General features: G+C 45.1%; 47 protein-coding genes and 1 tRNA gene (2 of these 48 running past the window's edge). 25 read left to right on the forward strand and 23 right to left on the reverse strand.

Annotated elements, in window-relative coordinates:
* The 5 genes from ABD943_RS04000 to rsmF all read left to right on the forward strand — a co-directional run.
* Window positions 1–587, forward strand: partial view of a TIGR00153 family protein gene (locus ABD943_RS04000; protein WP_345291887.1) — the 3' portion only. Its footprint begins 88 nt before the window's first position; only the last 587 of its 675 coding nucleotides appear in the window; the start codon falls outside the window, past its left edge; the stop codon is at window positions 585–587.
* A 75-nt stretch (window positions 588–662) separates the two neighbouring features.
* Window positions 663–1,910 (forward strand): inorganic phosphate transporter, encoded by a 1,248-nt coding sequence (locus ABD943_RS04005; RefSeq protein ID WP_345292688.1) that lies wholly within the window; start codon window positions 663–665, stop codon window positions 1,908–1,910.
* Window positions 1,911–2,224: 314 nt separating this feature from the next.
* Window positions 2,225–2,833 carry a TIGR04211 family SH3 domain-containing protein gene (locus ABD943_RS04010; RefSeq protein ID WP_345291888.1) on the forward strand — a complete coding sequence of 203 codons (609 nt, stop codon included), beginning with the start codon at window positions 2,225–2,227 and terminating at the stop codon, window positions 2,831–2,833.
* Window positions 2,834–2,867: 34 nt separating this feature from the next.
* Window positions 2,868–6,074: a bifunctional proline dehydrogenase/L-glutamate gamma-semialdehyde dehydrogenase PutA gene (gene putA, locus ABD943_RS04015; protein ID WP_345291889.1), complete on the forward strand. Its 3,207-nt coding sequence runs from the start codon at window positions 2,868–2,870 to the stop codon at window positions 6,072–6,074.
* Between the two features lie 75 nt (window positions 6,075–6,149).
* Complete coding sequence (rsmF, locus tag ABD943_RS04020; protein WP_345291890.1) at window positions 6,150–7,622, forward strand: 16S rRNA (cytosine(1407)-C(5))-methyltransferase RsmF; 1,473 nt, start codon at window positions 6,150–6,152, stop codon at window positions 7,620–7,622.
* Here the strand turns inward: rsmF and ABD943_RS04025 are convergent.
* Window positions 7,619–8,335 carry a general secretion pathway protein GspB gene (locus tag ABD943_RS04025; RefSeq protein ID WP_345291891.1) on the reverse strand — a complete coding sequence of 239 codons (717 nt, stop codon included), beginning with the start codon at window positions 8,333–8,335 and terminating at the stop codon, window positions 7,619–7,621. The genes rsmF and ABD943_RS04025 overlap by 4 nt on opposite strands.
* Window positions 8,335–10,041 (reverse strand): ExeA family protein, encoded by a 1,707-nt coding sequence (locus ABD943_RS04030; RefSeq protein ID WP_345291892.1) that lies wholly within the window; start codon window positions 10,039–10,041, stop codon window positions 8,335–8,337. The genes ABD943_RS04025 and ABD943_RS04030 overlap by 1 nt, the downstream gene beginning before the upstream one ends.
* A 100-nt stretch (window positions 10,042–10,141) precedes the next feature.
* Here ABD943_RS04030 and ABD943_RS04035 point away from each other — a divergent pair, with 100 nt between their 5' ends.
* On the forward strand, window positions 10,142–10,606 hold the full coding sequence (locus ABD943_RS04035) for a DUF4124 domain-containing protein (protein ID WP_345291893.1): 465 nt from the start codon (window positions 10,142–10,144) through the stop codon (window positions 10,604–10,606).
* Between the two features lie 3 nt (window positions 10,607–10,609).
* On the forward strand, window positions 10,610–11,845 hold the full coding sequence (locus ABD943_RS04040) for a multifunctional CCA addition/repair protein (RefSeq protein WP_345291894.1): 1,236 nt from the start codon (window positions 10,610–10,612) through the stop codon (window positions 11,843–11,845).
* A gap of 31 nt (window positions 11,846–11,876) precedes the next feature.
* Here the strand turns inward: ABD943_RS04040 and ABD943_RS04045 are convergent, their stop codons facing one another.
* The 6 genes from ABD943_RS04045 to folB all read right to left on the reverse strand — a co-directional run bounded on the left by ABD943_RS04045 (window position 11,877) and on the right by folB (window position 16,185).
* On the reverse strand, window positions 11,877–12,698 hold the full coding sequence (locus ABD943_RS04045; protein WP_345291895.1) for an undecaprenyl-diphosphate phosphatase: 822 nt from the start codon (window positions 12,696–12,698) through the stop codon (window positions 11,877–11,879).
* 412 nt (window positions 12,699–13,110) lie between these two features.
* A complete protein-coding gene (locus ABD943_RS04050) occupies window positions 13,111–13,371 on the reverse strand; it encodes a hypothetical protein (protein WP_345291896.1) in 261 nt (86 codons plus the stop codon).
* Entirely contained in the window at window positions 13,368–14,603 is a 1,236-nt protein-coding gene (locus ABD943_RS04055) for a class I SAM-dependent methyltransferase (RefSeq protein ID WP_345291897.1), read from the reverse strand. The genes ABD943_RS04050 and ABD943_RS04055 overlap by 4 nt, the downstream gene beginning before the upstream one ends.
* Window positions 14,603–15,316, reverse strand: a complete 714-nt coding sequence (locus tag ABD943_RS04060; RefSeq protein WP_345291898.1) for an SDR family oxidoreductase — start codon at window positions 15,314–15,316, stop codon at window positions 14,603–14,605. The genes ABD943_RS04055 and ABD943_RS04060 overlap by 1 nt, the downstream gene beginning before the upstream one ends.
* Window positions 15,313–15,813, reverse strand: a complete 501-nt coding sequence (folK, locus tag ABD943_RS04065) for a 2-amino-4-hydroxy-6-hydroxymethyldihydropteridine diphosphokinase (RefSeq protein WP_345291899.1) — start codon at window positions 15,811–15,813, stop codon at window positions 15,313–15,315. Before folK ends, ABD943_RS04060 begins: the two co-directional genes overlap by 4 nt.
* A gap of 12 nt (window positions 15,814–15,825) precedes the next feature.
* Window positions 15,826–16,185 (reverse strand): dihydroneopterin aldolase, encoded by a 360-nt coding sequence (folB, locus tag ABD943_RS04070; RefSeq protein WP_345291900.1) that lies wholly within the window; start codon window positions 16,183–16,185, stop codon window positions 15,826–15,828.
* 198 nt (window positions 16,186–16,383) lie between these two features.
* Between folB and plsY the strand changes: the two genes are divergently transcribed.
* From plsY to ABD943_RS04090, 4 genes are read left to right on the forward strand one after another with little or no spacing between them, the layout of a single operon-like run.
* Window positions 16,384–17,010, forward strand: a complete 627-nt coding sequence (gene plsY, locus ABD943_RS04075; protein ID WP_345291901.1) for a glycerol-3-phosphate 1-O-acyltransferase PlsY — start codon at window positions 16,384–16,386, stop codon at window positions 17,008–17,010.
* Window positions 17,007–18,206 carry a Bcr/CflA family multidrug efflux MFS transporter gene (locus tag ABD943_RS04080; RefSeq protein ID WP_345291902.1) on the forward strand — a complete coding sequence of 400 codons (1,200 nt, stop codon included), beginning with the start codon at window positions 17,007–17,009 and terminating at the stop codon, window positions 18,204–18,206. Before plsY ends, ABD943_RS04080 begins: the two co-directional genes overlap by 4 nt.
* On the forward strand, window positions 18,206–19,030 hold the full coding sequence (locus tag ABD943_RS04085) for a hypothetical protein (RefSeq protein WP_345291903.1): 825 nt from the start codon (window positions 18,206–18,208) through the stop codon (window positions 19,028–19,030). The genes ABD943_RS04080 and ABD943_RS04085 overlap by 1 nt, the downstream gene beginning before the upstream one ends.
* Window positions 19,031–19,088: 58 nt before the next feature.
* On the forward strand, window positions 19,089–19,868 hold the full coding sequence (locus ABD943_RS04090; protein WP_345291904.1) for a sulfite exporter TauE/SafE family protein: 780 nt from the start codon (window positions 19,089–19,091) through the stop codon (window positions 19,866–19,868).
* Window positions 19,869–19,931: 63 nt separating this feature from the next.
* Here ABD943_RS04090 and tsaD read toward each other — a convergent pair whose 3' ends face one another.
* Entirely contained in the window at window positions 19,932–21,005 is a 1,074-nt protein-coding gene (gene tsaD / locus ABD943_RS04095; RefSeq protein WP_345291905.1) for a tRNA (adenosine(37)-N6)-threonylcarbamoyltransferase complex transferase subunit TsaD, read from the reverse strand.
* Window positions 21,006–21,186: 181 nt separating this feature from the next.
* On the opposite strand from tsaD, the gene ABD943_RS04100 reads away from it, so the two are divergent.
* From ABD943_RS04100 to ABD943_RS04130, 7 genes are all read left to right on the forward strand, one after another.
* Window positions 21,187–23,757 (forward strand): TonB-dependent receptor plug domain-containing protein, encoded by a 2,571-nt coding sequence (locus tag ABD943_RS04100; protein WP_345291906.1) that lies wholly within the window; start codon window positions 21,187–21,189, stop codon window positions 23,755–23,757.
* 147 nt (window positions 23,758–23,904) lie between these two features.
* Window positions 23,905–24,120, forward strand: coding sequence for a 30S ribosomal protein S21 (gene rpsU, locus ABD943_RS04105; protein WP_046560584.1), 216 nt, complete (start codon window positions 23,905–23,907; stop codon window positions 24,118–24,120).
* 32 nt (window positions 24,121–24,152) lie between these two features.
* The gene (locus ABD943_RS04110) at window positions 24,153–24,599 is read left to right on the forward strand and encodes a GatB/YqeY domain-containing protein (protein ID WP_345291907.1); all 447 of its coding nucleotides are present in this window, start codon (window positions 24,153–24,155) and stop codon (window positions 24,597–24,599) included.
* Window positions 24,600–24,703: 104 nt separating this feature from the next.
* Entirely contained in the window at window positions 24,704–26,482 is a 1,779-nt protein-coding gene (gene dnaG, locus ABD943_RS04115) for a DNA primase (RefSeq protein WP_345291908.1), read from the forward strand.
* A 143-nt stretch (window positions 26,483–26,625) separates the two neighbouring features.
* Entirely contained in the window at window positions 26,626–28,491 is a 1,866-nt protein-coding gene (gene rpoD, locus ABD943_RS04120) for an RNA polymerase sigma factor RpoD (RefSeq protein ID WP_345291909.1), read from the forward strand.
* A 118-nt stretch (window positions 28,492–28,609) separates the two neighbouring features.
* Window positions 28,610–28,686, forward strand: a tRNA-Ile gene (locus ABD943_RS04125).
* Window positions 28,687–28,754: 68 nt separating this feature from the next.
* Window positions 28,755–30,062 (forward strand): DUF2254 domain-containing protein, encoded by a 1,308-nt coding sequence (locus ABD943_RS04130; protein ID WP_345291910.1) that lies wholly within the window; start codon window positions 28,755–28,757, stop codon window positions 30,060–30,062.
* A 183-nt stretch (window positions 30,063–30,245) separates the two neighbouring features.
* Here ABD943_RS04130 and ABD943_RS04135 read toward each other — a convergent pair whose 3' ends face one another.
* Window positions 30,246–31,601: an amidohydrolase family protein gene (locus ABD943_RS04135; RefSeq protein ID WP_345291911.1), complete on the reverse strand. Its 1,356-nt coding sequence runs from the start codon at window positions 31,599–31,601 to the stop codon at window positions 30,246–30,248.
* Between the two features lie 17 nt (window positions 31,602–31,618).
* On the reverse strand, window positions 31,619–32,554 hold the full coding sequence (locus ABD943_RS04140; protein ID WP_345291912.1) for a polysaccharide deacetylase family protein: 936 nt from the start codon (window positions 32,552–32,554) through the stop codon (window positions 31,619–31,621).
* A gap of 123 nt (window positions 32,555–32,677) precedes the next feature.
* On the opposite strand from ABD943_RS04140, the gene ABD943_RS04145 reads away from it, so the two are divergent.
* A complete protein-coding gene (locus tag ABD943_RS04145; RefSeq protein WP_345291913.1) occupies window positions 32,678–33,511 on the forward strand; it encodes a hypothetical protein in 834 nt (277 codons plus the stop codon).
* A gap of 83 nt (window positions 33,512–33,594) precedes the next feature.
* Here the strand turns inward: ABD943_RS04145 and ABD943_RS04150 are convergent, their stop codons facing one another.
* Window positions 33,595–36,705, reverse strand: coding sequence for an efflux RND transporter permease subunit (locus ABD943_RS04150; RefSeq protein WP_345291914.1), 3,111 nt, complete (start codon window positions 36,703–36,705; stop codon window positions 33,595–33,597).
* 5 nt (window positions 36,706–36,710) lie between these two features.
* Entirely contained in the window at window positions 36,711–37,925 is a 1,215-nt protein-coding gene (locus tag ABD943_RS04155; RefSeq protein WP_345291915.1) for an efflux RND transporter periplasmic adaptor subunit, read from the reverse strand.
* A gap of 219 nt (window positions 37,926–38,144) precedes the next feature.
* On the opposite strand from ABD943_RS04155, the gene ABD943_RS04160 reads away from it, so the two are divergent.
* Complete coding sequence (locus ABD943_RS04160; protein ID WP_345291916.1) at window positions 38,145–40,967, forward strand: M1 family metallopeptidase; 2,823 nt, start codon at window positions 38,145–38,147, stop codon at window positions 40,965–40,967.
* Between the two features lie 62 nt (window positions 40,968–41,029).
* Here the strand turns inward: ABD943_RS04160 and ABD943_RS04165 are convergent, their stop codons facing one another.
* The 3 genes from ABD943_RS04165 to acnA form a co-directional block, all read right to left on the reverse strand.
* Window positions 41,030–42,229 (reverse strand): MFS transporter, encoded by a 1,200-nt coding sequence (locus ABD943_RS04165; protein WP_345291917.1) that lies wholly within the window; start codon window positions 42,227–42,229, stop codon window positions 41,030–41,032.
* Window positions 42,230–42,305: 76 nt separating this feature from the next.
* Window positions 42,306–43,616 carry an MFS transporter gene (locus ABD943_RS04170; protein WP_345291918.1) on the reverse strand — a complete coding sequence of 437 codons (1,311 nt, stop codon included), beginning with the start codon at window positions 43,614–43,616 and terminating at the stop codon, window positions 42,306–42,308.
* 8 nt (window positions 43,617–43,624) lie between these two features.
* The gene (acnA, locus tag ABD943_RS04175) at window positions 43,625–46,336 is read right to left on the reverse strand and encodes an aconitate hydratase AcnA (protein ID WP_345292689.1); all 2,712 of its coding nucleotides are present in this window, start codon (window positions 46,334–46,336) and stop codon (window positions 43,625–43,627) included.
* 268 nt (window positions 46,337–46,604) lie between these two features.
* On the opposite strand from acnA, the gene ABD943_RS04180 reads away from it, so the two are divergent.
* Complete coding sequence (locus tag ABD943_RS04180) at window positions 46,605–47,711, forward strand: phosphoribosylaminoimidazolesuccinocarboxamide synthase (protein ID WP_345291919.1); 1,107 nt, start codon at window positions 46,605–46,607, stop codon at window positions 47,709–47,711.
* A 105-nt stretch (window positions 47,712–47,816) separates the two neighbouring features.
* Here the strand turns inward: ABD943_RS04180 and ABD943_RS04185 are convergent, their stop codons facing one another.
* From ABD943_RS04185 to ABD943_RS04215, 7 genes are all read right to left on the reverse strand, one after another.
* Complete coding sequence (locus ABD943_RS04185) at window positions 47,817–48,107, reverse strand: GIY-YIG nuclease family protein (RefSeq protein WP_345291920.1); 291 nt, start codon at window positions 48,105–48,107, stop codon at window positions 47,817–47,819.
* A gap of 67 nt (window positions 48,108–48,174) precedes the next feature.
* Complete coding sequence (locus ABD943_RS04190; RefSeq protein ID WP_345291921.1) at window positions 48,175–48,909, reverse strand: SIR2 family NAD-dependent protein deacylase; 735 nt, start codon at window positions 48,907–48,909, stop codon at window positions 48,175–48,177.
* 13 nt (window positions 48,910–48,922) lie between these two features.
* The gene (locus ABD943_RS04195; RefSeq protein WP_345291922.1) at window positions 48,923–49,195 is read right to left on the reverse strand and encodes a hypothetical protein; all 273 of its coding nucleotides are present in this window, start codon (window positions 49,193–49,195) and stop codon (window positions 48,923–48,925) included.
* A gap of 24 nt (window positions 49,196–49,219) precedes the next feature.
* Window positions 49,220–49,852, reverse strand: coding sequence for a dUTP diphosphatase (locus tag ABD943_RS04200; RefSeq protein WP_345291923.1), 633 nt, complete (start codon window positions 49,850–49,852; stop codon window positions 49,220–49,222).
* Window positions 49,853–50,045: 193 nt separating this feature from the next.
* On the reverse strand, window positions 50,046–50,870 hold the full coding sequence (djlA, locus tag ABD943_RS04205; RefSeq protein WP_345291924.1) for a co-chaperone DjlA: 825 nt from the start codon (window positions 50,868–50,870) through the stop codon (window positions 50,046–50,048).
* Window positions 50,871–50,872: 2 nt separating this feature from the next.
* Window positions 50,873–51,571: an N-acetylmuramate alpha-1-phosphate uridylyltransferase MurU gene (gene murU / locus ABD943_RS04210; protein ID WP_345291925.1), complete on the reverse strand. Its 699-nt coding sequence runs from the start codon at window positions 51,569–51,571 to the stop codon at window positions 50,873–50,875.
* Window positions 51,568–52,608 carry an aminoglycoside phosphotransferase family protein gene (locus ABD943_RS04215; RefSeq protein ID WP_345291926.1) on the reverse strand — a complete coding sequence of 347 codons (1,041 nt, stop codon included), beginning with the start codon at window positions 52,606–52,608 and terminating at the stop codon, window positions 51,568–51,570. Before ABD943_RS04215 ends, murU begins: the two co-directional genes overlap by 4 nt.
* 132 nt (window positions 52,609–52,740) lie before the next feature.
* Here ABD943_RS04215 and ABD943_RS04220 point away from each other — a divergent pair, with 132 nt between their 5' ends.
* The 4 genes in view from ABD943_RS04220 to rsmA are tightly spaced (at most 29 nt apart) and all read left to right on the forward strand, a layout consistent with a single transcriptional unit that may run on beyond the window.
* Window positions 52,741–55,110, forward strand: a complete 2,370-nt coding sequence (locus ABD943_RS04220; RefSeq protein ID WP_345291927.1) for an LPS-assembly protein LptD — start codon at window positions 52,741–52,743, stop codon at window positions 55,108–55,110.
* 1 nt (window position 55,111) lies between these two features.
* Window positions 55,112–56,413, forward strand: coding sequence for a peptidylprolyl isomerase (locus ABD943_RS04225; protein ID WP_345291928.1), 1,302 nt, complete (start codon window positions 55,112–55,114; stop codon window positions 56,411–56,413).
* A gap of 29 nt (window positions 56,414–56,442) precedes the next feature.
* Entirely contained in the window at window positions 56,443–57,444 is a 1,002-nt protein-coding gene (gene pdxA / locus ABD943_RS04230; RefSeq protein WP_345291929.1) for a 4-hydroxythreonine-4-phosphate dehydrogenase PdxA, read from the forward strand.
* A gap of 2 nt (window positions 57,445–57,446) precedes the next feature.
* Window positions 57,447–57,671: the 5' portion of a 16S rRNA (adenine(1518)-N(6)/adenine(1519)-N(6))-dimethyltransferase RsmA gene (rsmA, locus tag ABD943_RS04235; RefSeq protein WP_345291930.1), read on the forward strand. Its footprint extends 585 nt past the window's final position; only the first 225 of its 810 coding nucleotides appear in the window; the start codon lies at window positions 57,447–57,449; its stop codon lies beyond the right edge, outside the window.

Genomic DNA, 57,671 nt, shown 5'->3' on the forward strand with positions numbered 1-57,671 from the left:
AGTTAATTCCATTTTTTAAGGCGACACTTGCGCAGGAATGGCAAGAAGCAGAAAAACTAAAAGATGAGATTCGCCAGCTTGAGAACGATGCCGACGACTTAAAGCATGACTTACGAATGCACCTTCCAAAGGGGCTTTTCTTGCCGGTAGCTCGTACCGATTTATTATCGCTTCTCAGTAAACAAGACAAAATTGCTAATATCGCTCGCGATATCTCTGGCGTCGTTTTTGCTCGTAAAATGACTTTCCCAGAAAACGTTCACGCTGATCTTTTAGGCTTAATTCAGCGCTCTATCGATGCTTCAAAGCAAGCTTATAAAGCCATCAACGAGCTTGATGAGCTTTTAGCGACAGGTTTCCGTGGCCGTGAGGCAACGTTAGTTGAGGAGCTTATTGAGCAACTAGACCTTATCGAAAACGATACAGACGATCTGCAAAGAGCGCTGTTATTCAAAATTTTCGAGCAAGAGGAAGAGCTTCCTCCGGTTGCTGTCATGTTCATGTACAAAGTCATTCGCTATATTGGCGACCTTGCTGACAGCGCTCAAAGCGTCGGCTCTCGTCTAGAAATGACTATCGCGCGTTAACTGATAAACCTTATTTAATAAACCAAGTTCAGGTAGGGGGAACTTTTGGATTTTTTATTACAAAATGCAGACACCATGATATGGATTGCCGTAGCATTCGGCTTCCTCATGGCATTCGGTATCGGTGCTAATGACGTTGCTAACGCAATGGGGACGTCCGTAGGGGCAAAAGCACTGACTTTAAAACAAGCGATTATTGTTGCAGCGATCTTTGAGTTTGCAGGCGCTTACTTAGCCGGTGGTGAAGTCACTAAAACCATCCGCAAAGGCATGATCGATTCCAGTTACTTCGAGGGACAACCTGAATTACTGGTCTTCGGTATGATGGCTGCTCTGTTAGCGGCTGGTATTTGGCTCTTAATCGCATCTAAACTTGGCTGGCCGGTATCAACCACCCACTCAATCGTCGGTGCTATCGTCGGTTTCGCTGCGGTTGGTGTTGCCTTTGATGCTGTGAGCTGGGGCAAAGTAGGCTCAATCGTTGGTAGCTGGATTATCACTCCTCTCCTAGCTGGTGTGATTGCCTTCCTCATTGTTCTCAGCGTTCAAAAGCTGATTCTCAATACCGAAGATCCATTCCAAAGAGCCAAGCGTTATGTACCTTTCTACATGTTCCTAGCTGGTTTTGTGATTGCACTAGTAACCATCATGAAAGGCTTAAAGCACGTCTTTAAAGATAAGAGCATTGAGCTGAGCATGCTTGAGATTTACTTAATCGCTGCCGGTGTCGGTTTGATTATCGCGGTAATTGGTGCTCTCTTTATCAGTCGCATTAAAGTTGACAAGAAAGAGAACAAAGAATATCAATTCGCCAGCGTTGAGAAGGTATTCGCGGTGCTTATGATCGTTACCGCTTGTGGTATGGCATTTGCCCACGGTTCTAACGATGTTGCGAACGCTATTGGTCCTCTAGCCGCAATCGTTAGCGTTATCCAAAACGGTGGTGAAATTGGTGCCAAAGCCGCTGTTGATCCTCGAATCCTATTGGTTGGTGCGATTGGTATCGTGATTGGCTTGATTGTTCTTGGTAGCCGCGTTATGGCTACGATTGGTCAGAAAATCACGCACTTAACGCCAAGCCGTGGTTTCGCTGCTGAGCTAGCGGCAGCGTCTACCGTAATTATCGCCAGTGGCGCAGGCTTACCTATCTCGACCACGCAAACCTTAGTCGGCGCGGTATTAGGTGTTGGTATGGCTCGTGGTATCGCTGCACTTAACCTCGGTGTGGTTAGAAACATCTTTGTTTCTTGGGTAGTGACCTTGCCAGCAGGCGCGATTCTATCGATCATATTCTTCTATATATTTAAGGCCATGTTCTCTTAAGTTTATAGAGTATGACCTTAGCTTTAGCATCAAAAAGTGCTCACCTCGGTGGGCACTTTTTTTATGCCGACTACTTTTATTCCATAAATGACGACAGAACCCGCGTTCCCCCATTTGCACACCAACTCACAACTTAGCCCAAAGTCGTCGGATGACTTTGGTTGACGGCGTTTATAGCGGAAAAGCAGGGCTTTAATTGTAAGGCTGGACGGTTCTATGATACAAAAGGCTTGAAACGCGAATTTTCAGGTTGCTTGGGCATAAAAACCTCCATATACTTGCCCATCAAACCGTTTAACCAGACCAGGATTATTATGCGACGTATCCTGACTTTATGGGCTTTATTCTTCACTTCTGTGTTACCCGTTGATCGGGTTTATGCAGCCGATGAAACAACTCCAAGTAGCCCTGACACACCCGTTAATTATTATGTATCGGATGATATTGGCGTTGTGCTGCGCAGCGGCCCAACTAACCGCTACCGTGTGATCGGCAAAATTTCAGCGGGCACGCCAATTACTATCTTACAAAGTGACACTGCCAACGATAGTAGCGAAGTCCGCGTTGCTAACGGTGATACCGGCTGGATTCAGAGCGACTACATCACTGATGAGCCTACGGTCCGTGCGAAATACCAGCAACTGCTAGAAGAAAACTCTCAACTTAAACAACAGGTTGAAGAGCTAGCACAAGATATCGCTGATAAAGACAATATTATTCAACTGAATAACAACTTGCAGCAACAAGTTTCTGAGCTTGAGAATGAAAGAAACATCCTTAGCCAGCAAGCGGCTTTACAAAAAGACCGTTTCCACAAAGATGTGTTCTACGCTGGCGCACTGGTGTTGTTGTTTGGTATGTTCCTGAGTTGGGTATTATCAAGATTCAGTCGAAAGAAACGTCAAAGCTCAGGCTGGCGTTAAGGTTTACAGGTTTATGGTTTAGGTATTAAAAAGAATGTTAAGAGCTAGTCATATATTTTCAGATAATTATAAGCACCTGTCGCTGGACGAATGGCAGGGATTGATCACCCAAAATTATGCAGTCGATGAATCAGATTATCTGAATGAGCTGCTGGCGCTAGCCACACCTGATAAGGACGTCATTGAAAAAATCACTCGTCAAGCCAGCGATCTGGTAGCGGCTATTCGCAAAGACGAACGCTCTAAAGACGGCGTTGAAGCATTCCTTCAGCAATACAGTTTAAGCACTAAAGAAGGCATTATCCTGATGTGCTTAGCTGAAGCTTTATTGCGTATTCCTGATGCGCGTGTGGCGAACAACCTTATCCGTGACAAGCTAACTGCCGCTGACTGGGAGAAACATACTGGACAAAGCGGATCTTACCTTGTGAATGCCTCGACTTGGGGCCTCATGTTAACGGGTAAGATTGTTGATACGGATAAAGACGGCGATGGTAAACCTGACAACATGATTCACGGCTTAATCGCCAAGTTCGGTGAGCCTGTGATTCGTCAAGCCATGAACCAAGCAATGCGTATCATGGGCCGACAATTCGTTCTTGGGCGCACCATTAAAGAAGCCTTAAAGCGTGGCTCGAAAAGCGTTCAAAAAGGATATACCCATTCTTTTGATATGCTCGGTGAAGCAGCTTACACCGCACATGATGCCAAGCGCTATTACGAAGCCTACAGTAATGCCATCAATGAAATTGGTGCGGTTAAAACACAAGATGGCGTGAAAGCCCCTAGCATCTCAATCAAGCTCTCGGCGTTACACCCTCGGTACGAAGAAGGTCAACGTGATCGCGTGTTGAGCGAGATGGTTGAAACGGTTAAAAAACTCGTTGAGCAGGCACGCAACCTTGATGTAGCAGTGACTATTGATGCTGAAGAAGCGGACCGTCTGGAACTGTCTCTAGACGTTTTCGAGGCAGTGTATGACTCAGCGGTTTGTGATGGCTGGGAAGGTTTCGGTATGGTGGTACAGGCCTATTCGAAACGCGCTTTACCGGTACTCGGTTGGTTAAATGCGTTGTCCACCAAGCATGGCCGTCGTATTCCGCTTCGCTTAGTCAAAGGTGCTTACTGGGATCAGGAAGTCAAATGGTCGCAACAAGGCGGTTATTCAAACTACCCAGTCTTCACCCGTAAATGTGGTACTGATGTTTCCTATTTAGCCTGTGCCAAGTATTTATTAACCACTGACGGTACTTTCTACCCTCAGTTCGCTACCCACAATGCGCAAACCGTTTACAGCATTCTGGACATTGCGGGCAGCAACCGGAACTTTGAGTTTCAGCGCTTGCACGGTATGGGTGAGTCGTTGTATGACTTAATTCTCAATCAATACCCAGACATCAGCTGCCGTATTTATGCGCCTGTCGGAAACCATAAAGACTTATTACCGTACCTTGTGAGACGCTTGCTTGAAAATGGTGCCAACACCTCATTCGTTCACCAGCTGGTCGATGAGAAAACTCCGATTGCAGAGTTAGTTGAGCACCCAAGCGAAGTCCTAAAAAGTTTTGAAACTTTGCATAATGATCGAATCCCGCTTCCGCCTCAGCTGTATCAAGATTTTGGCGAAGAGCGTATAAATTCGAGTGGTACTAATTTACATATTCATAGTGAGATAGAGCCTTTTATGAACCAGGTCAAACATTTCTTAGATAACCAGTGGCATGCAAAGCCAATCATTGATGGTCAAGAGTATACCAGCGACGAAGAGCAGGTCATTTGCCCTTATGACCATAGCCATACCGTCGGTACGGTTCATAAAGCCACTGAAGAACAAGCACTGAAGGCGTTAACAGTGGCCCATGAGAACTTTATCGCATGGGATGTGACGCCTGTACAGCAGCGTTCTGCATTGCTGGATAAAGTGGCGGACGCTTTAGAAGCTCATAAGCACGAATTGATTGCCTTGTGTAGCCGTGATGGTGGTAAGAGTCTTCAGGACGGTATCGATGAAGTTCGTGAAGCGATTGATTTTTGCCGTTACTACGCTTACAACGCACGTAATCAGTTTGGTCACGAGATACACTTACCAGGCCCAACGGGCGAAAGTAACAGCCTTTACTTACAAGGGCGTGGTGTGTTCGCTTGTATCAGTCCATGGAACTTCCCGCTTGCCATTTTCATCGGTCAAGTTGCTGCCGCTTTAGTCGCGGGTAACACGGTAATCGCTAAGCCAGCGGATCAAACCACGTTGGTTGCATATCGTGCAGTGCAGATCATGCACGAAGCCGGTATTCCTGGCAGCGTCTTACAGTTCGTACCCATTCGCGGCTCTGTGTTAGGTAAAGTTGTACTGTCGGATGACCGCGTTGCGGGTGTTGCCTTTACTGGTTCAACAACCACAGCACACACCATTAACCGCACCTTAGCGACTCGTGATGGCATGTTGTCACCACTGATTGCGGAAACGGGTGGTCAAAACGCGATGATCGTCGATAGCTCAGCGCTACCAGAGCAGGTCGTTGAAGACGTCATTCACTCAGCGTTTACCAGCGCCGGTCAACGCTGTTCAGCCCTTCGCGTGTTGTATTTACAGGAAGAAATTGCTGACAAAATTATCGAAGTGCTTTCGGGTGCGATGCAAGAGCTTCGCCTTGGAAACCCAACGGACTTATCCACTGACGTCGGCCCTGTGATTGATATGGCTGCACGCGAAGAGTTGCAAGGCCATATTGAGGAATTAAAAGCAGCAGGCAAATTGATTTCTGAAACGCCTATGCCTGAAGGTCTAGAGGGGCACGGTAGCTTCCTCTCACCGGTCGCATTTGAAATTGATCATATCAACGATCTTGACCAAGAGTGGTTCGGTCCTATCGTTCATATTGTGCGCTACAAAGCGAAAAACTTGGATAAAGTCATCGACCAAATCAATGACTATGGTTTCGGTTTAACCTTAGGTGTTCACTCTCGTAACGAAGCAACGGCGATGTACATCGACAAGCGCGCACGAGTGGGTAATGTCTATATTAACCGTAACATGATTGGTGCGACCGTGGGTGTGCAACCGTTTGGTGGTCAAGGCTTATCAGGTACTGGCCCTAAAGCTGGTGGTCCTTTCTACTTGTACCGCTTCGCGACTGAGCATACACGCACCAATAACACAGCGGCAATTGGTGGTAACGCCACCTTGTTATCGTTGGGTGATGAAGATGTGTCACCGGAGTTCTTGCAAAAAGACTCTTAATGAGGCCTGTGATAAAATCAATAAAAGGCACAGTTCGTCTGTGCCTTTTTTGTATCAGCGTACAACAATCGAACCATGGCACAAATTTCACAACATTTTATTGAGCATATTGAAAAACAACTTCCTCAGCATATTAGCCTGGAGGAATTGTTAGCTGCTTGTCAGCGCCCCTTGCGCAAAAGTGTTCGTGCTAACCTCTTAAAAACCACCACCTCTGAACTGCGTGATCAGTTTGAGAAAGCAGGTTACTCTTTACTGCCGATACCCTGGTGTGATGAAGGTTTTTGGGTTGATGAGTCAACGCAACCTCTTCCAGACAATATCGGCAACTGGCTACCTCACCTCCAAGGTCAATGTTACATACAAGAAGCCAGCTCAATGCTGCCGGTTAAAGCCTTGCTGCATGATCTTGAAGTCAATGACCATTCAAAATTCCTGGATATGGCTGCAGCACCCGGTTCCAAAACCACACAATTGGCCTCGTTAACTCACAACCAAGGGTTAATTGTGGCTAACGAATTATCGTCCACTCGCTTGAAAGGCCTGTATTACAACATCCAAAGGTGCGGCCTTGAAAATACTGCACTCAGACATGCCGATGGACGTCAGTTTGGTCAACAAACACCGGAGTTTTTCGACGCCATTTTGCTAGACGCCCCTTGCGGTGGCGAAGGCACCGTTCGAAAAGATGAGCAAGCTTTGGCCAACTGGGATATTAACAACGTGCGCTCGATGTCGGAACTCCAAAAAGAGCTCATCGTCAGCGCCTTTAAAGCCCTCAAGCCAGGCGGACGTCTGGTGTACTCGACCTGTACTTTATCCAGAGAAGAAAATCAGGACGTGTGCAAACACCTCTTAATGACTTACCCAGAGCAAGTTACCGTCAAGCCGCTCAACACTTTGTTTACAAACGCTGATCAAGCGATTACTGAAGAAGGTTACTTACAAGTCTACCCTAGCATTTTTGATTGCGAAGGCTTCTTTGTTGCGTCATTTGAAAAGCTCGGTAAGTCTGTTGAAAAAGAACCAGCAGAACCGGCTTCTAAATTTACACATCTGACCAAGCCATCCGCTAAACAGTTGGAAATGATAGTCCCATACTTCAATATTTTTGGTTGGGACTTAGCGCCGCTGCAAGATGAGTTATGGGTTAAAAAAGGCAAAGCAAACACGCAAGAGATATGGCTGATAGGAAAAGAAATTCCAGCGCTTAATCAACGCTTAAAGCTTAACCGTTTCGGCGTGAAGTTATTAGAATTAAACAAACACGGACCTAAAATCCAGCATCAAGCCATAACCACTTTAGGCCACCACTTCACTCAACAGATCGTTGAGTTAACGGCTCAACAAGCGAGCGAGTATTACCAAGGGAAAGATATTTTTCTACCTGCCCCCGAAGAACCACCGAAACACAAAGAAGTGATCGTAACGTATCAGCAAAACCCTCTCGGCTTAGCCAAACATTTGGGTAATAAGCTCAAAAACAACTTACCTAGGGAACTGGTTAGAGATAAGGCCTTTTCAGAGTTGAGTGACCATGCTCGCTAGTTATCGACGTTAACGTCTTCTAAATTTGGTAACACAAACTCTTGCCCTTTATAAATCACCACCAGATCATTCTCTAAAATTTCTTTAATTTTAAAGTCCTTGCTGATGGTATCGCCTTCAGCGTAAGCACGTCCATTCAGCATCACAAAACGATCTTTCGGCTGCGTTGCATAAATGTGCGTGGTATAGATCAAAGATGGTAAATCTGCTTTCGTGATTTGCACCGAGCCAGAAGACTCGACTGGAGTCGCTGCTTGCTTTTCGTTACGGCGGGGAGGTCTTGTCATCGTCGAACGCTGAACTTTTTGCACCACAGGCTCTGCCACTTCTAACGGTTTGGAGATTATTTGCGGTGAACTATTGTTAACTGGAGTGTTGGCACTCACTTTCGAGTTCGATTGTTGTTCAGTCTCCGTCGTCAACGCTGTTACACTTGGCGATTCTTGTGCCGAATGGTTAGCGTCAGTCGCTACGCTAGAAGGCGAACTTTGGGTCCATTGCTGTGAAATATGTGACGCAGAAGGATTCAGTAGCATAAAGACCAACACGCCAATGGTCAGCACCAAAATCATAACGACCAACGGCCAAACCCATCGAGTTAAGCTTTTTTCTTCCTCAAACTCTTGATAAGCGTGCTCACTAGACAAATCAGGAACGTCACTTTTTTCATCACCGGATTTATTCTTTTTGAGCGCATCGAGAATATAAGACATCAACGCTCCCCCTGCTGCATATTTTTTACCTGTGATACAAGCTTCGGAATGTTGGTTACGACTTTATTATTAATCATAATCACAGAATGCTTACCTAAAATGCCATCGGCAACTAAACCACTTTCAATTTGAAATAACATTAACCAGTCTTCAACTTCTTTCGAAAAACGATCCGTTGGTGTTAAATTAATATTATCAATGTCGTAAATCGCATCCGTTAACCACCTCACAGCCGGTCCACTATCACCAACTTTGGTGTGCTCAACAAATCCGTCCGGCATTTTCCAGAATAGATGGTATTCTCCTTGCCACAGCGGGTTTAAGTCCTTCTGCAACATTTTTACTTCGTTATCACCAAACTGCAGTACCAAACGCTCACCCTCAATCGATTTCAGTGTTCCCCAAAATTCGCCGGACTCTTTGGTCGAAAACTTTAAATTCAGCGGTCGGTTAAGCTGCTTGATATAACTCCAGTCTGCGACGCCACTGTCACAGCTCAGGTTGTAATTATAGGCTAACTCACATGGCTCTGGTGATTGGTACGGATAATAACTCACGCCCCAGATGGCGAATAAATTTCTGGCCGAAACTAAACCTTTACGATCCCAGCTTTGGTCGCCCCACAACTCTTGTGCCAGCTCATCGTTTGACTGAGGTTCACTGGTGGCTTGGATTGTCTCTTGTTGAGTATTTTGAGGTTGGTTGCTTTTCTCTTCTACAGGTTCTTGCTGCTTCGCAACCTCGCTTGGAGTATTTTGAGCCGATGCGTCAACAGTTTGCGCTTTAATAACTTGTGGGTATTGGGTAATCACGAGGTAGCCTAAGCTAAGCAATAAAGCTGTAGCTGCAATACCAAACCACCAGCGTTTAGGACGTCTAGGACTCTCTAACAGATGGCTATCCCCGAGCACTTCTGGAATTGCTCTTTTTACGATAGGCTCGGTTACGACATTTTTTTTCTCAACAAATGTTCCTAAAAGTGCTCTATCAGAAATCACATTGATCAAACGCGGTATGCCGCCGCTGGCTTGATGAATGCGCTTTACCGCGGCAGGTTTAAAAAGCGGGCGCTGTAAGCCGGCAATGCGTAACCTGTGCTCTATATACGAAGCGGTTTCATTCAAGTTTAACGGTCTAAGGTGGTAACGCGCAGTGATTCGTTGTGCTAATTGACGCAATTCCTTCTTAGCCAAAAGCTCTTGCAGCTCCGGTTGGCCAATCAGAATAATTTGTAGCAGCTTCTTATCGTTGGTTTCCAAGTTGGTCAATAAACGGATCTGCTCCATCACTTCAACGCTGAGGTTTTGCGCCTCATCAATCATCAGAACGGTCTTTAAGCCCTTCTCATGATTCTCCAACAAATAATCCCGTAAACGATCAGTAAAGGCTTTTAAGCTTTGCTCACCCTCTTGATAGTGAATGCCCAGCTCATCACACATCGTTGCCATCAGCTCAATCGCATTCAATTTTGGGTTCAGAATATAGGCTAAACGAACATCACTGGAGAGTTGCTCGAGTAAACATCGACAGACCGTTGTTTTGCCAGTACCAACCTCCCCGGTCAGCATCACAAAGCCGCCACCTGAACCAATGCCGTACAACAAATGGGCCAATGCATCACGATGACGCTCGCTCATAAATAAAAAGCGAGGATCCGGTGCAATGGTAAAAGGTGTACTTTTTAGTCCAAAAAAATCGTTATACATAAATAAGTGGCTCACATTGTGCGCGAACACATATTGTCTAAATTTGAGGCTTTGCTTATTATGAGTAATATATGACAAAGCCTCAATGGGTACAATTACTATGACAACTCGATGGCTTACAGCCAGCCGAATATTATTTTTATTAATGTTGTGCTTGGCGGTATTCGAAGCTCCGGCAAAAATCTACAAGTGGGTCGATAAAGAGGGGAATACCCACTACTCTGACAAACCGCCTAAAGACAAGCACATCAAGGCCAGTCAGCAAGATTTAAACAATATGAACGTGATCAAAATGCCAAGACCGGTCAAAACTCAAGTGTTGAGTAATAATGACTGCCAGAGAGCCGTCGACAACTTTAACAGCAATTACTCCAACCATAAGCGGAGCATCGAAAAAGAGTTGTCACAGGGTAACATCAACGACATGCAGTTTGCAGAAAAACTGACCGCCCTGGAGGAATTAAAGACCATAGTGACATTGGAGAATTGTCACAAGGCTGATCCAAAACTCAATACCCTGTTACACTGTATGGCTAAGAATCCAAATACTCAGGTTTGTAGCTAATTTATGGATATTTACCTTGTTGGGGGCGCGGTACGCGATAAGCTGCTTGGCTTAACGGTTGTCGATCACGACTATGTGGTGGTAGGAAGCTCTCCTGCGCAGATGAAGCAGCAAGGTTTTAAGGAAGTTGGCAAAGACTTCCCCGTGTTCCTACACCCAGAAACAGGCGATGAATACGCACTGGCACGCACAGAAAGAAAGTCGGGGCGTGGCTACAAAGGTTTTGATGTCGATTTTTCCTCTGACATAACTCTGGAGCAGGATCTTGAGCGGCGCGACTTAACCATAAACGCTATCGCACAAGATGAAACCGGCACCCTATTTGATCCCTACCAAGGTCAGGAGGATCTTAATAATAAGGTTTTGCGCCACATATCGCCTGCCTTTGCAGAAGACCCATTGCGTGTTCTTCGGGTCGCCCGCTTCGCTGCCCGCTTTCACCACCTCGGCTTCAGCGTTGCACCAGAAACTCTCTCTCTGATGACCGAGCTTTCCAATCAAGGCGAGCTGGAATACTTAACTGCTGAACGTGTATGGGTAGAGACTCACAAAGCCCTTTCAACAAAATCACCACAGGTTTACTTTGAGGTTCTTCGAGAGTGTGGCGCTTTAAAGGTGCTTTTCCCTGAGATTGACCAGCTTTGGGGGATTCCTAACCCTGAAAAGTGGCACCCAGAAATAGATACCGGCGTTCACACCATGATGGTACTTGAGCAAGCGGCTCGAAAAACTGAGGACGTCTGCGTACGCTTTGCTGCAGCGGTTCACGATCTCGGAAAAGGTGTCACGCCCAAAGATCAATGGCCACAACACCGTGGGCATGAAGAAGCTGGCGTACCTTTAATCAAAAATCTCTGTCGGCGCATAAAAGCGCCTAAAGATTATGAAAACTTAGCGGTTCACGTATCGCGCTTTCACCTCCACAGCCACAAGATGTTTGAGTTAAGAGCAAAGACCGTACACAAAGTTTTAAAGTCTATCGGCGCTTATAAAAAAGAAGCCATTCTTGAACAGTTTTCACTCGCTTGCGAAGCTGACTTTAACGGACGACTAGGCTTAGAAGATAAGCCCTACCCGCAGAAAGCGCTATTGCATCAGTGCTACACAGCCTCGAATAAAATTGACGCACAACCGCTCATCGAAAGGGGTTATGAAGGAGCAAAACTGGGCGACGCGATTGAACGAGAGCGGATTCGCCGCATAAAGTCAGTCCTAGAAAAAGAAAAAGCGGCTCAATAAGCCGCTTTTTCTATTAACTGTAAACCATATCTTAACTATAAAAGAGTATCAGCAAACCAATACCCAGGGCCAATCGATACCAAACGAAAGGCATAAAGCCAATTTTCTCAAGCCACTTCAAGAAAAAGTGGATACAGGCAAAAGCACTGACGGCTGAAACAATAATGCCGAGAATCAAAAAGCTCCAATCAAACTTCGCACCTTCTTCGACTAGCTGATACCCCTTTAATCCGCCCGGAAGCAGGATCGCTGGGATGGATAGTAAGAACGAATAACGTGCGGCTGCGGTTCTTGAAAAACCCAACATCGCCGCAGCAGTCATGGTAATTCCCGAGCGAGACGTCCCCGGGATAAGAGCCAATGCCTGTGCCATACCAATAGCGAAAACATCACGCAAACGTAAGTCATATTCATTCTTAAAATCGCGACGTTTCTTGCCGTTATATTGAGTTTCAGCATAGCCCAGCAACAAACCGAAAATAATCGTGGTCGCCGCAATAACAGGAATCGAGCGCAAATAATTATCAACAATATCGAAAGCCTCAAGGAATAAACCAAAAAGACCAACAGGAATGGTTCCCCAAATCACCGCCCACGCCAAGCGAGAATTTGGACTCGATCCCTTCCCCGTTACCGAACCAAACCAAGCAACAACCATCTCCACAATTTCTTTACGGAAATAAATCATCACCGCCGTCAAAGTACCCACATGCACCGCAACATCAAACGCCAACCCTTGATCCTGCCAACCCAACACCTTCGACGTCAAAATCAAATGCGCCGAACTCGAAATCGGCAAAAACTCAGTTAACCCCTGAATTAATGCTAAAAATACCGCCTGAAGCCAATCCATATTTATTACTCTGTATTGTTTATATTGATAATTCCTTACCCTTTTCTTTGCGTCTGACCACCGGGAATCCCTGCGGGGCAAAGAAAAGGGCGAAAAGAAAAGACGCCCCTGTCGTTAGGTCTTCGACTCCCTTCACTCATTAAAGGTTAAAAACATGCCGCCAAACGAAACATCCTGTTTCGTCTTGCCTAAATTGGGCTTCCTGCCCAATTTGCATGATAACCTTTAATTCTTTCAGCTAACTCCAAAGGGGCCAATAACTTGCCTGAAAGCCTGTGCTTTAACAAACACATAGGATTTTTTATTTTAGACAAGGCAAAAATGCACGGAGATGAGGAGTTTATTATTTATAAATGACGAATTCGAGTACATTTTTAACACAGTATAAAATAAAAAAGGCATGTGTACTGATTTACTTAGTGAGACCTACATAGAAACCGTAAATCATAACCTCAATAAAAATAATAAACCAAAACCAAGCCCCGAATCCGACAGCCTTTAAAGTAAAGGTATTAAGTTTTTTGCTGCGCCAAACCAGAAAGGTCGATAAACAAATCGAAATCACTACGGCAAGCGCTAGCAACCAATACCAACTATCGTCTTTGCCAGCAGCAGCACCGAAGGCTAGTGGCGAGAACAGTCCTAAAAAACCTGCAAAAATTAGTTTCTTCATACCTTATTCATTCCAAGGGAAGCAAAACCTGACAGTGAGCCATTAAAGTTTTTGGACAAGCCTAAAACCTTAATGCTTTGCCCCATCTCGTTTGGCATCAATAATGTTTGTAGCTGTTGCGCTACCGATAGGCTCGACATTGTATCAGAATCTTCTACCTGCGCCACAAACTGCTCAATCCCGCTTTGAGTCAGAAACTCCGCTTGAGTGGTAAAGCCAAGTACGACGGCATCCGAATCCAGTGCGGTTTGCGCCAGCTGAGTAAAGTTGACGGAACTGGTGATATCTTGCAAACCAAGCAAAGCCAAGGGCATAGAGTGCTTCTTTTGACGGTAATAGCACTGCAAAGAACCCTGTGGTCGGTAAGGCGAGTAGAGCTCTTCTTCTTCAAAACCATAATCAATCAATAACACAATGCCCTGCTCAACCTCAGCCAGCAAACCTTTTAGCCAGTCTCTCCGGTGTTCACAACTCTCAGCAAGATAGCCTTCTCTCCAGTCTGCACAGACGTTTGCATGTCGTTTCTGCCACCCTTGGCTAAAGTCATTGACTTGAAACTCAAGCTTAAAGCCTTGCTCGGTTTGCCCGACAAAACCTTGGGTTAGCCCTTGCTCCGTTTGCATCAACAACTCAACAGGGATGGCATCGGCAACTTCATTGGCCAAGACAACGCCTTCGAAGTTTTTCGGTAACCTGTCCAACCAAACAACCTTGGTGCTGAGTTCTGGCAAACGCTCGTTGAGCAGGCGCTGTTGTCGTTGCTTTAAATCGGCCGAAACCTCAAGGATATAGTAAGTATCAGGAAGCATCTTGTCTTGTTGACACTGCTTGAGAATGTCGCACATCAACTTGCCCGAGCCTGCGCCTAATTCGAGAACTTTAGGTTCAGTACTGCGCCACGCCTGCTGCAAACTTTTTGCGATCGTTTGACCAAACATGGGCGAGATTTCTGGCGCGGTCACAAAATCACCGGCGGCTCCTAACTTGTGACTACCAGCGCTGTAATAGCCTAGGCCCGGCGAATAGAGCGCTTGATGCATAAACTCTGAGAATGGCATTTTGCCTTTAAAGTAAATATATTCAGCGATCTTTTGTGCTAACTGAAAACTGATTTCAGCTGCAGCTGATTCAGGAGCTGGCACTTCCAGAGCGCGAGACTGTTGCTCCAATAGCTTCAGATAATCATCAAAGTTTCGGCAGAAGTCGGGCAGTGCAGCTGGTTCAACGGACATTACAAAAACTCACCACCATCGATGGGTAGAACCACGCCAGTGATAAACTCTTGCGCGACCAGAAAGGCAACCGCATCACCAATGGCTTTGGGCGTGCCGGTTCGAGCCAAGGGGATCTTTTCGGCCATACGCTCAAAATGATCTTGGCTCGCTCCCGGTGGCGCCATAATGGCCCCTAGTGCCAAACCATTAACTTGTATATTCGGTGCTAACTCCTGCGCCAACGACTCGGTTAAATGCCATAAGCCCGCTTTGGATAAGCGGTACACTAAATGGTCACCCGCTGGGCGATTTATCCTTGCATCAAGGATATTAATAATATGGCCGGATAAAGGCGTGTTATCCACGAACGCTTTTGACAACTCCAAGGGCGCTCTTAAGTTCAGCCCCATCACAGCATCCCAATCCGCGAGCCCCTCCATAATAGAGTCAGTTTCAGGGAAAACGGCTGCGCTATTCACCAGCACCGATAAATCATTCTCTTTAAACACTCGTCCAATCAAGTCACGGCACTGTTCAGGCTGACTCAGATTGGCTTGATACAAGGTCGCATCAACACCAAATTTTCTAACCGCTTCAGCAGTTTTCACGGCTTCTTGGGAGGACTGATTATAATGCAATGCAATATCAAAACCCTGTTCTGCCAGTGCTACGGCGATGGCTTTACCAACACGGATTGCGCTCCCAGTAATTAAAGCAGTACGTCTAGTCATTGTGATGTATCCCAATCAAAGTTTATTGGCCATAGCTGCTGTTCATCCCTTTTATCAAAGTCTTGCCACAACTGCTGGTACGTTTTTTGTTGTATAGGATGTTTGAGTTGAGGTGCTATTTCTGCCAGTGGTAGTAATACAAACGCATGATGCAATACTTCTCCACGCGGCAGTTTTATCGGCGTATCGCAAACCAAGTTATCGTACAGCAATAAGTCGATGTCCAAGGTTCGGTTACTGAATTTAGCCTCGCCACGAACACGGCCAGCCTCTTTTTCAATCTGCTTAAAGGCTTGATCGACCTGTGAAATCGTCAGCTGAGTATCCGCTGATGCCACCAAGTTTAAAAAATTATCGCCATCAAAACCGACTGCTTCACTCTCATACACTTTAGAAACGGCAACGTTTGAAAAATAATACTTCAACTGCATTAACCCAAAGCGAATTTGTCGCTCCGCATCTTGATTACTGCCAATGCTGATATAAATTTTTGGCATAACACATTTACTCTAAGCAGCCTTAGTACCACGTTCGATTAAAACGCCGACATTCTTTGAACCACGAACCGCACCCGGTTTACTCAATTTTAATTTTAACCAGGGGACATTGAACTCCGTTTGAATAATCTGCGCTATTTTTTCAGCCAACGTTTCCACCAGTTGGAATTCAGACTCTTCAACAAAGCTGATGATTCGCTTTGCCACAGACTTATAGTCGAGACACTTATCGATGGTATCTTCTTCGGCAGCCGGGCGAATGTCATGCGCCATTTCTAAGTCAATACTAATGGTTTGGCGAATTTGTCGCTCCCAGTCATAAATCCCAATGACCGTATCGACTTTTAAATCTTCAATAAAAACAATATCCACGCTTTTCTCTAAATTCGTGTTAATAGCTCGTTAGAATATCAAATTCCAGCCAATTTGTTATCAATAGCGTAATTTTTTGTATAAACTACACTTAATAGCGGACTTAGACAGAGTTCTGCTTAAACACTGACAAGATGGAGTTGCATGTCTTCGATGGCACACAAAGTAATATTTACAGACAAGGGAATAGAATAACTCATGGAGTGGGACGTTGTAGGGTTATGGATATTAGCTTATCTGACAGGCTCGATATCCAGTGCCGTTATTGTCTGTCGTATTATGCAACTACCCGATCCCCGGGACTTTGGCTCGCACAATCCGGGCGCGACTAACGTCCTCAGACTCGGTGGAAAAAAAGCAGCCTTATTCACCCTTCTCGGCGATATGCTCAAAGCCATTATCCCTATCTTGATAGGCTATGCTTTAGATCTGCACAACCGGAATCTTGGCTGGGTCGGCTTTATGGCTTTCATCGGCCACCTTTACCCGCTGTACTTCAATTTCAAAGGTGGCAAAGGCATGGCGACCTATTTCGGTGCGCTGGTTGCCTTATCGCCTCTATTATTGGCCTTCTGCGTTGTCACTTGGGCCGTTACTGCTTTCTTCAGCCGCTATTCGTCTCTTGCATCTCTACTATCCAGTTTTGCTGTTGCAGCCTTTGGCTTCTACATGGATCATAGGTACTTCTTCCCGCTTTTCGCCATGTTTTTAATACTGACCTGGCGTCACCGCCAAAACATCAAAAACTTATGGCACGGTACTGAGCGAAAAATTACCGACAAGAAAATGTCGGACAGGAAAGAACCGCCTAAGGTCAACGAATGAGCAAAGCCCACATTAAGAATCCTCTGCGGCTACTGCCGCTTTTGGCGTCTATCGTCGCTATCTCACCGCTGGCGATTGATATGTACCTGCCGGCGATGCCGACCATTGCCAAAGAATTTTCCACCACGCCAACGGCGGTTCAAAACTCACTGAGTATTTACATGGCTGGATACGCATTAGGCATGCTGTTTTTTGGGCCTATTGCGGATCGTATTGGCCGTCGTCGCGTGGTTATCATTGGTCTGTTGGGGTTTGCTGTTTTTTCAGTAGCCCTAGCGTTTTCAAAATCCATTGAAGGCTTCCTGACCTTACGCTTTTTCCAAGCAGCCATTAGTAGCGGCGCAACCGTGGTCGTACCCGGCGTAATCCGTGACATGTACGGTAAACATACGGCTAAAGGCTTGTCTTACGTCAGTATGATCATGATGATCGCACCGATGATTGCGCCGACTATCGGCAGTTTTATTCTCCACTTTACTGGCTGGCGAAGCATATTTTTAGTATTAGCCGTTTATGCCATGTTAATTCTCGCGCTGGTGCTGTGGAAACTGCCGAGCAGTATGCCCAAGAAGAAAAACCGACAATGGCTCAGAGAGTTTGCCAATAATTACAAATCCGTTTTCACAAACAAAACCGTGCGCTTGGATATTTTCACTTCCATGTTCGCGACTTTTGCGTTTTTCTGTTACTTAACCTCGATTTCATACCTTTACATCACGCACTTTGGTGCCAGCGAGAAATCTTTCAGTATTCTTTTCGCTATTAATGTTATCGGCCTCTTCGTCAGCAACATCGTCAATAGCCGCATTGTCGAACGTTTTGGCTCGCGTAAGCTGCTACGCTTCGGTTCAGTCTACGCACTGTTTACCGGCACAATTTTCTTCACCGTGTTGCAACTTGATTTAGGCCTGTACGCCACAGCGGCCTCCATTTTCTTGCTGCTCGGCTCACTCGCTTTTATCACTACCAACTCCGACGCGCTTGTACTCAACACCTTCGCCGAAAAAAGTGGCACCGCCACAGCAGTTATTGGCACCCTCCGCTTCGGCTCAGGTGCCCTCGCCGGCCCACTACTCGCCCTACTGTTCGACGACACACCGAGTAATTTTGCGTGGCTGGTGCTGGGCTCGGTTGTTTTGGTTTTATTGATGCAAATATTGAATGTCCAGAAGCAAACTAATGGAGAATGTAGATAATGCAAAGTTTATTTGAGGCAAACCCCACCATCTTGGCAGCACTAATAGGCGCTCTAATAACATTAACAGGTGTAATCATAGCTGGGGTAATCCAATACAAAACTCATAGCAACAAACTTAAGCATGAAGCTAAAAGTGCAGATAAGCAGCAAAGTTTAAATATGAAAAAAGATGTCTACTTGAAAGCCATCGAGGAGCTATATGCAACGCAAAGTCAACTTACTGCTTTAGGAGATATAAATTTAGCTCAAGAAAACCCAAGCCATCGTCTAAATGATTTTTTTCGTTCTATTTATAGAGTATATATGGTTGCTTCAGATGAAACTATGTTTGCTACGCAAGATTTCTTACTAAAATATATGAAGTCGTACTTCGACCTTTTACTAGAGAGCAGTACAGTCCAAAATAGCTTAACCCACAAAAACATTAGCGAACAAACCTACAAAAGATACGAAAATGAAGTAAACAGGCTCTTAGAAACTATAAAACAACTCAACGAAGAAAATAAAATGACACCTGAAACTTGGGAAACCCTTACTCAAAGCCTGCATTTTAATCAAGAGCAACTAGATGTCGCTGCGACAAATAGAGATCTTGCTTGGAAAGCATTAAATGAGAATAAAAGAGACTTTTATATTAAAGCCTATCAAAAACATAAGGAGCACTCAGAGTCATTCGTAAAAGTATTAGCCTGTATACGTGGTGAAATTTTCATTTCAACAGACATACCAAAACATATCGAGCAATTAAATGAAAACAATAAAAAAATTGAACAAATGATGACCAGTATGTTTGACCATATTGAGTCTCAGGAAAATAAATAAGTCACAACTTCTTCAGCCTGGAATATTCTTTATCAAATAGTCCATACTAGGTTTATCTATGTTTGAACTGCTTCTTCTTTTTAGTGCCGGACTTCTTGGCGGTATGGTTAACTCGATCGCCGGTGGCGGTAGTTTTATCACCTTCCCGGCATTGATGTTTGTGGGTATACCGCCCGTTAGTGCCAACGCTACCAATACTTTTGCTTCCTGTGGCGGTTACTTAAGTGGCGCTTATGCTTTTAAGGACGATTTACGCGCCCACAAAAAAGAATTACCCAAGCTCATCTTTATTGCTCTGCTCGGCGGTGTTTTGGGCGCTTGGCTGCTACTGCAAATTCCTGAAGACATGTTCCGGACATCAATCCCATGGTTATTATTATTCGCGACACTCTTGTTTATTTTTGGTGGCCGCATTAACGCTTCATTGAAAAAACTCGGCACTCGTCATCGTCACGCCTCGGCAGTAGGAAAGGTTTTGCTGGCGCTAACTTTATTTGGAATTTGTGTGTACGGCGGCTTTTTTAACGCAGGACAAGGCATTATTACGTTGAGTTACTTGGCGCTCGCAGGTTACACCAATATCAACGCAATGAATGGTATTAAGCTGCTACTTTCGACGGTTGTGGCGTTAGTCGCCATTGCCTTATTCATCTACAACGATGCCATAGCTTGGTTTGAAGGGTTGATTGTCCTAGCTGGGGCGCTAGTCGGCGGTTTTATTGCCGCCAACCTATCCAAAAAGCTGTCTCAACACCACGTGAGGCTTTTTGTGATTGTTGCCAGCATCGGCATAACGATTTATTTCTTTATCGATACTTATACAAAGGTAAGCTCATAGGATGGGTTAGGCGCAAGCCGTAACCCATCGGAGAGTCGCTTGCCAAAAGGCGAAACTTTAAAGTTACCCCAACTCGACAATCGGCCAGCGGGGCTTTGCTCGTACCGCTGGCTCTTCAAACTGATCTTTGCCTTCCAAAATAGCTTGATAACGACAGTAACCGGCATAAGCAATCATGGCGCCGTTATCAGTACAAAACTTAGGGCGAGGATAATAGGCTTTGCCACCCTTTGATTCGAGTAAGCCTGAGAGCTTAGCCCGCAAGGCAACATTAGCACTTACGCCACCAGCGACCACCAGGGAAGGTGGGAGTGCCGAAAATGCAGGATGCGATTTTCGGTCGACACCTAATCGTTTATGACCCGTTTGCTCTAAGGCTCTACGGCATTTGATAAAAATGGTATCAACCACAGCTTCTTGGAACGCGTAAGCGATATCGGCCATTGATTGCTCAGACTGATCAGAGTCGTTATATAAGTTCGCCACAGCGGTTTTTAATCCACTGAAACTAAAATCTAAGCCAGGTCTGTCGGTCATGGGTCGTGGTAACTTGTAAATACCAGCGCGGCCTTTTTCTGCAAGCGCGGCCAGTGCAGGGCCACCGGGATAACCCAACCCCATGATTTTTGCGGTTTTATCAAAAGCCTCGCCAGCAGCATCGTCGATTGATTCGCCAAGAATTTCATACTGACCTAAGCCTTGCACATCGACTAATAACGTATGGCCTCCGGATACCAGTAATGCCACAAACGGAAAGTCTGGTTTGTCATCTTCAAGCATTGGCGCAAGTAGGTGCCCTTCCATGTGATGCACACCAATCGCAGGAATATCCCATGCATAAGCAAGACTCCTGCCAACGCCAACACCAACAAACAAAGCACCGATTAAACCTGGGCCTTTGGTGTAAGCTATGGCGTCAATATCCTCTTTAGTACAGTTGGCCTGCTTTAATACTTCTTTAACCAACGGAATCGTCTTTCGGACATGGTCTCGCGAAGCTAGCTCAGGCACTACGCCACCATATTCCGCATGCAGTTCAACTTGACTGTACAATGCATCACCAATGATTCCTCGTTCAGAATCGTAGATAGCCACACCAGTCTCATCACAAGACGTTTCAATACCGAGTATTTTCAATGCAAATTCGCTTTAAATGTTCACCAATACAATGCAGGAATTATATAGAAATAATGCTTCTTAAGCGAGTCGCCGCTATGACACAAAAAATTGCTCATCAGATGTTATAAACTAGAACGATTTCATAGTTTATCGCGCATCTTCTCGTTACCTTAGCCCTCTACCATATAGGGGGAACAACATGAAAAAAACCATAATACACGCGGCTGTCGTGGCAACACTTGCAGCCAGCTACTCTACAAGCGTCCAATCTGCGGAAGACGCAAAAGCCGCCCAAGGCAAAGAGGAAAGCAAAAAAGCTGAAACCATGATCGTCACCGGTACTCGCGTTAGCGGTCGTACGATTGAGGATACGGCAGTTCCAGTCGACATCATCACCAGCGAGATTATTCTTGAATCTGGCGCCAGCGAAGTCGGCGAACTGCTACAAAAGCTCGCACCATCCTTCAACTTCTCACGCACCACGGTGAGTGACGGTACCGATATCATTCGCCCAGCCACTTTGCGCGGTCTTGGGCCTGACCAAGTGTTAATTCTGGTCAACGGTAAACGTCGTCACAGCCAAGCTTGGGTCAATATCCAACAGACCATCGGTCGTGGCTCTGCCGGTACCGATATTAACTCAATTCCAGTATCTGCGATTGAGCATATCGAAGTGCTACGCGATGGCGCGGCAGCCCAGTACGGCTCTGATGCGATCGCTGGTGTGATCAATATCATCCTCAAAGGTGGCGGTGCAGGAACCACACTGTCTGGCAAGTGGGGCGAAACCAAACAAGGCGATGGCCAAGTCAACCAAGTATCTGCCAACAGCACCATCGAGCTGGGCGATACTGGCTTTTTAAACCTTACTGCCGAATTCCGAGATCGTGGGGCTACTAATCGTGCTGGCATCAGTAACCGCAAAGATCGCGTGATCATGCGCTTAGGTGACTCGTCTTCTGAAAATAAATACCTATTCTTTAATGGTGAAGCCGGCATTGCCTACTTCTTCGGCGGCGTTTCAAACCGTTCTGGTCAGTCAGGCGGCTTCTATCGTTTTGAAGATCGCGCCGATCGTAACGTGCCACAAGTCTATCCTGATGGGTTCTTGCCGCTGCAAAACACAACGGTAAAAGATACCTCGCTGGCGTTTGGTATCCGTAACTTCATCGGCGACTCATCGTGGGAGTATGATATCAGCGCCGTTTATGGCGATAACCAATTCTCCTTCGCGGCGTCAAACTCACTTAACGCATCAATCGCTGCCGAGTACCTACAAAATAACCCAGGCGCAACTGATGCAGACATTCGTGCCAACGCTGGCCCTACTTCGGCAGACAGCGGTAACATTAATTTCACACAGCGTACCTATAACTTCGACTTAAATGGCGCTCTCGACTGGGGCTGGTATGACGATATTTATCTCGCCACTGGTTTAGAGTATCGCGAAGAAGACTATGGCATCAGAGCCGGTGATCTCGTCTCTTACTCCTGCGGTTATACTGGCGATACCAACAATCCCTTCCCATCAGTCATTGATCCAAGCGTTGCCGCGGCCTGTGGTATGCAAGGCTTCCCAGGCTATAGCCCAGAAATCGCAGCCTCAAGCCAGCGTGAACGCGACAATTATGCAGTATATTTAGACGTTGAAACGAATTTAAGCGACAATTTCTTGCTTGGAGTCGCCACTCGCTACGAAGATTTTAGCGATGCCGGCGACGCGACCACGGGCAAAGTGTCCGCTCGTTGGGATGTCACAGAATCCTTAGGTTTGCGCGGCGCCGTATCGACGGGATTCCGCGCCCCAAGTTTAGCTCAGCGCTCTTTCACCACGGTATTTACGGATGTTGATGGTACGGAACTGTCTCAAACTTTCCATGCCCCTGAAGGGAGTGTCTTCGCTTCCGCCTACGGCGTTGATCAGCTTGAGCATGAATCATCAGAGAACATCAGCTTAGGTATGGTGTACAGCCCTGGTAATGGTTTGAGCGTGTCTTTAGACGCTTACCAAATCGATATCGAGGATCGCATTGTGCTTGGAGGCGGTCTCAACGGACAGAATGCCGACGCCAATGGTAATCCTGTCGTCAATCAAGAAGCCTTAGATTTTCTTAACGCTAATGGCTACAACAAAGGTCAGTTCTTCTCTAACGCCATTGACACTGAAACCTTTGGGGCGGACTTAGTCTTGACCTATGACTGGGCGACGGATCAATGGGGTGACTTCACCTTTACATGGCTAACTCACTACAACCGAACCGAGATTAAAGAGATTAATGCTCCAGAAGGCGTCTTACCTGAAACCTTATTCTCGCAAGCACAGGTTGATAATGTTGAAACGGGGCAACCGCGTCAACGTTTATTGCTTGGCTTAGACTGGGACATCAATAACTGGTCAACCTCCCTCAAGGTTAATCGTTACGGTAAGGTTAAGACGTCGTTCTTCACCTGTCAGGGCCTTGGTATTCCAACGGAGAACCCAGACGTGTGTAATGGCGCTCTTGGAATCGACCCATCGCCAGCCGTTCGCTCAAGTGCAAAGTGGTTAGCCGATCTAGAAGTGCGTTATAACTTCGATAATGGCGTCAAGTTGACCATCGGAGGCAATAACATAACCGACCAATACCCAGATAGATTACCTGACAATGCGGTTCACCGTTTCATCAGTGATGCCCCTGAATTTGGTAATTACATCTACCCGTGGGAGTCGACTCCATTCGGAATTAACGGTGCTTTTTACTACGTAAAACTCGACTACAGCATCCAATAAGCAAAAAAAAGGCCCTAAATGGGGCCTTTTCTTTGATCTTTGCCGCAAAAATGTTTAAAATTTGCGCCCTTCTTGAGTTGTTTTATATAGCTCAAAAGGATAACACTTTGATTTTATTAACATTAACTTAAGGTTAGGTGATTTTTAATGCCAAGCGTAAGAGTAAAAGATAACGAGCCATTTGACGTTGCATTACGTCGCTTCAAGCGCTCATGCGAAAAAGCAGGTATTTTGGCTGAAGTTCGTAAGCGTGAACACTACGAAAAGCCAACATCTGTACGCAAGCGTGAAAAAGCAGCGGCGGTTAAGCGTGCAGCGAAAAAAGTAGCTCGCGAAAACGCTCGTCGCATTCGCTTGTATTAAGAGCTTATTTTATAAATAAGTAGAGGGTAGCCGTGTCAGCAATACATGATCGTCTTAAAGAGGCAATGAAAGATGCCATGCGCGCTAAAGCAAAAGAGCGCTTGAGCACCATTCGCCTGGCTTTATCTGCTATTAAGCAGGTTGAAGTCGATACTCGTGAAACGCTAGATGACACGGCCGTTCTTGCTATCTTAGACAAGCTCGTTAAACAACGTCGCGACTCAATTACACAATACGAAGATGCTGGACGCCAAGAGCTAGCAGACGTCGAAAAAGCTGAAATCGACGTACTTCAAGAATTCCTTCCTCAACCTCTGACTGACGATGAAGTCAATGCCTTGATCGATGATGCTGTCGCCAAGACAGGTGCTGAGTCGATGAAAGATATGGGCAAAGTCATGGGGATGTTAAAACCACAGCTTCAAGGTCGTGCCGACATGGGTGCGGTGAGTGGTAAAATTAAGGCTCGTCTGTCTTAATAAGACTTTTCTATTTACAAACTAGGTAAAGTTTCTAGGCTCTGCTATGATTGAGTCAGTAAACATTATTGTCTCATAAAACGTTACTCTCTAAGTAAAACTAAATGGCCCTGATCCCTCAGCAGTTTATCCAAGAACTCCTGGCTCGAATCGATATTGTCGATTTGATTGATTCTCGTGTGCCTTTAAAAAAAGCTGGCACCAACTACAAAGCCTGCTGTCCATTTCATGGTGAAAAAACACCTTCCTTTACCGTAAGCCAAGACAAACAGTTCTATCACTGTTTTGGTTGCGGTATGCATGGCAACGCGATTGGCTTTGTCATGGAGTATGACCGCCTGGAATTCCCAGACGCTGTTGAAGAACTCGCTTCCAGTTTAGGGATGGAGGTGCCGCGTGATGAAAGCGCTCCAAACCGCCCCAAAGTAGATGTCAGCCTCTATGAACTGATGGAAAAAATCGCTAAGTTCTATCATCGACAATTAAGTGCCCCTAAGGGCAAAGAAGCCGTGGAGTACCTTAAAAAGCGAGGTCTAAGTGGCGAAATCGCCAAGCAATTTACCATTGGTTATGTGCCGGGCGAATGGCGCAACTTAGAACAAATATTCCCTAAGCTCGGTACTGATCAGAAGTTGCAGAAACAATTAATCGACTGTGGAATGCTAATTAAGAAGGAAAACTCTGTCTATGATCGTTTTCGTGATCGCATCATGTTCCCGATTAAGGATAAACGAGGACGAGTGATAGCCTTTGGCGGACGCATCATTAACGACGGCGAGCCGAAATACCTCAACTCTCCCGAGACCCCAATTTTCCATAAAAGTAATGAACTGTATGGACTCTATCAGGCACGTCAAGCTAACCGTAAATTAAAGCGACTACTCATCGTTGAAGGCTATATGGATGTTGTGGCTCTGGCGCAGTTTGGCATCACTAATGCCGTTGCGACACTGGGAACAGCGACCACAGAGAGTCACTTGCAGCAACTTTTTCGGACCACTCGTGAACTTGTTTTATGCTTTGATGGTGACAGAGCCGGGCGTGACGCAGCGCTTAGAGCTTTAGAGCATGGCTTGTCACAACTGCGCGATGGCCGTGAAATTAAATTGATGTTCTTACCCGATGGCGAAGATCCTGATTCCATGGTACGCCAGGTCGGCAAAGAAGAATTTATTGAGCAGGTCGAAGCCTCTACCCCGCTTTTCGAGTTTTTATTGGACCATTTGGCTGGTCAGGTCGATTTAGACTCCGTATCAGGCAGAGGCCAATTAGTTCATCTTGCAAAACCGTACTTGGAAAAAGTCACCGACCCGATTTATCATGAATTTTTTAGTAATGCTTTAGCTAACAGAGCTCAGCTGTCTGTTGAGAAATTAGAAAAAATCATCGCCCAGCCGAAACAAGAGCCGCGCAAAGAAGTTAAGCCTCAACCTCAGCAAAACTCTGCTAAAGCGAATAAAACCATACAGTTAGCACTTACTTTACTGCTACAAAAGCCCTCTTTGGGCCTACAAGTTAGCAACTTTGCCTGGTTAAAAACTTTGCCTGAAAAAGGGCCAGCACTGTTACAGCAACTCCTTGAAATTATTCATAACAACCCCAATATCACTACAGGAACCTTGCTTGAACATTGGCGCCAGCATGAAAAGCTGTATGACAGGCTTTCTCAGCTCGCTATCACTGAACGTGAAGAACGCATGCAGGGCAACGAACAGGCGGAACTTCAGGATTGCATGAAGCAACTGTTACGCCAAGCCCAGACCCAACGTCTGGACTACCTCAGGTTAAAGGATAAACAGTCAGGTCAAAAGCTAACGGCTACAGAAAAGTCCGAATACCAGCAATTACTATTGTTGGCCAAACAAAAGCCCCGCAAAGACTAGAAAACCTAGTGCTTGCTGAGATGGGGGCTAATTCTGTATAATTTGCGGTTCGCCATGCGTCAACCGCAAGGGTTTATTGCGTCTTACGCAACCCCCAAGATTTTGTTCGCAAATGGTGTGTGATCACAACAAAGGTATTCTAGATGTCAGAGAATTCGCAACAGTCACAGCAGTCGCAGTTAAAACTACTCATTGCGCGTGGTAAAGAACAAGGCTTTTTAACGTACGCCGAGGTCAATGACCATTTACCGCCGGATATCGTTGATCCTGAACAGATCGAAGATATCATCCGCATGATTAACGACATGGGGATTCAGGTCTATGAAACAACGCCTGATGCCGATGAGTTAATTATCAACGACGAGTCTGTTACTGATGAAGAAGCAGCTGAAGAAGCAGCCGCCGCCTTAGCCAGCGTTGATGGCGAGTTTGGCCGTACTACAGACCCAGTGCGCATGTACATGCGTGAGATGGGTAGCGTTGAGCTCCTAACGCGTGAAGGTGAGATTGATATCGCCAAGCGTATTGAAGAAGGCATTCGCCAAGTTCTAACGGCTGTCGGTAACTACCCTGACACGGTTCGTATCTTGCTTGAAGAGTACGAGCAGTATAAAAATGAATTTATTCGACTCACTGACATCGTCACTGGTTTCCTTGATGGTGAAGAGGCGGAGTTCGTCCAAGAAGAATCCGAAGCAGCTCAAATTGCTAATGCTAATGCCGCCGAAGCTGATGACGACGACATCGATGACGATGAAGACGACGATGATGATGATGATTCGACAGAAGTTGATACTGGACCAGATCCAGAGGAAGCGGAGCAACGCTTCTCTGAGCTGTCCAAGCAGTATGACAAAACCGTAAAAGCTATTAAGCGTTACGGCCGTGATCACAAATCATCAGCAAAACAGCTTGAAGCGATGCGTGAACACTTCATGAACATCAAACTTGCGCCACGCATGTTTGAATACTTAGTACAAAACCTTCGTACTAAGATGGATGGTATCCGTGAGCAAGAGCGCTACATCATGCACCTTGCTATTAAGAAATCACGCATGCCTCGCAAGACCTTTATCTCAACCTTCTCAGGCGCAGAAACAAACCCTGAGTGGTTAGATGGTCACTTGGCGAAAAAGAGTAAGTACTCGGAAGCACTAGCCGAGTTCGCAGAAGATATTCGCAAAGCTCAACGCAAGATGCAGCTAGTCGAAGAAAGCTGTGATTTATCCGTGCTTGAGATTAAAGAAGCCAACCGTGAAATGTCCATCGGCGAAGCTAAAGCTCGTCGTGCAAAGAAAGAAATGGTTGAAGCCAACCTTCGTCTGGTTATTTCAATTGCTAAGAAATACACAAACCGCGGCTTACAATTCTTGGATCTTATCCAGGAAGGTAACATCGGCTTAATGAAAGCGGTTGATAAGTTTGAATACCGTCGTGGTTATAAGTTTTCGACCTATGCAACTTGGTGGATTCGTCAGGCCATTACGCGTTCGATCGCTGACCAAGCACGAACTATTCGTATCCCGGTGCACATGATCGAAACCATTAACAAGCTAAACCGTATTTCTCGCCAGATGCTTCAGGAAATGGGCCGTGAGCCACAACCGGAAGAATTGGCAGAACGTATGGAAATGCCGGAAGACAAAATCCGCAAAGTCTTGAAGATTGCCAAAGAGCCAATCTCGATGGAAACACCAATTGGTGATGATGAAGATTCACATCTTGGTGACTTTATTGAAGACTCGACGATCGACTCTCCAGTAGATGCCGCTACAGGCGAAAGCTTAAAAGAAGTAACGGACGAAATCCTTGCGGGCCTAACAGCACGTGAAGCGAAAGTTCTTCGTATGCGCTTCGGTATTGATATGAATACTGACCATACGCTCGAAGAAGTCGGTAAACAGTTCGATGTCACTCGTGAGCGTATTCGTCAGATTGAAGCAAAAGCGTTACGAAAATTGCGTCATCCAAGTCGTTCTGAAAAGTTACGTACTTATATTGACGAGTAGTACTCTTTAATCAATCGGATTTATACCGATTTGATATTGCACGCGCAGGCGTTTTCTCGTAAACTCCTGCGCGTTAACATTTTTAGCGTCACTGTTTCTCAGTTGACCTACTCAAAATGGGCCCATAGCTCAGTTGGTTAGAGCATCCGACTCATAATCGGCAGGTCCCCCGTTCAAGTCGGGGTGGGCCCACCATTTAAAATCATTGATCCTTCCCTGACTTTCCATAACAATGAACGAAAACAAAGGGAGCACACCACGCCATGCAGTCATGGGCATCAAAACTCTATAATCTATGGGAGCTGACAAGAAGTAGCTTATTTTATGTTCCTGTCATCATATCGTTAATGTTTATTGGTGGGATTCTTCTAATATTCAGGCTTGAGCTTTCTTATACCGAGTATGTACAAAAGCTAGACTTCCTTTACGCAGGTTCCACCGAAGACGCGAAAACCATTCTTCAAACGATACTCTCTGCGCTTATTACCATGACCACCTTAGTGATATCAATAACCATGGTGGTGCTCAGTTTATCCGCTTCCCAGCTAGGGCCAAGACTGATAAAAATCTTTATGAGTAGTCGCCTAACTCAAATCTATATCGGTGTTTTCTTTGGCAGTATTGCGCTAACGCTAACCCTACTGATTTTACTGCATGATCAATCTACCTTTGAACAACCACCCAAACTCACTATTAGTTGCTGCTTTGTTTTAACCTTTATCAACCTTTTTGTATTGCTTGGATACGTTAACCATGTTGCTCGCTCAGGAATTGCCGACACGACGATCGAACGAGTTACTCAAGAGCTGGAGCATTCGCTTTCACGACTGACTGACAGCGCAAGAGACCATACAGAACATTCAACCGCCCCCCAAATACCAAAGCATTACTCAGAGAATCAACGTGATATTTATAGTTCATGCAGCGGCTATATTCAAAATATACAGTACCCAGCGTTGGTTGAGCTGGCTAACAAGCATGACCTTCTGATCAACATTGAATGTCGCGCTGGAGACTATGTATTTACTGGGCAAAAAGTTGGGACTCTCTTTCCCAAAGAGCATGCTCAGGCAGAGGTTGAGATCTGTATTGTCGAATGTATTGATGTTGGCTCCAACAAAACAGGCACTCAAGATATTGAGTATTCTATAAGACACTTAGCAGAAATTGGGTTACGAGCCCTGTCACCTGGTATTAACGACAACTTCACAGCCATCACTGTCTTGGATAAATTATCAGGGGTATTGAGCAAAGCCCTAAGCAAAGACTTACCACAACACATTTATCATGATCAGAAAAATCAATTAAGGCTCATCGGTAAATCTGTGACTCAATCAGATATTGTTGATAGCGCCCTTTCACAAATCAGAGACGCTGGAAAAACGAAACCTGACGTCTTACACCACCTGATTCAGTTAATAGGAACTATCAGTCAAACATTAAAGTCAGAAAGCGCTCAACAAGCTCTAAACCAACAGGTAGATCTTATTAAGCAACATATCCATGATCATTTTCATAACAAAGAAGAAGAAACTTACCTTTTAGAAACATTAGAAAAGTATTCACTGTAACTAACCTGCCCCTAAAAAGGCATCGAATACAAGCATGGCGCTCAGCCATAACGATTAATTTTGAGCTAGCTCAAACGTTCCTTCATACCTACGCTAGACATAAGCGCCGCCGACAACCCGATATCACCCAACGATCTATTTATCCTCCACCGCTACACGCTGATAATAGAGTCGATAGAAGTGCTAAAACTGTCCATGGAGGCTTTGTAGGAGCTTTGAAGCGTTATACCCTACCCCTTGCTTAAAGACATAGAGCACATCTCTTATAGAGCGACTTTTCCTTAAGTCACCATCGAGTATGACAAAATCTGCTCGCGCACCTTTCTTGATCGATCCAATGTCATCTCTTTTTAAAATTTTCGCACCATTCGAAGTCATGACTTGTACCGCTTCGCTAGTACTAAAACCAGCCTCAAGTAGCAACTCATAATTTCTCTGATCACCGAAGCCAGGCAATACAAACCGTCCAGCATCAACCCCTGCGCCAAGCAAGCCTCCTTGCTTGTAAAAAAGGTATTCAAACTCCATAATTCGACTGAGCCTCTTCTCACGTTGTACGTCTTTTTCTCCTTTAGCATTCTCTCGCATAGCTTCATATCGCCGCTTCATTACATCGCTCATAACAGTTAAACTTTGTCTGTCCGCTACGGCTCGGTGTGAAATGCTTGACTCATAAATGGCAAGCGTAGAGGTCATGAATGTTTTGTTTGAAACCATCAACTCAATTAGTGAACTGACGGCATCATTACCTAGGTCCAAACGGTCAATATATCCCCGACTTCCATTGCACTGCCCAGGCTCTTTATCTTTTCTAAAATCGCTGACACTATTGAAGCCATGCTGTACACCATCAATTCCCATGTCTACAGCTTGCCTATAAGTCACTGAGCACAAGTGCCCTGTGACAAAGCCTCCTCTTTGATGCACCTCTGTAATAATGGTTCTTAACTGCTTTGGCGTAATATGACGGTATACTTTGAACCACTTAACACCACGCTCCATCCAGTTTTCGATAATGTCACTTATGTTATCGTCATCGGTAGCATTAACCATACTTTGATGACCTTTAGGTCCATCAAAATACGGACCACTAGGTACAATTTCAGGACCAATATCTTGCCGCGACTCAATGCTTTGAGCTAGAGCAAGTTCTTGCTCAGGAAATGCCGCTCCTACGGTCTGAATGGTCGTCACTCCTGAGGCTAGGTAAAGTTTGGCTAGAGTCTTTCCTTTAAAATCCTGTCCGGGAGTTTGCAAATGGTTGTGCACACCAACAATACCCGGAATAACCGTTTTATTCTTTACATCAATAACCTTGTAACCATCAGGTATCGCTGTGTGATTGTCGTTACCAACACTCTGAAACTTGCCACCTTTGATCAATATGGTTTGATTTTCTTTTATTTCACCACCTTGGCCATCAAGTAGCGTGGCATGAATCAGTGCCAGTTTCGTCTGATTATACTCAACAAATTCACCAGCATTCGCAGTGAGTGACAGCCACAGCAACACGATGAAATATCGCAACTGATTAATCATGCTTTTTCCTTAGCCTGTTAGTTTTCATTGCTTAGATTCGGCTTGCTTAAGACTTCTTGCTCAAAGCGTTGCTGTAAATACTTTTCATCCAAAGTTTTATGCCACAAACCTTTTCTCTGCCCTTTACCTATAGCCACTTCACCGATCCTACCTGGATTAAATTTAAGAACAGTATCCGTTTCGAAGTGAGCAATATCATCTGTGTAGGCTTCTTCGGGAGTAATAATTTTCCAACCACGCTGACGGAGCTCATCAACTAGATCTCCAATAAACAACGCAGAAATATCCATCTCGTGCAACAACAAAACATGCTTTGGTGATCGCTCTAGGTGTTTTTCCGCTAATTCATCGTAATACTCAATCCCCTCCATGAGAACACTCACATAGAAACGACTCATGCGATCCATATCAATATTCATGCTTTGTTTTATTGATTCCTGGAATAGCGACTCAATATACCAGTCATAATTATTTAAGGTAATGTAAGCATTTCGATACCCGTGCTCATACAAAAGACTTCTCATGCCATCACGCTTATCTTTTGTATCGCCTTCCCTTAGATAAGGAAAACGAAACCACTTTTCGAAGTTATCAAACTGACTCAAACGTTTATCTGCTTTTAAAAAATCAGCAGAATATTCATCAAGCGACAATTTATTGATATCTGGATGGCTATGAGTATGGTTAGCAATAATATGCCCAGCATCATTGTATGACTTAAGCCTTTTTATGCCCTCATCATCCAAGCGCTTACTCACTGAAAAGAATGCAACCTGCTCAACCTTGTGGTCTTTGAGTGCTTTTATTAAGGTTTTTGCTCTCGTGGGCCCATCGAAATAACCTGAAGCTCCTCGTGGTGAGTCATCAAAGGTAATAGCTATCTCTTTTGAAAAAAGAGCAAAGCTCAGTAAATAGCTCAATAATAAGACAGAGATTTTATAATAGTATGACATCCGTATTCTCGATTAATAATTATTAAGTAGTTGGAGCAATTGATTGTACTTAAGTTCCTGTGCTAGCATCTTTACGCTTTCACATATCAGGAAATATTAAAACAATCACATAAGGAGATACACATGAGAGCTTTTAAAGCTTTACTTTCCACCCTATTGCTGTGCTTATTCACTCTATCTGCACAAGCAGGCACTGCACAATACGAAATCTACCACCCAGTCCATGGCTCTACCGTTCCTTTTCCTAACTTAGATCTTAACGGAGTAGAAACGATAAAGGTGCACACCTCTAATTCGATCCATGATCCAATGGAAAACATCGACTACCTAGAGCTGGTATTCAAGAATGCAACTAACTTGGTCGCAAAAAACTTTAAGAAGGAAGATGACTCCTATAGTGGCTCACAGGTGTATAGAGCCGTAGTACAGGATGCTTGGGTTTACAGCAAAGTTATCGTGAAAGTGACTACTGACGGTCCAATTTCTGGAGGTAAGAACTTATTCATTGAGCTCGAAGTCGCCGAACTAACCTATGAGTTAAACGACCCAGTTTATTCTCATGGAGTGGTCATATTTAATGCGGACGGCATTTTGAGTGACGTCACCCCGACGGTTGTAGCTGATGTAGAAACTGTAACCCATCAAAACGACGAGTTATCATTGACTCTTCATCAAAAACCAAAGTTTGACGAGTTCACCGGTGAAGGTTTTAAGATTAAAGCCAACTGGATGGGCCATGGTGAAAGAACTCTAACAATTCCTGCACCATTTTCTTCTGAAGAATACTCTTTCTTTAGGGCAGCAGGTATCGAAGTTCAGTCAGAGACGTTCCCTGATGGTTTTGTCGAACATCAATTCAGAATAAAGTACGAAGATGCTTTTGGCGGATATACACAGTACACTCCATTCGAGTCACTCAATATGTATATCGATCAAGCTTACCAAGCAACCCCATAAACAACCTCATATGTGGAAGCAGGCGTAGGATATCCTACGCCACTGATCCCTTCATTAATTTTAGTTAAAGCTCTCAGGCCTTCCTATTTCACAAAAGCTTTTTTCACCCAATGCTTAACGTGTGTGGCTTTATAGTACATCAATGGTACTAGCACTAGGGTTACTGCTGTGGACAGCAAGATACCAAACCCTAGCGATACGCCCATTGGAATCAAGAATTGTGCTTGAGTGGACTTCTCGAAAATTAATGGCATCAAACCAGCAAAAGTCGTTAATGAGGTCAGCATCACTGGACGTAAACGTCGAACTCCAGCATGTAGAACCGCATCCAACAATGACTCTCCGTACTTGCGACGCTGTTGGTTGATATAGTCGACCAACACTAACGAGTCATTAACCACAACTCCCGTTAGCGCCAACATTCCCATCATACTCATGATTGATAAAGGCATTCCCATGATCCAGTGACCAATGGTAGCCATCGCTGCTCCAAAAGGAATCACAGCCATCACAACGAAGGGCTGTACGTAAGACTTGAAAGGGATGGCTAACAGTATGTATATCGCGAAGAGCACGAAGCCGAGACTGATCAGTAAATTATAGTTTGACTCTTCTTGATCCCTAGCCTCACCTTCTAAACTAAAGGCCACGCCAGGATACTTTGACACTATGTTGGTGGCGTCGGTGATAATTCGACGCTTGATCGCTTCAATATCGGCATTTTCTTTATCGACATCCGCAGTAATATTTAGCGTTCTCTGACGATCAATGCGATAAATCGTTGCGGGACTTTTGCCATAGGATAACTCTGCTAACTGTGACAGAGGAATTTTTGCCCCCGAAGGCGTATTGATCAGTAAGCTATTCAATCCCTCCAAGCTTCCGCGCTCCTCTTGCGCCAGTCGCAACATTACCCGCACATCTTCACGACCACGCTGGATTCGCTGGACCTCCACTCCAAAGTAGGAGCTTCGCACTTGTCTCGCTAAATCACTGAGACTTAACCCCAGAGTTTCCGCCTGCGGCTTAAGGTTAAACTGAATTTCTTGTTTACCCTTACTAAAACTATCAGCGATATCAAACACCCCAGAAACCGTAGACAAACTCTCCTTGACCTCGGTAGCAGCCGCATTTAATCGGTTAATATCCGAGCCACGCAGTTGCACATCAATGGGGTCGCTGCTGCGGCCAATCTCAGCTCTAAAAGTCAGCGTTTCAACACCGGGCAAAGGGCCGATCAATTCACGCCACTCGGCGACCAAGCCGGTACTGGTAATTGACTCATCACGTTGCTCTGGCGGCTTCATTTCCAACATCACGCGACCAATATTTGAAGATGCCGAACCACCGCCCCAAGTTGATCCGCTCGATGAAAAAATGTGTTCAATAACGGAGTCACCTTCGTCGTTGCGATACTTTTCCTGTAAGCGCAACGCAGCGTTGGTAATGGTCTCAATGTAGGAGTCAGTAACTTCAAACGGAGTTCCTTCCGGCATTTGTAGCGACACACGTGCAATTTCACTTTGAATGCGTGGGAAGTAAACAAACCGAGTAATCCCACTCGAAATCGTCGCCCAGACTATCAGCAGAATCGATACAAAAATAACTAAACTCAAGAACCAGCGATGCAACACAAAAGCGAGAACAGGCTTATAAAACTTTAAAATCGCACTTTCAAAACCCTTAGCGAATTTCTGTTGATAGTGAATAATTATATTGGGTTTCTTGCGTTCGCTCTTCGGCTTTGTATGACCAATATGGGCCGGTAAAATTAACTTCGATTCTATCAAAGAGAAAATCAACACCGGTATGACAATGTACGGGATCTGAGAATAAAAGACGCCCCAGCCGCCGCCCATAAAAGCCAGCGGCAAGAATGCGACCATCGTCGTGATCACACCAAAGGTGACAGGAACCGCCACCTCTTTGGTTCCATTGATAGCGGCATCTAAAGGTTTGTCACCTTTATTCAGATGGTTATAAATATTTTCACCCGTAACGATAGCATCATCAACCACAATGCCAAGGACCAGGATAAACGCAAACAAACTAATAAGGTTTACACTAATACCAAGCTCGGGCATGAAAATCATGCCTCCGGCAAAGGCGATGGGGATACCTAAGCTAACCCATAAAGCAATACTCGGTCTCAAGAATAACGCCAGTAGCAAAATAACCAATAACCCACCTTGGATGGCGGAACTGACCAAGGTGCTCAACCGAGCCTCTAACGGCTCCGATCGATCACGCCATACCGACAAGCTGACTCCCGCTGGAAGTTCCTCCACTTTATTGTCTACGTAATCCGTAACGCGCTTCGAAACATCAATGGTACTTTGCGTGCCGGTACGATAAATTTCCAGCTCAATTGATGGTTTTCCATCAAAACGAGTATTGATATTTTCCTCTTCAAACCCATCCCGAACTTCTGCTAAATCACCGAGCTCTAATATGGTGCCATCAGTGCGAGTTAAAATCGGTATGCGCGTAAACTGCTCTCGCGTATAGGACTGCCCTTTAAGACGCAACAAAATATCACCACGCTCTGACCGTACCTGTCCCGCTGATAAGTCGAGCGATCGTTGATTCACTGCATTGGCGACATCTTGTAGCGTTAAGTTATACTCATTTAATTGAGCTTGGTTAAATTCAATAGCGATTTCATAGGAACGAACGCCAGAGGTTTCGATCTGGGATAAGCCAGGCAACGATGCTATTTCTTGTTGAATAATTTCAGCATAACGTCTTAAATCTTTTTCCGGCAAGTCGCCACTAACAACCACGCTAATCGCTTCGCGGCGTCTGATGGACTGCGAAATAATCGGTTTTTCAGCTTCCAACGGTAAAGTGTTTAAGGCATCAACACGACTTTTTACTTGATCGAGTAAATCTTTGACGTCATAGCCTTCTTCCACTTCGATGCTAACTCTGCCCATGCCTTCCGACGATACCGAGGATAACTGCTTGATCCCTTCTAGGTCGTATATCGCTTCCTCGACTCGGGTAGAGACCGTTTGCTCAACCTCCTCCGGCGTCGAGCCTCTAAATGGCACCGATACATTGATGTAATCAAATTCGATGCTAGGGAAGGTTTCGACAGTGACTCTTTGCCACATGGTGAAAGCGCCCGCAATCAGAATGACGAACATTAACAAGTTCGCCGCCACAGAATTTTTAGCAAACCAACTGATCATTTCGGCTACTCCACAGTAGAGTTTGTGGTGGCATTGGCTTCTGGATCACCCTCAGCCTTCATCGCGGCATCTTTCAAGCGAGCTTTTGCGCCATCTGCGACAAAAGTTAAGCGGGAAGTCACCAACTGCTCGCCCTCTTCGATTATTGGCTCTGACTTATTTGGCGCTATGACCGTATGTTTTTCATCTTGCCATAAGATATGAATGTCACGTCGACTAACGCTTTCATTGGCATAAAAGAATACCTGATCATCGGCGGTTAATACGGTTGAAGGCACGACCAGCACATCAGACAGCAACTCGCCCTCAATCTCGGCACTGACAAACTGTCCTACCTTTATTTTAGGGTTAGCGCTTAAAAAATCGGAGGGTAACTTAGCGGTGATATACCACTGGCGCGTTTGCTCATCAATCACACTATCACTTCTATCAAGGGGAACAATCCAAGACTCGGTTTCTCCAGCGAAGTCAGCTTCTAATTTAACTTGAGCAGCTTTCTTGTTAGGTGACTTTAAAAACTGAACTTTGTTACTTGGTACAGGCAGCCTAACTTCGAGCGAGTCACTCGAAAATATTGTCGCAACCGGAGTATTGCTATTTATCAACTCGCCAACGCTGACTAAGCGCTCAACAATATAGCCATCATATGGTGCTACCACGGTCGAGCGACTCAATGTGAGCTTGGCTTTTTCTAAACGAGCAATTGCCGCGTCCAGTTTAGCTTGTGCCGAAGCTAACTGCGGCTCACGTAAAACGAGGGCATTTGCCGTTTTATTAGGATTAATTTTTTTCCAGTCTTTTAGCGCCTGCTCTGAACGCGCTTTTTCTTCATTAAGTGCAAGCTGAGCGTTAGCAACTTCAGCTCTGGCGATACGGACTTCAATCTGATAATCCCTAGCGTCAATCCTTAATAACTCCTGTCCTTTAGCAATTGGCAGGCCGGTTTTAAAGTTTTCGGCAACTGACATCACTTGCCCAGAAACCTGCGCCACGAGCTGACTGGATGTTGAGGCTTCAATGTTACCGTAAGAGTCTATAAACACTTGATAATCTTCAAACTGTACCGGCCTAACCTCTACCGTTTCGACAGTTTCCGGAGCTTTGCGATTAAAGGCTTTAGGCTTACTACTCGTCATCACCTTGAATAAAACGATAACTCCAGCAAGGATGATGATGGGTAAAATAACCGATAACCAAAGATTTTTCTTTTTACTGTTCATAGACTTTTTCGTAAATAGTTGAAATAAATAGGTTTTTCTAAAAACCACATAAGCACAAAATTCTAGCCTGCTTAGTGTAAACATTTCGTCAAAGACGCACTCTTAAGTGTAGCTTTATAAATGTAACAAGATGTTACTCTGATCCCATAATGAAACTATTAATATATGCCTTTAAACCATGTATGCTATGGAGCATCTTCTACTATAAAAGGTCGTAAAATGAATAAAGTAGGACTTATTCTTATAAGATTTGCTGTAACTTTATGTGGGTTAACATTAATCGCAGCCTGCCAACAAGAGTCAGAAACGAACCAGAAAACCACTGACAATACCAAAGTGGTTCAGTCGTTGGCACAGAAAAATGGCAATGATAAAAACGAGCAACAAGATGCAGAGCTACTTAAGGCGTCAAACTACCCCAGCGACTTACCCACGGGGCGACTTCCTTCATCTATAAAGCCGACCAGTTACGACATCAACCTCAAGGTTGATCCTAATGAGCCGACGTTTACTGGCAAGGTCGTGATTCAATTGCAACTTGATGAGGCGACGTCTCATATCTGGTTACACGGTAAAGATATCATCGCCAAGAGCGTCACCCTAACCGCTAAAGGCCAGCAGCCGTTATCAGGGAACTATGAACAGCTCGACGATACCGGCGTGGTTAAACTGTCTTTTGAACAACCAATAACGCAGCAATCAGCCAAACTAGTGATTGAGTATGAAGCCCCGTTTAACGAAGCTTTAGAAGGGTTGTACCGTGTTAAAGATGGTGAATTAAATTATGCTTTTACTCAATTTGAAGCCACCGCAGCTCGACTGGCTTTCCCGAGTTTTGATGAACCAGCATTTAAAGTGCCGTTTACCTACAGCATGACAGTTCGTAACGAACACCGAGCGTTCACTAATACACCAGCAGTATCAGAAACGGATCTTGGTAACGGCTGGAAAACAATCGTTTTCGCTCAATCAAAACCGCTACCCACGTACCTCATTGCTTTCGCGGTGGGTGACTTTGATGTTGTTGAGTGGCAGGACATTCCTAGCTCAGAAGTTCGAGACTTCAGCATTCCTTTACGAGGCATTGCAACCAAAGGCAAAGGACACCGTTTGACCTATGCCTTAAAAAATACCAAGGATATTCTGAACGGCCTTGAACAATACTTCCAGATCCCCTACCCATACAAGAAGCTTGATATTGTAGCGGTACCAGACTTTAACGCTGGCGCTATGGAAAATGCTGGCTTGATTACTTATCGTGAGCAGCTCCTATTGTTCGATAACACCATATCACTTGATCAGAAGCGCGCTTACATGAATGTGCATGCCCATGAGCTTGCGCATCAGTGGTTCGGTAATCTTGTCACTCCAGTCTGGTGGGATGATATTTGGTTAAATGAAGCCTTCGCCACATGGATGGCTCACGTCTCTAATAACACGGTTTATCCAAAACAAAAATTCCGGCAGGCGTTGCTTGAGCGGTCATTGAATGTGATGGCTTCGGACAGCTTAATTACTGCTCGTCAAATTCGTCAGCCCATTGAAAGCAATCATGATATTCAATCAGCTTTTGACGGCATTACTTACTCAAAAGGTGGCGGCGTGCTCAGCATGCTAGAGGCCTTCCTCGGCCCTGAAAATTTCAGAGCTGGTATTCAGCACTACATGAAAAAGTTTGAGTTTGAGAATGCTACGGCTCAAGACTTCATCACGGCTATTGGCGAAAAGTCACCCCACATTCCCTTGGAAACCATTCAAGATGCTTTTAATAGCTTCTTGGAACAGCCTGGTATTCCATTATTAAGTGTTGAGTTAACCTGTAAAGAGAACGCAAAAGCTAGCGTTTCAGTGTCTCAATCACGCTACCTGCCAATTGGTTCTAAAGGCTCAACAGCCCAAACGTGGAAGGTTCCGGCCTGCTTTAAATATGCTATTGATGGTAACCAACACCAAGTTTGTAGAGTTTTAGAGGGCCAACAACAAAGCTTTGAACTTAACGAAGCTGGTTGCCCGGCCTTTGTTATGCCGAATGCTAATGGTGCAGGCTATTATCGCTTTAGTATGGAAAGCGAGGGCTGGCAGTCTCTGTTGAGTCATAAAGCAGCTCTAAGTACTGAAGAGATGATGTCGCTCAATAACAGCCTTCAAGGCGCGATTAATGCTGGCAAAATGTCTTTTACAGACTTAGTTGAGATAGCTCCTCAGATCATTGCTTCAGAATCAGAAGCTATTGCGATGGGGCCTAGTAAATTATTAAGCTTTGTTTATAGCAGGGTCGCCAAGACAGACGAACAAAAAGCTAAACTAGCCAGTTTAAACCGATCTCTTTATGGACAGAAACTGACGGAGCTTGGCCTTGAAACCCAAAAAGAAGATTCGGTTAATACCATTCGAATGAGAACGGGCTTAATTAACTTTCTATCTGATCAGGGTGAAGATAAAGCGGTACGACAATACCTGACGGATATGGCGATTGCTTATACAGGTTATAAAGTTGATGGCAATATGCATCCTGAAAAAGCCGACAGCAATGTGATTAGTACTGCACTACAAGTAGCGGTTGAAGATTTAGGAACTCCTTTCGCTAAACACTTAAAAATGCAACTTGATTCGTCCAATGATGGCACAGTTCGCGGTCGTCTTTTAGGAGGCTTAGGAGCGGTGCAGGATCCTGAATATGCTGCTGAGTTAAGAGAACTGATCCTGTCCGAGGAGCTACGTGATAATGAAATTTATTCCATTATGGTTGGCCAGCTCAATGACGACGAACTCCAACAGCCTATGTGGGAGTGGTTCAAAACCAATATCGAAGGGATTAAATCGCGTATTCCCCCCTTTGGCCAGAATCGCCTACCAGTAGTCGGGCAGTTTTTTTGTTCAAGCACAATGAAGGCAGACTATAAAGCATTCTTTAAACCCATTGTTGAAGAGTTAGCCGGAGCTCCGAGGCCTTACCAACAAAGCTTAGAATCCATCGAGCTTTGTATGGCACAAGCCAAGTTCCACCGAGATAACGTGCAACAATACTTAAGCAATCAATAATTCATGGTCACTAAAAAGCGCTCCTCGGAGCGCTTTTTTTATCTCTGATAAAGCGATGACTATCAGTTCTTTTCAGCAAGCAGTTTCTTCTGAATCACCACCATGGCGAAAACACCATAACTAATCGCGAACGTTAAGAAGGTTTCAACACTGTCAAATAATGAAAAGAGGTAAGGCGCTATCCCCGTCGAGATAATCATGGTTGCGGAAACCAGCGCACGAATCGCGCCGAGATGAGTATTACCAAAAACTTCCGCGTAAAACGAATTAATAACAGGGCCACTGGATGCCACTGTCATTCCGGCTAAAAACATAAATGCCAACAACCAAGCTTTATGGTCGCCAATATACAAACACACCATCCCTAACACCAGTGGAAGTAAATACCACCTCATATAAACCCGAGGGTGCGTAGCATCGACTAATGGCCCAGTAAGAATAGCGCCTAAAAAGTGGATAAATCCGTAAAGCATTAACCCAATCGAAAGCCAATCCAATGTCCAGCCTTTACCATCAATTAATATTGTCTGATGAAAAAAGATGCCGGTGATTAAAAACGCTGGGCCAATGATTGCAGGTAATATTAACCAAAAGCGCCAATCAGACATCACTTCCGACCGTGACCAGTCTTTTGCGTCAGAAGCTTGCTCGGTCTTTTCAGACATTTCATGAACCGGTACCAGATCCGCCTTTTTCAATAACCACAGTAATAATGGAAAAACTAGGACCAACGCAACAATGGCATAACTGTGCCAACTGGTGGTATGACCGTAATTTTTCAATAATCCAACGGCAATCGCTGGCATGATCATCTCACCAAATGCCATGCCCTGTAACGATAAACTCACCGCTTTTCCACGGTGCTGTGGGATGTAGCGCATCAGAGTTGTCACTGCAATGTGTGTCATTAAACCTTGCCCACACAAGCGTATCCCCAGATAGGAAAAGAACAGCATGATTAGGTTGGAACTATTGGCGAACAAGATACAGGAGCCGATCAAGCCCAGGATAACGATAGTCGTAAATGTCTTAACGTCAATATCATCAATCTTGGCGCCGACAAAAAAGATGGTAAAACCACTGATCAAAGTGGCAACGGAATACACCAAACTCAGGTTATCTTTTTCCAGTAAGAGATTACCGATCAAGTCTTTGTTGAATAGTGAGATAAAGAAGGTTTGCCCAAGGTTTCCAACAAAAACACAAAGAAAACCGAATAACAGCAAATACTTATTACTTTTGACAAAACTGAGGTAATTCATGGCAAACGCCGTGACGCTAGAAATTTGGAGGCATTATACTCCTCGCAGTTAGAAGTTACAGCCTAGCCAACTCCGGCTAGTGTTGAACTTCTTTTAACCCAAGCGCTAAGATTGCAGCAATCAAACACATTACCGCCATTAACCCCAAAACCACAATTTGCCCGAAGTACTGAGCAATGGCGCTAAAGCCTACGCCCGTTAATAAAATTAGGCCGATGATAGTGTTGGATAAAGCCGTATAGGCGGCACGATTATCCGCTGTCGCCATATCCACTAGATGGGTCGAACGGCCTAGCCTAACACCATGGTACGCCACCATTAAAACAAATAATAACGCAGGTAATACAATGCTATGAGCTATCAGTTGGTACTTCGCCAAAACCACGGTTGCGGCTAACGCTACCATCGCCACCACTGACGAAAAAATAAGGACCTTACGACTGGATTTATCCGCCAACCAGCCCCACACATAACTGCTCAGGAAACTGGCAAGCGATGACGCTAAGACCAATGCCCCTAAACCGCCCAGCATCGAGTCAAGCTTGTCGACGCCACCTTCACCATTTAGCGTCACCATAAAGGGCGGTGCCAACGCCGTTGCAATCAGTAACGCTCTAACGCTTATAAACAGTAATAGCTGCTTATCCTTTAATAGCGATAAATTCTGCTTCGCCACGGCTAACGGGTTACCACCACCCTCCGTCGATCCTGATGCCTCTTCTAATTTAGTGAACATCAAGCTGGCAAAGATCCACAAAAGTGCAGCAATGGAAAGCGCTATGAGCACTAGCGTCATGCGGTCAACATAGTCTGACGCCAGTATTAAGCCAAAGCCAACAACTGCTGCTGACGCGACTGAGGCAGCCAAGCCCGTGACTTTCCCTCGCATCGACTTAGAAACCGTTTTGCCAAGAACATCTTTATAAGAAACGGAGCACACACTCCGCGCAACGGCAAGAATGCCTAGCAAAATGACAATAGCAACTCCGGCTTGTTTACCTTCTAGCAATACAGCACTCACCACCATACCGGCTACCGACAAGCCTTGTACCAAGCATCCCAGCGCCCAAGCCCACTTTCTTTGCGGTAAACGTCTCAAGGCGCCCGCTGTGAACAACTGGGGTAACAAAGCTCCCGCTTCTCTAATAGGCACTAATAAGCCCACCAGAAAAGTCGACGCGCCTAGCGCTGACAGCAACCAGCTGAGGATTAGCTTTGGATCAATAAGGCCATCGGCAATCTTGGTCGATGCCAACGAAATGATATGAGTCGAGACATTTTTTGGTTGATGATCGCAGGCCTGCTCAGGAATATCTTTACAGACCCGCCCATCATCACCACTGTTGATTGCCTCATAGACTTGCTCAACAGTGGTTCGCTTTGACACTGAGTAACTTATCCTTGATTAATAAAGTTTCTAAGGACGTAGTGTAAAATACCACCGTTTTTGTAGTATTCCAATTCAACTTTAGAATCTAAGCGCGATAACACTTTAAAGTTCTTTGTTGAGCCATCGCTACTCTTAGCCTCAACCTCAAAAGTTTGATTAACTTCAAGACCATCAGCGATACCTTTAATAGTGAAGCTTTCTTCGCCACTTAAGCCCAGTGTTTCAGCATCTTCGCCATCCACGAACTCTAAAGGCATCACGCCCATACCCACTAAGTTACTGCGGTGAATACGCTCGTAGCTTTCTGCGATGACTGCTTTAATGCCTAGTAGCGTCGTACCTTTAGCAGCCCAGTCTCGCGATGAGCCACTACCGTACTCTTTTCCGGCGAGAACAATCAGTGGCGTACCTTCGGTTTGATACTTTTGTGACGCATCAAACACCGTCATGGTTTCGCCGCTAGGGATATAGCGAGTGTATCCACCCTCTTTATCCACCAGTTGGTTTTTAATACGGACGTTAGCGAAGGTACCGCGCACCATCACTTCATCGTTACCACGACGCGAACCGTATGAGTTGAACATTCTTGGTTCAATACCACGACCTTTTAGGTATTTACCTGCAGGGCTATTTTCAGAGAAACCACCTGCTGGCGAAATATGGTCGGTAGTAATGGAGTCACCCAGTTTTAATAGAACGCTAGCGCCTTCGATATCTTTTGGCTGCTCAACTTCTGGCTTTAAGCCTTGGAAGAACGGTGCCTGCTTAATATAGGTAGAAGAGTCATCCCACTGATACACCTTATCAGTAGAGACCTTCATATCACGCCATTGCTCATTACCGTCGAAAATCTTACCGTAGTTTTTCGCGAAATCAGCAGGCGTTAGCACCTTGTTCATGATCTCCTGAATCTCTTCATTCGATGGCCACAAGTCTTTAAAGTAAACGGGCTTGCCATCCGGTGTATGCGCCACTGGCTCTTGATCAAAATCAATATCGACACGACCGGCCAATGCATAAACCACCACCAACATTGGTGACATCAAGAAATTCATTTTCACATCAGGGTGAACACGCGCTTCGAAGTTACGGTTACCAGATAATACCGAAGCCACCACCAAGTCATTATCCTTAACCGCTTTGCCGATGGCGTCTGGTAATGGACCTGAGTTACCGATACAAGACGTACAACCGTACCCGACCAAGAAGAAGTCTAGCGCCTCTAAATCACTCAAAAGACCAGAGTGCTCAAGGTAGTCAGTAACGACCTTTGAACCTGGAGCCAATGATGTTTTAACCCAAGGCTTCACGGTTAAGCCTAAGTCGTTCGCTTTTTTCGCGACCAAACCAGCACCAATCATCACGCTTGGGTTTGAAGTGTTGGTACAAGAAGTAATCGCTGCAATCGAAATGGAACCATCGTGCAGTTCATAGTCTTGATCACTATCTTTATCATCAACTTTGATCGTTTTTAGCAAGCCGTTGTCGTTATCCGCTGGACTACGATCTTCAAGCGGCTGATAACCACGACCGTAATTTAACTCCATCAGCGACTTAAACTGTGATTTCAAATTACTAATAGCAATCTTATCTTGTGGGCGCTTTGGACCCGACGCCGTAGGAACAACTGTGCTTAAGTCAAGCTCAACCACACTGCTGTACTCAATATCGTCTTCGTTCTCACGCCACAGCATGTTGTTCTTCGTATAAGCTTCAACACGCTCAATGGTTTCTTTACTACGGTTCGTATCGCGCATGTAATCAAGCGTACGATCATCAATCGGGAAATACGTTACGGTACAACCGAACTCTGGCGACATGTTCGAAATCGTCGCACGGTCAGTGACCGTCAAGTGATCCAAACCTTCCCCAAAGACTTCAACGAACTTACCGACCACACCATGCTTACGCAGGAGCTCCGTAATCGTTAACACCATATCTGTGGCTGTCGTACCGACTGGCAACTTGCCCGTCAATTTTAGGCCCACCACTTCCGGCATGATAAAGAAGATCGGCTGACCAAGAATCGCCGCCTCGGCTTCAATACCACCAACGCCCCAACCAACAACACCAATACCGTTGACCATTGGCGTGTGTGAATCGGTACCTACTAAGGTATCAGGGAATAAGGCGCCATCGCGCTCGACAATGCCTTGAGCCAAATACTCTAAGTTCACCTGGTGACAAATACCCATGCCCGGCGGCACTACGGTGAAGTTATTGAACGCGGTTTGCGCCCACTTGAGGAATTGGTAACGCTCTTCGTTGCGCTCATACTCAATTTGAATATTCTTATCCAGCGAGTCTTTGTCGCCATAAAAATCAACCTGCACCGAATGGTCAATGACCAGGTCCACAGGAATCAATGGATTCACTTTTGAACCTTCGACGCCATGCTTGGCCGCTTCAGCTCGAACCGACGCTAAATCCACCACCGCAGGAACACCTGTGAAATCCTGCATCAGGACACGCGCAGGCTTGTACGGAACCTCTTTTTTCTCTGGATTCGGCTTCCACTGCAATAAAGTGTCCACATGATCGCTAGTTACAGCTAGCCCATCATGGTTTCTTAATGCATTCTCAAGAAGGATACGAATAGAAAATGGCATTTTCTTAATGCCATGGCCTTGTGCCTCTAGATCTTTCAGGCTCCAAATGTCGAACTCTTTACCGCCAACCGATAAAGACTTCTTACAATCAATAACCTTGTCGCTCATCATGGGCTCCCTTTGGATTAAAATGTTTTTAAAACAATAAAATCAATGAATTAAACTATTTTCACGCTACTCTTCACTATACAACAGATAATCAATAACATAAAACTTAGACCGTTAAGATCCTGTAAAATTGCCGATTAACCATGCAAACCGTGGAGAAATTCACCAATTCTGGTATCATTTCGCAGCGATATTTTGTATTCAACTGGTGTTGTCGCACAACACTGTAACCTTTGAATTTAACTGCATGACACAATAGGTCACATCCATGAGCCTTGCTGATAAAGTTTTAGCCGTTAATGACGATCTCCCGATCCGTACCAACCAACCAGTACACAGCGGTAAAGTTCGCTCAGTTTACTGGTTAACCGAAGACGATAGCGCACGTTTAATCAAAGAACGTGGCTATGACGTAGCTGCTGACACGCCGTTAGCGATTATGGTCATCAGCGACCGTATCTCTGCGTTTGACGCCATCTGGCATGGTGAAGGCGGCATGAACGGCGTACCCGGTAAAGGCGCTGCGTTAAACGCTATCTCAAACCACTGGTTCAAGTGTTTCAGCGAGAATGGGCTGGCAGACAGCCACATCCTTGAAATCCCGCATCCTTTTGTGTGGATTGTACAAAAAGCCAAGCCAGTTAAAATCGAAGCGATCGCCCGTCAATACATCACCGGCTCAATGTGGCGCGCCTACGCCAAAGGCGAACGTGAATTTTGCGGCATCCGCCTTCCTGATGGCCTAGAAAAAGATCAAAAACTTGATGAGCTGTTAATCACGCCATCAACCAAAGGTATCTTAAAAGGCATCCCTGACGTACCAGAAGCTGACGACGTCAACGTAACTCGACAAAACATCGAAGATAACTACCAAGCCTTCGCGTTCCGCAGTAAAGACGATATCGACTTATACGAAAAGCTACTGAAAGAAGGTTTCGACTTAATCAGCGACGAACTCGCAAAGCTTGACCAGATGTTTGTCGATACAAAGTTCGAGTTTGGATATGTCACTGATAAAGATGGCAACGAAAAACTGATCTACATGGACGAAGTCGGCACGCCTGACTCATCACGTATTTGGGATGGTTCAGCCTTCCGCGACAACGGCAAAGTCGTCGAAAACTCAAAAGAAGGTTTCCGTCAGTTCTTACTGAACCATTTTGAAGACCCAGACATTCTACTAAACAAAGATCGCATGGACGAACGCCAGACACTCGCTCGTGACAACGACCTACCGACAGAAGCTTTAATGAACCTGTCAAAAACTTACACAGGAATTGCTGAAAAGATTACTGGTAAGAAAATTCAATTGTCAGACAACCCCAAAGCAGAAATCACCCAAATCTTAAAAGACGAATTTAAGCTGGTTGATTAAAAGTCAAAAGACACTGGATCCCGCGATTAAATCGCGGGATGACAGAAATGAGATTCAAACTAGAATGCTCGTCATTCCGTGGCTTGACCACGGAATCCAGCGACTTCAAATAATTGTTTCGTATAAATCGTTCCAGTAAGGATTCACCGATTCGATCAAGTCTAGCTTCCACTTCCTTTGCCATTCTTTTAAACGCTTTTCTCTTTGAATAGCAGAATAGGAACTTTCATGTTTTTCGAAATAAACTAAGTCATGAATTTGGTACTTATAAGTAAACCCTTCAGTACTGTCATATTTATGTTGCCAGACTCGTTTAATTAAGTTGGAAGTTACGCCGGTATATAGAGCTCCATTCCTATGATTCGCCATGATATAAACGTAAAACTCCTTTTCCATTGCAATCCTTTGCTTTTTATTGTTAATGAAGACTCTGGTTCCTGAGATCCAGCCACGTGATCACAGTTTAAATATTCAAGGTTTTAAAAACTTCTCCAGCCTTACCCTCAATACAATAATCCACCACCGAACTTTCCGTCGGCTCTGGATTAACTTCTATCACAGTCGCGCCTTGGCTTTTGGCAAGTGCGGCGAGTCCTGCGGCGGGATAAACTTGACTGGAAGTCCCGACGGATAAAAATAAGTCGCAGGAGTAAGAAGCGCTTTCAGCGTCGCGCCAAGCTTGTTCGGGTAAGGCTTCGCTAAACCAGACGACGGAGGGGCGAATTTGTCCGCCACATTCAGGGCATTCGATAACAGTCTCCACTCCATCAACGTCACCGTTATAGTCTGCAAGACATTGCAGGCAGTGATTGCGCCAGATATTGCCGTGAAGTTCGATAACGTCTTTAGAGCCACCAGCTTGATGTAAGCCGTCAACGTTTTGGGTAATTAGCGTAACGTTTTGTGTTTTAGATTGTTGCCACTTGGCAATGGCTTTGTGAGCATCGTTTGGTTCTTTATTTTTTAACTCATTGCGACGCCACTGATACCACTGCCAGACGCGATTAGGGTTTTCTCTAAACCCATCAATGCTCGCCATCTTTTGTGGATCGTATTGGCTCCACAAGCTTTCTTGGGTTTCTTCTTTGTAGGCTCTAAAAGTAGCGACGCCGGACTCTGCGGAGACTCCAGCGCCAGTTAGAATGGTCACACGTTTAGCATGCTGAATTAACGCTAAAACTTCAGGCTCGATATCCATATCGTCAATCCTATCACTCTAAAGAAAGACTGCTAAAGTCATAACGAGTATCAACTACTTCACCGATTGCGCCAGTTTTCTTCAGTGCTTTTAAGTAGCGCTCTGCTGTATTGGAATCCACATTAGTTTTAACTGTTCTTGCGTTCTCAGCCGATGCTTCAAGTAACTTTTTAGCAACTTTATCATCGATACCAAAAAGCTCGGCAAGCGCATGTTCAATGTAATACTTTCCTTTGTCTAAATCTCCATATCCTTTTAATATCACTTTGTTGGAACCTTCAGACATATTGTCTCCAATGTTTATTGTTAATTACTTTAGTACTGAATACCTATCGGCGAGACCTTGGTAAACACGATGTTTGAAATCGTCATGTGTAGGATCAAGTTGCTCTAAAATTTCGACCAAGACTTCATTATCTTCGAGGCCATCCCACTCTTTAATGTAAGAACCATCTTTGTAGCCATTGTCTTGGCGGAAAAAATTCAAGGTATTTTTACCAACATAGTTTTTGAATAATTCTTCGAATGGCATCTCGATCTGCTCCATACAGCCAGCAAAACTCGCACCATCAAAGTGCTGATACATCACCGCTTGTCCCGCTAAAATTTCTAGCGTTTGTTTAAAGTCATCTTTTAGGATGGGCTCTAACATTTCGTCGGCTAACTCTTCCGCGATTTCATCAAACGACAACTCGCCATCAATTCGAGAGCTTAAACCGAAGTGAAAAATATCCACCAGCTCCATTTTTACTTGTTCAACGTCAGGCTTCTGGTGCTTCCACCACTTCCAACCATGATGCTCCAACATCTCAGCACACTCGATCCAAATCGCACGATACCACTCGTAATTTTGGTCGAACCATTTCTCATGAACTTTCGTGTTCATCGCATGCTGCATTTCCAGCATCACCGCAATTTGCTTTACCATCAATTCTTTATTCATTCTAATCTCTATACTTTTAAGTTTTTTTACGCTACTCAATAATCATTTAATTACGCTCGTAAAACGTCACGAGCGAAGAAAGTGCGAGGCAAAAAAGTTAGTTTAATAGGCGCGTTTACTCTAGTAAATAAGCTGATTAAATAACTTTTTTAACAAAGCAATTTCAAGCGCAGTAGTTTTACAACTAGCTCAACTACCAATTTTTGCTTTTTTTGATCAACTCATACGCAGACTTAATCTCCTGCGTCTTCTCCGTCGCCATCTTAATCATCTCTTCCGGCAAGCCTTTTGCCACTAGCTTGTCAGGATGGTGCTGCGACATTAATCGGCGGTAAGCACGCTTCACCGTTTTTTCATCGTCTGAACTTTTTACACCGAGCACTTGATAGGCTTGTTCAACGCTTGGGCCACTTGGTGCTTCTTGGTAAGTACCGCCATGACCACCAGCTTGTCTTTGGGAGTGACGATGAAAACCTTGTTGTGCCTGCACCATCTTAATCAACTGATCGATCATGAAGCCAGCGAAGCCTAAGTGCTTACCGACGCGGTGCAATATCGCTCGTTCATATTCATGAATAGTGCCATCGGCTAAGGCCATGGTGATTTGCACTTCAAGGAACATTTGCATTAAGTTGCGGCGTCGCTGACATTCTTTTTTAAACTGAGCCAATACCGCTTCTAAATCAAAGTCGTTACCCTTGCCCTGTTGGAATAAATCAATAGCGAACTTACGAGCGTCTTCATCAAGCCCCATTCGGCGCATGACATTTTCCGCATGACGAATTTCGTTCTGCGTAACACGACCATCGGCTTTAGCAATATGGCCCATAACCGAGAACGTCGCTGTGAAAAATGCAGCCTGCACACGCTCTTGATCGCCCGGTGCATAACGCTCTTGGTAATCTTCTGCTTTCTTATCCAACTGATGCCCAAGCACCGCACCAATAATGGCACCAATAGGCCCTCCCGCTAAGGAGAATCCAAGAACACCACCAATAACTTTACCGAACCAGCTCATTGTTATAATTTACCGTCATATTCAATTGTTTTTATTCGGCGCTGAAAACTCAGGTTCAACGCCTCTAATCGTTCTGGAGTGCCGATATCATGCCAACGGCCCTGATACAGTTCTCCCGTAACCTCAGCCTCAACCATCAACTCGCGCAACAGTGGCGCCAATGGTGCGGGCTCATCAAGGGGTACCTCTTTAAAAACGTCAGGATGGTAAACCCCTATTCCAGAAAAGGTTTTGCAGTCATTGCCTTCGGCGACAACCAAACCATCATCCCGTAGTAAAAAATCCCCTTTAGTGTTGTGCTCTGGATTATCGACTAAGACGATATGAGCCGACTTACTCGGCTGTTTAAGTAATTTGTCGTAACTAAATTCCGTCCAAACGTCGCCATTGACCACGATAAAAGGCTCGTTCTCAAAAAAATCGATTGCTTTGCGGATACCGCCAGCGGTTTCTAATGCTTGGGGTTCGTGCGAATAAGTGAGCTTTACTCCCCAGTAAGCTCCATCACCCAGGTATTCTGGAATTTGCTCACCTAGCCACGAGGTATTGATTAAAATCTCTTTAATTCCAGCCTCTTTTAAAGCTTCGATGTGCCACTCGATTAATGCACGGCCATCCACCTTCAACAACGGCTTAGGGTGGCGGTCCGTTAATGGACGCATTCTCTGCCCACGACCTGCGGCTAAGATCATCGCCTTCATGCGAGTTCACCCTGCTTTTTCTCATACACAGGCATGACCTTTTCTTTGAGCCATCGATAGAACTCTGACATTTCAGGGTATTTTTCTGCTTGCTGAAGAATATAAGTGAGGGTTAAAGGGATATCTTTCAAGTAGCCCTCTTTACCATCTCGGTACTTCAAGCGACAAAAAATCCCAGCAACTTTAATATGCCTTTGCAGCCCCATCCAATCAAACCACTGCATCAGCTGCTCTTTATCCAAAACAGCTGGTGATTGTTTTAAATAGTAATCAACCCAGTCTTCAACCTGTTCTGGGGTCCATTGGATATAACAATCTCTTAACAAGGACAGTAAGTCGTAAGTCAACGGGCCTCGAACAGCATCTTGAAAATCAATGATGCCTGGCTGCTCCGTGCCCTTGCAACGCATGATGTTTCTAGAATGGTAATCACGATGAACGAACACTTGTGGCTGTTGCTGCGCGCTTTCGATCAAATGCTCAAAAGTAGCATCCAGCAGTCGATGCTCAATCGCCGATAAATCGTAGTTCAAATGCTCGCCTAGAAACCAGTCCCGAAAAAGCTCCATTTCTGCGCGCAATAGCGCTTCATCATAATCCGGTAAGCGACTGGCAGGAATTTCCTGCATCTCAACCAAGCTATCTATAGCAGCATGATAAAGCTCATCGGCTCGCTGTTGGTCTTGATTCGCTTGAGCTTGCTTCAGTAATGGTAACAACAGTTGATCACCCAGATCACTCAACAGCATGTAGCCCTGCTCAAGATCGTGAGCAAGTACACGCGGAGCATTGACCTGTTGCAGCATGTTAGCAACCTTTATAAATTGCTCGCTATTCTCATGCTTCGGAGGCGCGTCTACCGCAATCCAGCTATTTCCTTCGCTAATTGACCATCTAAAATAACGACGGAAGCTAGCGTCACCAGAGACCACACTCCAATCCATCGTTTGCTGAGAGGTCACGCTAGAACCTTCAAGTTGTTCTATTTGCTGGCGAGACCATGCCTTTAGCGCTAATTGTCGGCTATCTTTTGTCATTATTAATTTTCAATCTGTGGCGTAAGCGTTTATCATTAGGACTTTATAACTGATGTCAGTTACAAATCGTAAGCCCTTGAATCGACGGGCTGTTTATTTTGTGACCAACCCGTAGAAAAACACGAAAAGTACATGGTAAGCAAGAAAGTCCGTTGGGTAAAATCTTTTTTAGCATCAACGGTCAGCGCAACGCTGGCTATTGCTGCTCTCCCGAGTGTTGCAGACGATGCGGCATCTGTGACTGATTCCGAAGAAAACACCTCGCAGCAAGACTCAGCCTCTAGCGACTCAAGCAACGACTCAGTTCGACGCTACCAGTTTCCAGAGTTTAAAACCTGCCCCAGCCAAGCCGTGGAACCGATTCGCTATCAAGCGGGGATCAGTAACCCCCATGAGCCGATTCGCGTTTATTCGGATGAAGCGTCTCGCGAAGGCGATATGGCTTACCTCTCGGGCAACGTTAGAGTATCTCAGGATCAGCAAGAACTGACCGCTAATAGACTCATTGCCAACAATGTTGATAAGTCCTACCGCGCTGAAGGTGACTTATTATTCACCAACCAAAACTTTGTGGTCGGCGCGGATAGCCTCGATTATTACTCCATCAAAGGCTCAACTGAAATTCAAAACACTCGCTATCACTTGTACAGTAACAATGCTAACGGTGAGGCTGATAATATTCGTGTTGATAATAAGCAATTATTAACATTGACTGATTCTGACTTTTCGACCTGTCCAGACGATCAGAAGAGCTGGGTCTTTGAGTCTGATGAAATCATTATCGACCGTGAAAGTGGTTGGGGGAAAGCGTACAACAGTGTGGTCAAGGTCGCTGGCATTCCAGTGTTTTATTTACCTTATATTACGTTCCCTGTGGACGACCGCCGCAAAACAGGTCTATTACCGCCCTCTTTTAGCAACTCTAACCGTAATGGTAGAGATCTCAGCGCCCCTTACTATATCAACTTGGCGCCTAATTACGATTTAACGCTGACTCCACGCTACATGACCTCGCGTGGCTCAATGCTAGGCTCAGAGTTTCGTTATTTAACGGAACAGAATTCTGGCGAGCTGTTTTTTGAGTACCTGCCCGATGATAAAGCTGCAACAGATAGTAATCCTGAGAATATCCCGGATCAACGTTGGCAGTACGATGTTAAACATTTAACTCAGTTTAGCGATAACTGGTCTAGCGGCATCGCAGCTCGAAAAGTCAGCGACGACGCTTTTTTTCAGGACTTCGGCGGCAGCATTCAAGACAGTAACCAAGACATACTGAGCCAAAATTTATACGTGCAATACCTCAGCAACGAATGGCTAATGCGCACAGAGTATCAAGACTGGCAGCTTCTCAACAGCCCGGTTGAGCGCTATACCATAGCACCCCGCGTTAAACTGACGCGCTTTTTCGAACCCAATGAAAACGACTTTGAGGCAAAAATCCATACCGAATTGACACGTTTCGATAAAGACAATGCTGTCACTGCGGACAGGTATCATGTTGAGCCATCTATTGGCTGGAGCCATGAAACCCTATACAGCTTCTTTCGACCTGAGTTGAGTTTCGCCTATACCCAATACGAACAAACCGATACAGCAGGCATCGAACAAACCTTCGATCGTAGCCTACCAACACTATCAGTCGACACCGGTTTGTTCTTCGAGCGTACCCTCAACTTTGAAGATGGTGATATCACACAAACGCTTGAACCGAGAGTTTTTTACCTCTACACCCCTTTTGAAGATCAACAAGGTATTGGTATTTACGACACCAGCTTGCCAACGTTTAACTTTACACAACTATTCAGTCGCAACCGCTTCAGCGGCATCGACCGTATTGGTGACGCCAATCAAGTCAGTGGCGCCATCACCAGCCGCTTCCTCGATGAAGAAGGAAAAGAAAAAGCTTCGATATCCATTGGCCGAACCGTTTATTTGAAAGATCGTAAAGTCACTTTGTTAAATATGCCAGTTGAAACCAATAAACAATCTGGTTTATTGGCTGAGGTTAACTGGCGCTGGACAGACAATATTGAAGTCAAATCGGCGATTGAGTGGGACGATCAAACCAATGAAACCCAGCATGGGCTAGTAAACCTTCACTATGAACCCAAAACTAACCACATTGTTAATCTTGGTCATCGTTATCGCAAGACCACAACCCGAACTCAGGAAGAGGCAGAGCTTGCATTTGCTTGGCCGATAGCCCAAGATTGGCGTCTTTTGGGTCGCTACAACCAAGATCTAACTGAAAATCGAACTAACGACTCCTTTCTTGGTCTAGAGTATGAGTCCTGCTGCTGGGCGGTTCGCGTAGTCGCAAGACGGTACATTAATATTCAACTGGATAGCCAAGGTGGGCTGGTGCCAAACCAACCTGACGAACATAGCTCAGGTGTGTATATCCAATTTGTTCTTAAAGGTGTGGGCAGTTTACGCGGCAGTACCACAGAATTTTTAGAAGACAGTATCTACGGATACGACGATTTATTAGGCAAATAGTATGACATTGAGACATTTGATTTCGGCTTGCTTGTTGGCTGCTACATTAATGACATTAGCGCCACAAAACGCTGTTAGCGCGGAAACCATCGATAAAGTGATCGCACACGTCGACCAAGACGTGATTTTGCAAAGCGAGCTTGATCGTAAAGTCATTCAAGCTCAGGACCAAATTCTAGCCAGAGGCGGTCAACTACCGCCTGAAAATATCTTAAAAAAAGAGTTATTAGAACAACTGATCATTCAGAGCCTTCAGTATCAAATGGCCACTCGCGCGGGTATGCAAGTGCAACCTGGCGAATTACAACAGTTTGCGACTCAGGTCGCGCAACAAAATAATATGTCCGTTGAAGAGTTTCGCTTACAGATACAAAGTAAGGGGCTTGCTTGGGAGCTATTTCTCAGCGACTTACATAAAGAAATCATTACGTCGCGCTTCAGAGATGCCTTTGTTCAACGTCGTATCAAAATTAGTGATAAAGAGATCGACTCACTGGTTCAAGCGATGAATGCGAAAAGCCAAGTTGAATACAAGCTTGGGCACATCTTACTATCCGTCGATGAGAATGCCTCAGATGCAGAAATAGCAACAGCAAAGGCTAAGTCCTTAGATATTGCAAACCAGCTTAAACAAGGAGCTGACTTTGAAGCTATGGCTGTCAAGCACTCGGATGGCTCGAACGCGAGTAGCGGTGGAGATTTTGGTTGGAATAGCGAACAAAGCCTTCCTGAACTTTTTAGAACTCCGGTTTATTATTTAGAGCGCGGTAAAGTATCCACTCCAATCCGCAGTCCAGCCGGCTTTCATATATTAAAACTATACGACAAGCGTGGCGATCTTGAACATGTGGTGCAACAAACGAAGTCGCGTCATATTTTAGTTCGCCCTGACGCCATTACCACAGAGCAAGATGCCATAGACCTACTCAACCATATTCGCGAGCAAGTTTTAGCAGGTGAAGTTGAGTTCGCAAACATGGCAAAAAAGCACTCTGACGATCCTGGCTCTGCGAATGTAGGCGGAGAATTAGGTTGGAATAATGTCGGAGCTTTTGATCCCACTTTTGAAGAAACGTTAAGCAGCTTATCCATTAACGAGATTAGTGACCCTTTTCAAAGCAGCTTTGGCTGGCACATTGTACAGCTCACAGGTCAGCGCCAAGATGACCAGTCTGAAGATATGAAGCGCCAACAAGCTGCGAAAATACTCCGTCAGAGAAAGTTCTCAGAAGAAGTGGAAAACTGGATCCGTGAGATTCGTGATGAAGCCTACGTCAAAAAAGTTGTTGAAGAAGAGGCTTAATTTACTCCTCAATGTCCCAAGGACATGGCATGGATAGTGCTAAAATACTGATTACGGCGGGCGAACCCGCCGGCATCGGTCCTGAAATACTGGTAAAAATGGCGCAGCTTGAATGCGATGATCAATTAATCGTCTGTGCCGATCCCGCGCTTCTTGAGCAAGCAGCGAACCTTCTTAAGCTCCCTCTAAAACTGACAGAGTTTATACCTCAGTCTAAAGCTGTGAAACACCGTCCCGGTCACTTATGGTGTATTCCTCTGTCACTCCACTCAAAAGTGACGTTTGGGCAACTCGATGTCTCTAATGCAAACTATGTGCTGGACACTCTAAAAACCGCCAACGATCTGGCGCTGAGCGGTCAAGTCGATGCTATTTTGACTGGTCCTGTACACAAAGGGATCATCAATGATTCTGGATTAAAGTTTTCAGGGCACACTGAATTTTTTGCTGAGCACAGTGGCTGCAAAAAAGTCGTTATGATGCTCGCCTGCGATGGCTTGAGAGTAACGCTAGCCACCACTCATTTACCATTGCGCGACGTAGCTGACGCTATCACCCCACAGCTATTGACTGAAGTACTAACCGTGGTTGATACAGAACTCCGCAGTAAGTTTTCAATTCAGCACCCGCGAATTTTAATCTGTGGTCTCAATCCTCATGCCGGTGAAAATGATCACTTAGGCACCGAAGAGTCTCGCATTATTATCCCAACGCTAGATCAACTTCGAGACACATTAAATGCAGAATTAATTGGCCCATTACCTGCAGATACAGCCTTTCAACCCAATAAAATTAAAGATATTGACTGCGTATTGGCCATGTATCACGACCAAGGTCTACCGACTCTCAAGTACAAAGGCTTCGGTAATGCTGTTAATGTCACCCTAGGGTTGCCTTACATACGCACATCTGTCGACCATGGCACCGGCCTTGATATCGCCGGACAAAACATTGCGGATATCGGAAGCATGCAATATACGTTACAATTCACTCAAGATCTGATTAGACGCAGCAAACAGCAGTCACACTAACCATGCCAAACTCAAAAATTGTCCAAGGCCACCAAGCTAGAAAACGCTTTGGTCAAAACTTTTTATCCGACAACCACTATATTGATAAGATCATAACGTCTATTGCTCCACAGAAAGATGATCATATTGTCGAGATTGGCCCTGGTCTAGGCGCAATCACTGAACACTTAGTTGAACAAGCCGGTAGTCTTGACGTTGTTGAGCTTGATAGGGACTTAATACCAAGG

The sequence above is a fragment of the Kangiella marina genome (assembly GCF_039541235.1).
Lineage (GTDB): Bacteria > Pseudomonadota > Gammaproteobacteria > Enterobacterales > Kangiellaceae > Kangiella > Kangiella marina.

Excerpts from the sequence above, each read along its gene's own strand:
- ABD943_RS04085 (WP_345291903.1), top strand. The coding sequence starts at position 18,206 with ATGCAAAGTTTATTTGAGGCAAACCCCACCATCTTGGCAGCACTAATA.
- ABD943_RS04165 (WP_345291917.1), bottom strand. The coding sequence starts at position 42,229 with ATGAATTACCTCAGTTTTGTCAAAAGTAATAAGTATTTGCTGTTATTC.
- ABD943_RS04035 (WP_345291893.1), top strand. The coding sequence starts at position 10,142 with ATGACAACTCGATGGCTTACAGCCAGCCGAATATTATTTTTATTAATG.
- ABD943_RS04060 (WP_345291898.1), bottom strand. The coding sequence starts at position 15,316 with ATGACTAGACGTACTGCTTTAATTACTGGGAGCGCAATCCGTGTTGGT.
- ABD943_RS04140 (WP_345291912.1), bottom strand. The coding sequence starts at position 32,554 with ATGTCATACTATTATAAAATCTCTGTCTTATTATTGAGCTATTTACTG.
- ABD943_RS04215 (WP_345291926.1), bottom strand. The coding sequence starts at position 52,608 with ATGACAAAAGATAGCCGACAATTAGCGCTAAAGGCATGGTCTCGCCAG.
- putA (WP_345291889.1), top strand. The coding sequence starts at position 2,868 with ATGTTAAGAGCTAGTCATATATTTTCAGATAATTATAAGCACCTGTCG.
- ABD943_RS04135 (WP_345291911.1), bottom strand. The coding sequence starts at position 31,601 with ATGATTAATCAGTTGCGATATTTCATCGTGTTGCTGTGGCTGTCACTC.
- ABD943_RS04160 (WP_345291916.1), top strand. The coding sequence starts at position 38,145 with ATGAATAAAGTAGGACTTATTCTTATAAGATTTGCTGTAACTTTATGT.
- ABD943_RS04045 (WP_345291895.1), bottom strand. The coding sequence starts at position 12,698 with ATGGATTGGCTTCAGGCGGTATTTTTAGCATTAATTCAGGGGTTAACT.
- rpsU (WP_046560584.1), top strand. The coding sequence starts at position 23,905 with ATGCCAAGCGTAAGAGTAAAAGATAACGAGCCATTTGACGTTGCATTA.
- ABD943_RS04050 (WP_345291896.1), bottom strand. The coding sequence starts at position 13,371 with ATGAAGAAACTAATTTTTGCAGGTTTTTTAGGACTGTTCTCGCCACTA.
- ABD943_RS04040 (WP_345291894.1), top strand. The coding sequence starts at position 10,610 with ATGGATATTTACCTTGTTGGGGGCGCGGTACGCGATAAGCTGCTTGGC.
- djlA (WP_345291924.1), bottom strand. The coding sequence starts at position 50,870 with ATGAGCTGGTTCGGTAAAGTTATTGGTGGTGTTCTTGGATTCTCCTTA.
- ABD943_RS04145 (WP_345291913.1), top strand. The coding sequence starts at position 32,678 with ATGAGAGCTTTTAAAGCTTTACTTTCCACCCTATTGCTGTGCTTATTC.
- ABD943_RS04100 (WP_345291906.1), top strand. The coding sequence starts at position 21,187 with ATGAAAAAAACCATAATACACGCGGCTGTCGTGGCAACACTTGCAGCC.
- acnA (WP_345292689.1), bottom strand. The coding sequence starts at position 46,336 with ATGAGCGACAAGGTTATTGATTGTAAGAAGTCTTTATCGGTTGGCGGT.
- ABD943_RS04150 (WP_345291914.1), bottom strand. The coding sequence starts at position 36,705 with ATGATCAGTTGGTTTGCTAAAAATTCTGTGGCGGCGAACTTGTTAATG.
- dnaG (WP_345291908.1), top strand. The coding sequence starts at position 24,704 with ATGGCCCTGATCCCTCAGCAGTTTATCCAAGAACTCCTGGCTCGAATC.
- pdxA (WP_345291929.1), top strand. The coding sequence starts at position 56,443 with ATGGATAGTGCTAAAATACTGATTACGGCGGGCGAACCCGCCGGCATC.
- ABD943_RS04090 (WP_345291904.1), top strand. The coding sequence starts at position 19,089 with ATGTTTGAACTGCTTCTTCTTTTTAGTGCCGGACTTCTTGGCGGTATG.
- folK (WP_345291899.1), bottom strand. The coding sequence starts at position 15,813 with ATGCCAAAAATTTATATCAGCATTGGCAGTAATCAAGATGCGGAGCGA.
- ABD943_RS04220 (WP_345291927.1), top strand. The coding sequence starts at position 52,741 with ATGGTAAGCAAGAAAGTCCGTTGGGTAAAATCTTTTTTAGCATCAACG.
- rpoD (WP_345291909.1), top strand. The coding sequence starts at position 26,626 with ATGTCAGAGAATTCGCAACAGTCACAGCAGTCGCAGTTAAAACTACTC.
- plsY (WP_345291901.1), top strand. The coding sequence starts at position 16,384 with ATGGAGTGGGACGTTGTAGGGTTATGGATATTAGCTTATCTGACAGGC.
- ABD943_RS04180 (WP_345291919.1), top strand. The coding sequence starts at position 46,605 with ATGAGCCTTGCTGATAAAGTTTTAGCCGTTAATGACGATCTCCCGATC.
- murU (WP_345291925.1), bottom strand. The coding sequence starts at position 51,571 with ATGAAGGCGATGATCTTAGCCGCAGGTCGTGGGCAGAGAATGCGTCCA.
- ABD943_RS04225 (WP_345291928.1), top strand. The coding sequence starts at position 55,112 with ATGACATTGAGACATTTGATTTCGGCTTGCTTGTTGGCTGCTACATTA.
- rsmF (WP_345291890.1), top strand. The coding sequence starts at position 6,150 with ATGGCACAAATTTCACAACATTTTATTGAGCATATTGAAAAACAACTT.
- ABD943_RS04155 (WP_345291915.1), bottom strand. The coding sequence starts at position 37,925 with ATGAACAGTAAAAAGAAAAATCTTTGGTTATCGGTTATTTTACCCATC.
- ABD943_RS04005 (WP_345292688.1), top strand. The coding sequence starts at position 663 with ATGATATGGATTGCCGTAGCATTCGGCTTCCTCATGGCATTCGGTATC.
- ABD943_RS04190 (WP_345291921.1), bottom strand. The coding sequence starts at position 48,909 with ATGGATATCGAGCCTGAAGTTTTAGCGTTAATTCAGCATGCTAAACGT.
- ABD943_RS04185 (WP_345291920.1), bottom strand. The coding sequence starts at position 48,107 with ATGGAAAAGGAGTTTTACGTTTATATCATGGCGAATCATAGGAATGGA.
- ABD943_RS04195 (WP_345291922.1), bottom strand. The coding sequence starts at position 49,195 with ATGTCTGAAGGTTCCAACAAAGTGATATTAAAAGGATATGGAGATTTA.
- ABD943_RS04200 (WP_345291923.1), bottom strand. The coding sequence starts at position 49,852 with ATGAATAAAGAATTGATGGTAAAGCAAATTGCGGTGATGCTGGAAATG.
- ABD943_RS04130 (WP_345291910.1), top strand. The coding sequence starts at position 28,755 with ATGCAGTCATGGGCATCAAAACTCTATAATCTATGGGAGCTGACAAGA.
- ABD943_RS04030 (WP_345291892.1), bottom strand. The coding sequence starts at position 10,041 with ATGTATAACGATTTTTTTGGACTAAAAAGTACACCTTTTACCATTGCA.
- ABD943_RS04025 (WP_345291891.1), bottom strand. The coding sequence starts at position 8,335 with ATGTCTTATATTCTCGATGCGCTCAAAAAGAATAAATCCGGTGATGAA.
- ABD943_RS04010 (WP_345291888.1), top strand. The coding sequence starts at position 2,225 with ATGCGACGTATCCTGACTTTATGGGCTTTATTCTTCACTTCTGTGTTA.
- ABD943_RS04055 (WP_345291897.1), bottom strand. The coding sequence starts at position 14,603 with ATGTCCGTTGAACCAGCTGCACTGCCCGACTTCTGCCGAAACTTTGAT.
- ABD943_RS04080 (WP_345291902.1), top strand. The coding sequence starts at position 17,007 with ATGAGCAAAGCCCACATTAAGAATCCTCTGCGGCTACTGCCGCTTTTG.